49 protein-coding genes are annotated in these 45,343 nt (G+C 58.3%); 31 read left to right on the forward strand and 18 right to left on the reverse strand.

Annotated elements, in window-relative coordinates; translation table 11 throughout:
* The 3 genes from CBW22_RS26530 to fumA form a co-directional block, all read left to right on the forward strand.
* On the forward strand, positions 1-199 hold a 199-nt coding region (locus CBW22_RS26530), incomplete at its 5' end, for a hypothetical protein (protein WP_217899533.1).
* A 148-nt stretch (positions 200-347) separates the two neighbouring features.
* A complete protein-coding gene (locus tag CBW22_RS20345) occupies positions 348-1,859 on the forward strand; it encodes an anion permease (protein WP_088517692.1) in 1,512 nt (503 codons plus the stop codon).
* Positions 1,860-2,023: 164 nt separating this feature from the next.
* Positions 2,024-3,667, forward strand: a complete 1,644-nt coding sequence (fumA, locus tag CBW22_RS20350; RefSeq protein ID WP_058776502.1) for a class I fumarate hydratase FumA — start codon at positions 2,024-2,026, stop codon at positions 3,665-3,667.
* 71 nt (positions 3,668-3,738) lie between these two features.
* On the opposite strand, the gene CBW22_RS26400 is transcribed toward fumA, so the two are convergent.
* Both CBW22_RS26400 and exaC read right to left on the reverse strand, forming a co-directional pair.
* Positions 3,739-3,903, reverse strand: a complete 165-nt coding sequence (locus CBW22_RS26400) for a hypothetical protein (protein WP_021506344.1) — start codon at positions 3,901-3,903, stop codon at positions 3,739-3,741.
* Positions 3,904-4,070: 167 nt separating this feature from the next.
* Positions 4,071-5,591, reverse strand: a complete 1,521-nt coding sequence (gene exaC / locus CBW22_RS20355; RefSeq protein WP_088517693.1) for an acetaldehyde dehydrogenase ExaC — start codon at positions 5,589-5,591, stop codon at positions 4,071-4,073.
* A 272-nt stretch (positions 5,592-5,863) separates the two neighbouring features.
* On the opposite strand from exaC, the gene CBW22_RS20360 reads away from it, so the two are divergent.
* Positions 5,864-6,427 carry a class I SAM-dependent methyltransferase gene (locus tag CBW22_RS20360; RefSeq protein ID WP_021506346.1) on the forward strand — a complete coding sequence of 188 codons (564 nt, stop codon included), beginning with the start codon at positions 5,864-5,866 and terminating at the stop codon, positions 6,425-6,427.
* Here CBW22_RS20360 and CBW22_RS20365 read toward each other — a convergent pair.
* Positions 6,415-7,128 (reverse strand): glutamine amidotransferase, encoded by a 714-nt coding sequence (locus CBW22_RS20365; RefSeq protein ID WP_088517694.1) that lies wholly within the window; start codon positions 7,126-7,128, stop codon positions 6,415-6,417. The genes CBW22_RS20360 and CBW22_RS20365 overlap by 13 nt on opposite strands.
* Before the next feature lie 186 nt (positions 7,129-7,314).
* Here CBW22_RS20365 and CBW22_RS20370 point away from each other — a divergent pair, with 186 nt between their 5' ends.
* Both CBW22_RS20370 and CBW22_RS20375 read left to right on the forward strand, forming a co-directional pair.
* Positions 7,315-8,199: a DMT family transporter gene (locus tag CBW22_RS20370; protein WP_088517714.1), complete on the forward strand. Its 885-nt coding sequence runs from the start codon at positions 7,315-7,317 to the stop codon at positions 8,197-8,199.
* A gap of 46 nt (positions 8,200-8,245) precedes the next feature.
* Positions 8,246-9,607, forward strand: a complete 1,362-nt coding sequence (locus CBW22_RS20375) for a CoA transferase (protein WP_088517695.1) — start codon at positions 8,246-8,248, stop codon at positions 9,605-9,607.
* 4 nt (positions 9,608-9,611) lie between these two features.
* On the opposite strand, the gene CBW22_RS20380 is transcribed toward CBW22_RS20375, so the two are convergent.
* The 3 genes from CBW22_RS20380 to ghrA are packed head-to-tail and all read right to left on the reverse strand — an operon-like array spanning position 9,612 to position 11,892.
* Positions 9,612-10,169, reverse strand: a complete 558-nt coding sequence (locus CBW22_RS20380; RefSeq protein ID WP_021506350.1) for a TorD/DmsD family molecular chaperone — start codon at positions 10,167-10,169, stop codon at positions 9,612-9,614.
* Between the two features lie 27 nt (positions 10,170-10,196).
* Complete coding sequence (locus CBW22_RS20385) at positions 10,197-10,934, reverse strand: phosphatase (RefSeq protein WP_021506351.1); 738 nt, start codon at positions 10,932-10,934, stop codon at positions 10,197-10,199.
* A gap of 19 nt (positions 10,935-10,953) precedes the next feature.
* Complete coding sequence (gene ghrA / locus CBW22_RS20390; RefSeq protein WP_088517696.1) at positions 10,954-11,892, reverse strand: glyoxylate/hydroxypyruvate reductase GhrA; 939 nt, start codon at positions 11,890-11,892, stop codon at positions 10,954-10,956.
* A 206-nt stretch (positions 11,893-12,098) separates the two neighbouring features.
* Here ghrA and treA point away from each other — a divergent pair, with 206 nt between their 5' ends.
* Both treA and CBW22_RS20400 read left to right on the forward strand, forming a co-directional pair.
* Positions 12,099-13,775, forward strand: coding sequence for an alpha,alpha-trehalase TreA (gene treA / locus CBW22_RS20395; RefSeq protein ID WP_088517697.1), 1,677 nt, complete (start codon positions 12,099-12,101; stop codon positions 13,773-13,775).
* 245 nt (positions 13,776-14,020) lie between these two features.
* The gene (locus tag CBW22_RS20400; RefSeq protein ID WP_088517698.1) at positions 14,021-16,117 is read left to right on the forward strand and encodes a TonB-dependent siderophore receptor; all 2,097 of its coding nucleotides are present in this window, start codon (positions 14,021-14,023) and stop codon (positions 16,115-16,117) included.
* A 62-nt stretch (positions 16,118-16,179) separates the two neighbouring features.
* On the opposite strand, the gene CBW22_RS20405 is transcribed toward CBW22_RS20400, so the two are convergent.
* Positions 16,180-16,428 (reverse strand): GlsB/YeaQ/YmgE family stress response membrane protein, encoded by a 249-nt coding sequence (locus CBW22_RS20405; protein ID WP_021506355.1) that lies wholly within the window; start codon positions 16,426-16,428, stop codon positions 16,180-16,182.
* Between the two features lie 184 nt (positions 16,429-16,612).
* On the opposite strand from CBW22_RS20405, the gene CBW22_RS20410 reads away from it, so the two are divergent.
* On the forward strand, positions 16,613-17,347 hold the full coding sequence (locus tag CBW22_RS20410; RefSeq protein ID WP_058757616.1) for a flagellar brake protein: 735 nt from the start codon (positions 16,613-16,615) through the stop codon (positions 17,345-17,347).
* Positions 17,348-17,436: 89 nt separating this feature from the next.
* On the forward strand, positions 17,437-18,564 hold the full coding sequence (locus CBW22_RS20415; protein ID WP_088517699.1) for a mechanosensitive ion channel family protein: 1,128 nt from the start codon (positions 17,437-17,439) through the stop codon (positions 18,562-18,564).
* Between the two features lie 15 nt (positions 18,565-18,579).
* Here the strand turns inward: CBW22_RS20415 and emtA are convergent, their stop codons facing one another.
* Positions 18,580-19,209 (reverse strand): membrane-bound lytic murein transglycosylase EmtA, encoded by a 630-nt coding sequence (emtA, locus tag CBW22_RS20420; RefSeq protein WP_072208977.1) that lies wholly within the window; start codon positions 19,207-19,209, stop codon positions 18,580-18,582.
* A gap of 163 nt (positions 19,210-19,372) precedes the next feature.
* On the opposite strand from emtA, the gene ldcA reads away from it, so the two are divergent.
* Positions 19,373-20,296, forward strand: a complete 924-nt coding sequence (gene ldcA / locus CBW22_RS20425; protein WP_058776494.1) for a muramoyltetrapeptide carboxypeptidase — start codon at positions 19,373-19,375, stop codon at positions 20,294-20,296.
* A 23-nt stretch (positions 20,297-20,319) separates the two neighbouring features.
* Entirely contained in the window at positions 20,320-20,982 is a 663-nt protein-coding gene (locus CBW22_RS20430) for an MBL fold metallo-hydrolase (RefSeq protein ID WP_088517700.1), read from the forward strand.
* On the opposite strand, the gene CBW22_RS20435 is transcribed toward CBW22_RS20430, so the two are convergent.
* Positions 20,983-21,396 carry a GNAT family N-acetyltransferase gene (locus CBW22_RS20435; RefSeq protein ID WP_088517701.1) on the reverse strand — a complete coding sequence of 138 codons (414 nt, stop codon included), beginning with the start codon at positions 21,394-21,396 and terminating at the stop codon, positions 20,983-20,985.
* Positions 21,397-21,417: 21 nt separating this feature from the next.
* Entirely contained in the window at positions 21,418-21,801 is a 384-nt protein-coding gene (locus CBW22_RS20440; RefSeq protein WP_058780734.1) for a hypothetical protein, read from the reverse strand.
* Between the two features lie 217 nt (positions 21,802-22,018).
* On the opposite strand from CBW22_RS20440, the gene CBW22_RS20445 reads away from it, so the two are divergent.
* Positions 22,019-22,375, forward strand: a complete 357-nt coding sequence (locus tag CBW22_RS20445) for a DUF4186 domain-containing protein (protein ID WP_010617204.1) — start codon at positions 22,019-22,021, stop codon at positions 22,373-22,375.
* Between the two features lie 18 nt (positions 22,376-22,393).
* Here CBW22_RS20445 and CBW22_RS20450 read toward each other — a convergent pair whose 3' ends face one another.
* The gene (locus CBW22_RS20450) at positions 22,394-22,573 is read right to left on the reverse strand and encodes a hypothetical protein (protein WP_031279245.1); all 180 of its coding nucleotides are present in this window, start codon (positions 22,571-22,573) and stop codon (positions 22,394-22,396) included.
* 203 nt (positions 22,574-22,776) lie between these two features.
* Between CBW22_RS20450 and CBW22_RS20455 the strand changes: the two genes are divergently transcribed.
* Complete coding sequence (locus tag CBW22_RS20455; RefSeq protein ID WP_088517702.1) at positions 22,777-23,106, forward strand: hypothetical protein; 330 nt, start codon at positions 22,777-22,779, stop codon at positions 23,104-23,106.
* Positions 23,107-23,167: 61 nt separating this feature from the next.
* Complete coding sequence (locus CBW22_RS20460) at positions 23,168-23,716, forward strand: hypothetical protein (protein ID WP_058769856.1); 549 nt, start codon at positions 23,168-23,170, stop codon at positions 23,714-23,716.
* Between the two features lie 24 nt (positions 23,717-23,740).
* Here CBW22_RS20460 and CBW22_RS20465 read toward each other — a convergent pair whose 3' ends face one another.
* Positions 23,741-23,947, reverse strand: a complete 207-nt coding sequence (locus tag CBW22_RS20465; RefSeq protein ID WP_058769647.1) for a DUF2767 family protein — start codon at positions 23,945-23,947, stop codon at positions 23,741-23,743.
* Positions 23,948-24,127: 180 nt separating this feature from the next.
* Between CBW22_RS20465 and CBW22_RS20470 the strand changes: the two genes are divergently transcribed.
* A complete protein-coding gene (locus tag CBW22_RS20470) occupies positions 24,128-24,376 on the forward strand; it encodes a DUF883 family protein (protein WP_021506368.1) in 249 nt (82 codons plus the stop codon).
* Between the two features lie 332 nt (positions 24,377-24,708).
* Here CBW22_RS20470 and CBW22_RS20475 read toward each other — a convergent pair whose 3' ends face one another.
* Complete coding sequence (locus tag CBW22_RS20475) at positions 24,709-24,906, reverse strand: DUF6404 family protein (RefSeq protein ID WP_088517703.1); 198 nt, start codon at positions 24,904-24,906, stop codon at positions 24,709-24,711.
* Positions 24,907-25,173: 267 nt separating this feature from the next.
* Here CBW22_RS20475 and CBW22_RS20480 point away from each other — a divergent pair, with 267 nt between their 5' ends.
* The 3 genes from CBW22_RS20480 (at position 25,174) to CBW22_RS20490 (ending at position 27,129) form a co-directional block, all read left to right on the forward strand.
* On the forward strand, positions 25,174-25,356 hold the full coding sequence (locus CBW22_RS20480; protein WP_058757609.1) for a type II toxin-antitoxin system HicA family toxin: 183 nt from the start codon (positions 25,174-25,176) through the stop codon (positions 25,354-25,356).
* Between the two features lie 39 nt (positions 25,357-25,395).
* Complete coding sequence (locus CBW22_RS20485) at positions 25,396-25,788, forward strand: type II toxin-antitoxin system HicB family antitoxin (RefSeq protein WP_088517715.1); 393 nt, start codon at positions 25,396-25,398, stop codon at positions 25,786-25,788.
* 84 nt (positions 25,789-25,872) lie between these two features.
* A complete protein-coding gene (locus tag CBW22_RS20490; RefSeq protein WP_088517704.1) occupies positions 25,873-27,129 on the forward strand; it encodes a mechanosensitive ion channel family protein in 1,257 nt (418 codons plus the stop codon).
* 122 nt (positions 27,130-27,251) lie between these two features.
* On the opposite strand, the gene icd is transcribed toward CBW22_RS20490, so the two are convergent.
* Complete coding sequence (gene icd / locus CBW22_RS20495; protein ID WP_010617214.1) at positions 27,252-28,502, reverse strand: NADP-dependent isocitrate dehydrogenase; 1,251 nt, start codon at positions 28,500-28,502, stop codon at positions 27,252-27,254.
* Between the two features lie 101 nt (positions 28,503-28,603).
* Between icd and rluE the strand changes: the two genes are divergently transcribed.
* From rluE to CBW22_RS20535, 8 genes are all read left to right on the forward strand, one after another.
* Positions 28,604-29,272: a 23S rRNA pseudouridine(2457) synthase RluE gene (rluE, locus tag CBW22_RS20500; RefSeq protein WP_088517705.1), complete on the forward strand. Its 669-nt coding sequence runs from the start codon at positions 28,604-28,606 to the stop codon at positions 29,270-29,272.
* Positions 29,273-29,316: 44 nt separating this feature from the next.
* Positions 29,317-29,790 carry an NUDIX domain-containing protein gene (locus CBW22_RS20505; RefSeq protein WP_031279253.1) on the forward strand — a complete coding sequence of 158 codons (474 nt, stop codon included), beginning with the start codon at positions 29,317-29,319 and terminating at the stop codon, positions 29,788-29,790.
* Positions 29,791-29,831: 41 nt separating this feature from the next.
* Positions 29,832-30,944, forward strand: a complete 1,113-nt coding sequence (gene mnmA, locus CBW22_RS20510) for a tRNA 2-thiouridine(34) synthase MnmA (RefSeq protein WP_088517706.1) — start codon at positions 29,832-29,834, stop codon at positions 30,942-30,944.
* Between the two features lie 34 nt (positions 30,945-30,978).
* Positions 30,979-31,620, forward strand: a complete 642-nt coding sequence (gene hflD / locus CBW22_RS20515; protein WP_088517707.1) for a high frequency lysogenization protein HflD — start codon at positions 30,979-30,981, stop codon at positions 31,618-31,620.
* Between the two features lie 44 nt (positions 31,621-31,664).
* Positions 31,665-33,035 carry an adenylosuccinate lyase gene (purB, locus tag CBW22_RS20520; RefSeq protein ID WP_088517708.1) on the forward strand — a complete coding sequence of 457 codons (1,371 nt, stop codon included), beginning with the start codon at positions 31,665-31,667 and terminating at the stop codon, positions 33,033-33,035.
* 173 nt (positions 33,036-33,208) lie between these two features.
* Positions 33,209-33,877: a two-component system response regulator PhoP gene (gene phoP / locus CBW22_RS20525; RefSeq protein WP_010617222.1), complete on the forward strand. Its 669-nt coding sequence runs from the start codon at positions 33,209-33,211 to the stop codon at positions 33,875-33,877.
* 3 nt (positions 33,878-33,880) lie between these two features.
* On the forward strand, positions 33,881-35,341 hold the full coding sequence (gene phoQ / locus CBW22_RS20530; protein ID WP_088517709.1) for a two-component system sensor histidine kinase PhoQ: 1,461 nt from the start codon (positions 33,881-33,883) through the stop codon (positions 35,339-35,341).
* Between the two features lie 57 nt (positions 35,342-35,398).
* Positions 35,399-36,520 carry a ribosomal protein uL16 3-hydroxylase gene (locus CBW22_RS20535; protein WP_088517710.1) on the forward strand — a complete coding sequence of 374 codons (1,122 nt, stop codon included), beginning with the start codon at positions 35,399-35,401 and terminating at the stop codon, positions 36,518-36,520.
* A 300-nt stretch (positions 36,521-36,820) separates the two neighbouring features.
* On the opposite strand, the gene pepT is transcribed toward CBW22_RS20535, so the two are convergent.
* Positions 36,821-38,047, reverse strand: a complete 1,227-nt coding sequence (pepT, locus tag CBW22_RS20540) for a peptidase T (RefSeq protein ID WP_021506380.1) — start codon at positions 38,045-38,047, stop codon at positions 36,821-36,823.
* A gap of 300 nt (positions 38,048-38,347) precedes the next feature.
* Between pepT and potA the strand changes: the two genes are divergently transcribed.
* From potA to potD, 4 genes are read left to right on the forward strand one after another with little or no spacing between them, the layout of a single operon-like run.
* Positions 38,348-39,463: a spermidine/putrescine ABC transporter ATP-binding protein PotA gene (potA, locus tag CBW22_RS20545; RefSeq protein ID WP_058759491.1), complete on the forward strand. Its 1,116-nt coding sequence runs from the start codon at positions 38,348-38,350 to the stop codon at positions 39,461-39,463.
* Positions 39,456-40,307, forward strand: coding sequence for a spermidine/putrescine ABC transporter permease PotB (gene potB / locus CBW22_RS20550; RefSeq protein WP_088517711.1), 852 nt, complete (start codon positions 39,456-39,458; stop codon positions 40,305-40,307). Before potA ends, potB begins: the two co-directional genes overlap by 8 nt.
* On the forward strand, positions 40,304-41,077 hold the full coding sequence (gene potC / locus CBW22_RS20555; RefSeq protein ID WP_088517712.1) for a spermidine/putrescine ABC transporter permease PotC: 774 nt from the start codon (positions 40,304-40,306) through the stop codon (positions 41,075-41,077). The genes potB and potC overlap by 4 nt, the downstream gene beginning before the upstream one ends.
* Positions 41,078-41,087: 10 nt before the next feature.
* The gene (gene potD / locus CBW22_RS20560) at positions 41,088-42,131 is read left to right on the forward strand and encodes a spermidine/putrescine ABC transporter substrate-binding protein PotD (RefSeq protein WP_088517713.1); all 1,044 of its coding nucleotides are present in this window, start codon (positions 41,088-41,090) and stop codon (positions 42,129-42,131) included.
* 223 nt (positions 42,132-42,354) lie between these two features.
* Here the strand turns inward: potD and cobB are convergent, their stop codons facing one another.
* From cobB to lolD, 3 genes are all read right to left on the reverse strand, one after another.
* A complete protein-coding gene (gene cobB / locus CBW22_RS20565) occupies positions 42,355-43,188 on the reverse strand; it encodes a Sir2 family NAD+-dependent deacetylase (protein WP_010617227.1) in 834 nt (277 codons plus the stop codon).
* A 147-nt stretch (positions 43,189-43,335) separates the two neighbouring features.
* A complete protein-coding gene (gene lolE / locus CBW22_RS20570; RefSeq protein WP_021506385.1) occupies positions 43,336-44,580 on the reverse strand; it encodes a lipoprotein-releasing ABC transporter permease subunit LolE in 1,245 nt (414 codons plus the stop codon).
* A complete protein-coding gene (lolD, locus tag CBW22_RS20575; protein ID WP_021506386.1) occupies positions 44,580-45,281 on the reverse strand; it encodes a lipoprotein-releasing ABC transporter ATP-binding protein LolD in 702 nt (233 codons plus the stop codon). Before lolD ends, lolE begins: the two co-directional genes overlap by 1 nt.
* Between the last annotated feature and the right edge of the window lie 62 nt (positions 45,282-45,343).

A 45,343-nucleotide genomic window follows, 5' to 3' on the forward strand; every position in this document is an offset into this window, starting at 1 on the left:
ATATCAAAGAGATAAAAAGCACCTTTCGCCCGATTCTGGCGGTATTTTTGCCGTTCCGTTCACTTTTAACACATATTTTACACCTGTTGGTTCATTTATTACGGCGCAAAACGTTAAAACAAAAAACCCGCTAATAAATTTATTGATCCAGATCAAAATAGATATTTTAATTAATCGCATCATAGCGTCATTCAATTGATAATTCGCGAAGCAAAATTGCAATAACGAAGATTCATGTAAAAGACACTTTAAAACGTCCCGGTTGATCTGCTACAAGCGTTTCGTAACTAAAAAAATCAACCCGACCGGGCCGTCAATCGCATTCCCATAACTTGCAGACCAAAACTATGAATACACAAACAACCCAGAGTGAACCCCTAAAGGCGCCACCTGCCGCACCGAGGAAAAAGAACCGGCTCGTCATGTTGTGCCTGCCGATCGTGGTTGCCGTGCTGTTGCTGTTGGTACCTACCCCTGCCGGGCTGGAGCCGTACGCATGGCACTTCTTCGCCATCTTCGTCGGGGTGATTGTCGGCCTGATCTTCGAACCGCTGCCGGGCGCGGTCATCGGCCTGACCGGCGTGGTGATCATCGCGCTGTTCAGCCAGTACGTGCTGTTCAGCCCGGCAGAACTGGCCGATCCGAAGTTCAAAACGGCCGGACAGGCGTTTAAATGGGCGGTGAGCGGCTTCGGCAACTCCACCGTGTGGCTGATTTTCGGCGCCTTTATGTTTGCCGCCGGCTACGATAAAACCCAGTTTGGTCGCCGCCTGGCGCTGATTCTGGTGAAATATCTCGGCCGTCGCAGCCTGACGCTCGGCTATGCCATCACCTTTGCCGACCTGCTGCTGGCACCGTTTACGCCATCCAACACCGCGCGCAGCGGCGGGACGATCTATCCCATCATTGCCAACCTGCCGCCGCTGTACGGTTCTAAACCTAACGACCCAAGCGCACGCAAAATTGGTTCTTACCTGATGTGGGTTGCTATCACCGCCGCCTGTATCACCAGCTCAATGTTCCTCTCCGCGCTGGCCCCTAACCTGCTGGCGCTGGCGCTGGTAAAAAGCGTGGTTGGCTTTGATATCTCGTGGGGCATGTGGTTCCTCGCCTTCCTGCCGCTGGGTATCCTGCTGATTCTCACCATGCCGCTGCTGGCTTACTGGCTCTATCCACCAGAAGTGAAAGTGAATGACGAAGTGCCACGCTGGGCCAAAGCCGAGCTGGAGAAACTGGGTCCGCTGTCGCGCAATGAAATTCTGCTGCTGGTGTTCGTGGTCGCTGCGCTGATGATGTGGATCTTCGCCACTGCGTGGATTGAACCGGCGATGGCCGCCCTGCTGGTTATCGTGCTGATGCTGTGGACCGGCGTGCTGAACTGGAACGACATCACCAGCAACAAAGCCGCCTGGAACACCTTTGCCTGGTTTGCCACGCTGGTCGCGCTGGCTGATGGACTGGCGCGCGTAGGCTTCATCGCCTGGCTGGGTAAAGAAGGTGCGCTGCTGCTGCACGGCTACGACCCGCAGGTTTCCGCGGTGGTACTGCTGGTCGCCTTCTACCTGCTGCACTATCTGTTCGCCAGCACCACGGCGCACACCACCGCCCTGCTGCCTGCCATGCTGACCATTGCCGCCTCGATTCCGGGCATCAACATGCCGGTGTTCTGCCTGATGATGTGTACCTCACTGGGTGTGATGGGCATTATCACCCCGTACGGCACAGGCCCAAGCCCGATTTACTACGGTAGCGGCTACCTGCCAACCAAAGACTACTGGCGTCTCGGTACCATCTTTGGTGCCCTGTTCCTGGTGGCGCTGATGGTCATTGCCTACCCGTGGATGGTGATGATGTTCTGATGATGTTGCTTTGATGTTAAAAACGCAGCCGCGTAATAGCGGTAAAGTGGTATGATACTCGCCAGTCAGCTCTTGCCGCGGACTGGCGAGAGAAAATCGAATAACAGATCGCCTAATTTGTCGCCCGTCATGCTGGCGGGCAACACGAAGCTAAGTGAGCCAACATGTCGAACAAACCCTTCTACTACCAGAATCCCTTTCCTCTCGCCAAAGATGATACCGAGTACTATCTGCTGAGCAGCGACCATGTTTCGGTGGCCAACTTTGACGGCGAAGAAGTCCTGAAAGTCGACCCGAAAGCGCTGACGCTGCTGGCACAGCAGGCGTTTCACGATGCCTCTTTTATGCTGCGCGCCTCACATCAGCAACAGGTGGCGTCGATTCTGGCGGACGATGAAGCCAGCCAGAACGACAAATACGTGGCGCTGCAGTTCCTGCGCAACTCGGAAATCGCCGCCAAAGGCGTGCTGCCGACCTGCCAGGACACCGGTACCGCCATCATCATGGGTAAAAAAGGCCAGCGCGTCTGGACCGGCGGCGGCGATGAAGCCGCGCTGTCTCAGGGCGTTTACAACACCTTTATCGAAGATAACCTGCGCTACTCGCAGAATGCGCCGCTCGATATGTACAAAGAGGTCAACACCGGCACCAACCTGCCGGCGCAGATCGATCTCTACAGCGTTGACGGCGACGAATACAAATTCCTGTGCATCGCCAAAGGTGGCGGTTCTGCTAACAAAACCTATCTGTATCAGGAAACCAAAGCGCTGATCACACCAGCGAAGCTGAAAAACTACCTGATCGATAAAATGATGTCGCTCGGTACGGCGGCCTGTCCGCCATACCACATTGCGTTTGTCATCGGCGGCACTTCCGCTGAGAGCACGCTGAAAACCGTTAAGCTGGCGTCAACCCACTATTACGATTCGCTGCCGACCGAAGGCAACGAACACGGTCAGGCGTTCCGTGACGTGCAACTGGAACAGGAACTGCTGGAAGCCTCGCAGAAACTCGGCCTCGGCGCGCAGTTTGGCGGTAAGTATTTTGCTCACGATATCCGCGTGGTGCGTCTGCCGCGTCACGGCGCATCCTGCCCGGTGGGCATGGGCGTTTCCTGCTCGGCTGACCGTAACATCAAAGCCAAAATTAACCGCGAAGGCATCTGGATCGAGAAGCTGGAAGACAATCCAGGCCGCTATATCCCGGAAGCGCTGCGTCAGCAGGGTGAAGGCGAAGTGGTCAGCGTCGATCTCAATCGCCCAATGAGCGAGATCCTCGCCCAGCTCTCCGCTTACCCGGTAGCAACGCGTCTGTCGCTGAACGGCACCATCATCGTGGCGCGTGATATTGCGCACGCCAAACTGAAAGAGCGCATCGACAACGGCGAAGGTCTGCCGCAGTACATCAAAGATCACCCGGTGTACTATGCGGGCCCGGCGAAAACGCCGGAAGGTTACGCGTCCGGTTCACTCGGTCCGACCACCGCCGGCCGCATGGACTCCTACGTCGATCTGCTGCAGGCTAACGGCGGCAGCATGGTGATGCTGGCCAAAGGTAACCGCAGCCAGCAGGTCACGGATGCCTGCCATAAACACGGCGGCTTCTATCTGGGCAGTATTGGCGGCCCGGCGGCGGTGCTGGCGCAGCAAAGCATTAAGAGTCTGGAGTGCGTGGAGTATGCCGAACTGGGCATGGAAGCGATCTGGAAAATTGAAGTGGAGAACTTCCCGGCGTTCATCCTGGTGGATGACAAAGGCAACGACTTCTTCCAGCAGATCCACAACCAGTGTGCTGCCTGCGTGAAATAAGCCGGCCAGCAATAAAAAAATCCGCGGCGTAAAAGCTGCGGATTTTTTTTGTCTGCCAGACCCTGCGGCGTTCACACACCGCGCAACTGCACGTCCAGCAACAGATCGGCATCGTCGTCGTTCTGGCCAATCACGTAGATCGCCTGGCGGCCCGGCAGATTTACGGTAATGATATTCTCTTCGACCGCATCCAGCACTTCGTCGTGCTGCTCCTGAAAGTGGTACAGGGTGTTCATCTTCTCTCCTTAAAAATGGTGCGTTACTGTATAAACTCACGTCTCTTAATATCGACAAGACGCGTCTTAATAACAGGGGGAATAATCTGTTTTTTCTGTCAGCACTGTGACAGGGCTGTGTGACGTTGCCATGAAGGCGGCAGCGGCGCGCACCGCTGCCGGTTAAATCAGAAAAAGCCGAGAGGTTGCGTACTGTAGCTGACCAGCAAATTTTTGGTCTGCTGATAGTGATCGAGCATCATTTTGTGGGTTTCACGGCCAATACCGGATTTTTTATAGCCGCCAAATGCGGCGTGCGCCGGGTAGAGGTGATAGCAGTTGGTCCAGACGCGACCGGCTTTAATCGCGCGACCTACGCGGTAAGCACGGTTAATATCGCGCGTCCACACGCCCGCACCGAGGCCGTAAATCGAATCGTTGGCGATGGCAATCGCTTCCGCTTCGTCTTTAAAGGTCAGCACGCCGACCACCGGTCCGAAAATCTCCTCCTGGAAGACGCGCATGCTGTTATCACCTTTCAGCAGCGTCGGCTGAATGTAGTAACCGCTGGCAAACGCTTCACCGATTTTCTCCACCCCGCCGCCGTGCAGCACCTGCGCGCCCTCCTGCTGCGCAATCTCCAGGTAAGAGAGAATTTTGTCGAACTGCTGCTGCGACGCCTGCGCGCCGATCATGGTCTCGGTATCGAGCGGATCGCCACGCTTAATGGTCTGAATGCGCTTCATCACCGCCGCCATAAACGGCTCAAAAATCGACTCCTGCACCAGCGCGCGTGACGGACAGGTACAGACTTCACCCTGATTAAGGAAGCCCAGCACCACGCCTTCGGCCGCTTTTTCGATGAAGCTCTCCTCCGCCTGCATGATGTCTTCGAAGAAAATGTTGGGCGACTTGCCACCCAGCTCGACGGTGGACGGGATCAGGCTTTTTGCCGCCAGCTCAAGAATGTGGCCGCCGGTGGCGGTCGATCCGGTAAAGGCGATCTTGGCAATACCCGGATGCGAAGCCAGCGCCTCGCCGGCCTCTTTGCCGTAGCCGTGCACCACGTTAATCACGCCCGGCGGCACCAGGTCTTTAATCAGCTCCATCAACAGGGTTATGGAGAGCGGCGTCTGTTCGGCGGGCTTCAGCACCACGCAGTTACCGGCACCCAGCGCCGGCGCCAGTTTCCATGCTGCCATCAGCAGCGGGAAGTTCCACGGGATAATTTGTCCGACAACCCCAAGCGGCTCATGAAAGTGGTAGGCGGCGGTGAACTCGTCGATCTCTGCCGCGGTGCCTTCCTGGGCGCGCACGCAGCCGGCAAAGTAGCGGAAGTGGTCAACCGCCAGCGGCAAATCAGCCGCCAGGGTTTCACGCACCGGCTTACCGTTATCCCAGGTTTCATTGACCGCGATGGCTTCCAGATTGGCTTCCAGCCGGTCGGCAATTTTCAGCAGCAGCAGCGAACGCGCCTGCGGCGAGGTTTTGCCCCATGCGTCCGCAGCGGCCTGTGCGGCGGCGACGGCGTTGTCGATATCCTTTTTATCCGAGCGCGGGAATTCGCCGATGGTCGAGCCGTTGATCGGCGTGGTGTTAACAAAATAGTTACCGTTCACCGGCGGAACAAATTCGCCGTTGATGAAGTTGCCATAACGCGATTGCAGATGGATGAGAGAACCGGTTTCTCCCGGAGCAGCGTAACGCATGGTGTTTCTCCTTGCGGGACAGAGTGGCGATTAACAACATTTAAACTTGTTATTAACATTGAGCGAACAATGCCAGCCTGTCAGATCGCTCAGCGGGAAACTGTGACCGCATCGAAGGAAAAGAGGGCATTAAGAAACGGCCCTGCCGTCACGCCATAACCTGCGCCTGTCGCAGACAGATAATTCCGAGTTTGGCCATAAGCGTGATGAAAAGCGGAACATGTGCGATTTGTGCGGTCAATATGAAGCAGACCCGTGAACAGGAGAACAAGATGCTGGCTTCAGCCCTGATGGTAATGCGCGCCAAAGCGAACTTCGTTCAGCAATTTATCCGCAATCCGCGCAAAATGGGCAGCATCACGCCCTCTTCAGCTGCCCTGTGTCGCGCCATGTGTGAAACGGTAAACTGGGAGCACAGCCTGCGCATTGCCGAGCTGGGCGCCGGCGACGGCGTGCTGACCCGTCATCTGCTGGCACATATGGCACCGCAGGCGCAGCTGGATGTGTTTGAAATCAGTCCCGAGCTGGTAAAAGGGTTACGCCGCTGGAACGATGCGCGCATGCAGGTGCGCGCCTGCTCTGCAGAGTATCTGTCCGGGGAGTACGATGTGATTTTTTCCGGCCTGCCGCTGCTGTCGCTGCCGCCCGCAACGCGCGACGCCATTCTCAGCGCGGTGCATGAAGGACTGGGGCCGCGCGGCGTGTTTGTCCAGTTTCAATACACCTCGCTGACCCAGCCCAGCCTGTCACGCTACTTCACCTGGCAGCGCCAGCGGGTGCTGAAGAATATGCCACCCGCGTGGGTTTATCGCTGCACGCGGCATTACGCGCCCTGAGCCTGCGCCTGCGGGCGCGTTTGCTGCCAGAAACGCTGCAGCAGCTCGCGCGCCCAGTCTTCGCCTGACAGCTGCGCGCCATCATCGCTAACGCCGGAAGGCAGACAGGCGGTCATGATGTTATGGTCGAACTCCGGATGGAACTGCACTGACAGCGCCTGCGGCGAATAGCGCAGGATCTGACAACCATCCAGCGCTGAACGCGCCAGCACCTGTGCCTGCGGCGGCGGTATCAGCACCGACTGGCGGTGCGACAACCACGCCGGGAAGGCCTCTGGCAACTGTGCCAGCCACGGATCGCGATGCGGAGTGCGCGTCAGGGTTTTCAGCCCGCGCTCCCAGCCGTTGGGGTTATCGCCCACTTTACCGCCCAGCGCATAGGCCATCAGCTGATGACCATAGCAAACGCCGAGCAGCGGCAGTTGCGCGTCGATGGCCGCACGAATCCAGGCGGCGGTGCGCTCGCTCCAGTCGGCGTGATCGGTCACCATCGCCCACGAACCGCTGAAAATCGCACCGCTGATGCCAGAGAAAGCCGGCAGCTCTTCCCCGAGATGCGGCCGCACAATGACATAATCATCCGGCTGTAGCGCCAGGGCTTCAATAAACCATTGTGGTTGTTCACCAATTTTTGCCACCACCTGCGGCGGCGGCGTTTCGAGTTGAATCAGAGCAAGGGGTAAGGTGCGGATCTGTGTCATGCCGAATACGGTCCTCAAATGATCGTGTTTCGGACATCCACTCTGACAGTAAATTTGCCCCCTGTCCTGGATTTTTCGGCATAAGTTAATGCCATTACGAAAAAAAGCGTCGCCCACGTGCGCCAACCGATCGCCTTCGTGCCATCATTAGACGGTGACAACATCGATAAAACAAAGGACAGCAGCGTGGCGGTGCGGCATTTTTTTCTGGTTCTGATGGTGGTGTGCATCTGGGCGTTTAATAACGTGGCGATAAAGTGGGGATTGCTGGAGCTTCCGCCGCTGTTTCTGACCTGGATGCGCTTTGTGGTGGTGGCTATCGTGCTGGTGCCGTTTTGCCGCATCACGCGCGCCCAGCTGCCGTGGCTGCTGACGCTGGCGTTTAACTTTGGCTTCATGCACTTTTCGCTGCTGTTTGTCGGCATGCGCTATACCGATGCCGGCACCGGCGCCATTGTGGTCCAGCTGGGCACGCCGATTGCCATGCTGCTGGCGATGGTGGTGCTGAAAGAGAAACTGCGGCTGGTGCAGCTGTGCGGTATCGCCATCTCGCTGGCCGGGGTGGTGGTGCTCTCCGGCAGCCCGACAATTCCGGCGTGGTGGGTGCTGTGTATTCTGCTGTGCAGCGCCACCGGCTGGGCGGTGAGCAATATGATTGTGAAAAAGTCACCGCCGATTAAACCGCTGACGCTTACCGGCTGGATCTCCTTCCTTGCGGTGCCGATTGTCGGCGCGGCCTCGTGGCTGACCGAATCGCAGCAGTTTACCGCGCTGAGCCACGCCGGCTGGCGCGGCTGGTTTGGCATCCTGTACAGCGCCCTCGCCTCGTCAATTGTCGCCTACACGCTGTGGTACGCGCTGCTGAAAAAATATAACGTCAACCTGATCATGCCCTACTCGCTGCTGACGCCGGTGCTGGCGGTACTGATGGGCGTGCTGGTGCTGGGCGACAGCATGAACAGCTTCAAAATTCTGGGTGCGTCGCTGGTGGTGCTGGGGACGGCGATTGCGGTGATTAACCTGCGTAACCTGCGCATGCATGCCCGCTTTCCGCGCCTGCGCCGCCGCTGATCCACTCTGCTATGCTTGAAGCTTGCGTGTTTTCCGGAGGTTTAGCATGGATTCTCAACGCGCTGCCGCATTGTGGCAGCAACTGTGGCAGGGATTGCGGGGTGCGGAACACGCGCCAACGATCCACTTTCTTCAGACCGACAGCTTTCCCTCGGCTTTTGCCGTTAGCGAACTCGCCGCCACCAGCATCGGCCTCGCCAGCCAGGCGCTGAGCGATCTGCTGGAGCGCCCGGCCCCGGTCAGCGTTAACGTCCGGCTGGCCTCGCGCTGGTTTCAGCACAGCCTGACGCCGCTGAACCGTCCGCCAGGCGCCCAGTGGGATGCGCTGGCCGGTGACTATCCGTGCGAGGATGGCTGGATCCGCCTGCACACCAACGCACCGCATCATCGCGCCGCCATGGCACGCGTGCTGGGCGAGCACGCCGATCGGTCATCGCTGGCGGCGGGGGTGGCACGCTGGCAGGGACATGCGCTGGAGCAGGCCGTGGTCGACGCCGGCGGCTGTGCCGCCTGGATGCGCAGCGCACAGCAGTGGCAGCAGCACGCGCAGGGGCTGGCGGTAAGCGAAGAAGCGCTGATTGCCCAACGGGCAACCGCCGAAGCGCCCACGCCGGGCTGGGCGCTGCTGCCGGCGCGACCGCTGCTGGGCGTGCGGGTGCTGGATCTGACGCGCATCATTGCCGGACCGGTAGCGACCCGCTTTCTGGCCAGCCTCGGCGCGCAGGTACTGCGCATCGATCCGCCCGACTGGCGTGAACCGACGCTGGAAGAGGAGATCAACTGCGGCAAACGCTGCGCGCAGCTGGATATCAAAACCCGCGCCGGGCGCGATCGGCTGATTACGCTGCTACAGCATGCGGATGTGCTGGTGCACGGCTACCGCGCGGACGCACTGGAAAAGCTGGGGCTGGATGCGGAGAGCCGTCAGCGGCTGGCGCCGGGGCTGGTGGATGTCAGCCTCAACGCCTGGGGCTGGCACGGGCCGTGGCGCAACCGGCGCGGTTTTGACAGCCTGGTGCAGATGGCCTGTGGCATCGCCGAACAGGGTATGCGCTGGCAGGCAGGCGTTAAACCGACGCCGCTGCCGGTGCAGGCGCTGGATCACGCCACCGGCTATATGATGGCGGCCGCGGTGCTGGAAGGATTACGCCAGCGCCGCGTTAACGGCACCGGCTGGCAGGCGCGTTTGTCGCTGGCGCGTACCGCGCTGCTGCTTCAGAAGCACGGCGCAGCGCCACAAGGCGAACAGCGTGGCATTACGCCGCAGCCGCACGATGCGCTGAGCGCGCTGGAGATCAATCGCTGGGGGATTGGCGAGCGCCTGCGCGCCGCGGCTTATCTGCCCGGTACGCCGATGCTGTGCGCGGCACCGGCGCAACTGCCCGGCAGCAGCCATCCCTGCTGGTGACGACTCAGGCGTCGTCACCCTCTTCACGCAGTTCGTCATACATCGCCTGAATCGCCTCACGGCTCAGCGCCGCCAGCGTGCGATAAAACGCGGTGGTGGCGTGGGCTTCCACTTTACCGAGGAAGGCGCCGCACCACGGCAGCAGGTAGTCATCGAACAGCGCCAGCTGGGCCGCCGCCTCATCTTCCGCAGACTGATCTTCCAGCCAGGAGGCCGCCAGCAGCAGCACGCCAAAGTGATCGGCCGGCGACTCGCTCAGTGGCATACCGCGTGAGGTTAAAAACGCCCGCACCTCGGCTTCCTGCGGTCCGTTCGGCCACTGTGAGGCGTACGGCGGTACGCTGCAGTCGCTGCCGACGAACAGCGCGTTGTAATCCGCCGCCAGCGCCTGCGGATCGCTATTCTGCTGCAGCCGGGTCAGCAGTTCATCCTGCTCCAGCGGCCACTGATCTTTCAGTTTGCCTTCGCGCAGCAGGGTGAACAGCGGCACCAGCAGCGGGTCCTGCGGCTGGCGATTAAACAGCGAGCCGATGACGCGGCAGAGAATGGAAAACTCATTCATGCAACAGAATTCCTTGAGGCAAAAAAGTTAAAAGTCGGCAAATTCCGCAATGTGTTTGCCGGTGCGCTGTTCGAGAAAGTCGAGCAGGCGACGCGGCGTGACATTTAACACGCGATCCTGCGGAAAATCCACTTCGCGCGTAATACGCAGGCAGTGTTCGAAATCACCGAGGGTAAAGGCGGTGTGCGAATCGGAGCCAAACGCCAGCCGGCCACCGGCGTCACGCACCGCTTCCGCAATCGCGCGGCAGTTAGGTTCACTGCCCGGACGCGAATGGGTGAACGACGAGTTGTTGATCTCCAGCGCCACATCGTAGTGCGCGGCGGCTTCCGCGATGGCGCGAATATCCACCGGGAATTTTGGGTTGCCCGGATGGCTGATGATGTGCACCAGTCCGCTGGCCATGGTGGCGATCATCGCTTCAGTGTGGTGAGCCTTGTCGCGCGGTGCGTAGACCGGCTCATGGAAGCCGGCGACGATCAGATCCAGCGCATCCAGCATCGGCCCGCTGCAATCAATCTCACCCTGCTGATTTTTGATGTTGGCTTCAATGCCGCGCAGCACGCCGACGCCGTCAATCACGCGCGGCCAGATGCGCATATTGACAAAATGCCAGTAGTGCGGCGCATCGGCCATGTCCGGACCGTGATCGGTAATGGCGAACAGCTTCAGGCCGTTCTGTTTCGCCTGCGCGACGTAATCGTGCAGCGTGCTGTACGCATGGGTGCTGGCCACGGTGTGCATATGTAAATCGACGGGATACATCCTCTTCTCCTCTGCTGAATTAATAGCCGCGCTGGCGATCGACCAGACCGCGCGGCTGTTGGCCCTGCTCCAGTGCCGTGATGGCACCGGCGATATAGTCCATCGCCTCATGCGGCAAGGTGGTGGCGGCATTATGCGGGGTAATCATGACACGCGGATGAGACCACAGCGGACTCGCGGCCGGCAGCGGCTCCACCTGGAATACGTCCAGCGCGGCGGCGGCCAGCTGACCGCTCTCCAGCGCCGCCAGCAGATCGGCCTCTACCACGTGCGCACCGCGCGCGAGGTTGAGGAAACAGGCGCCGCGCGGTAGCGCGCTGAGAAAGGCGCCATCGATCAGGTTGCTGGTTTCCGGCGTGGCGGGCAGCAAATCAATCAGTATCTGCGTGCCGGCAAGAAATTCCGTTAGCTGCGCGCGGCCGTGAAAGGTACTGACACCGGCAATCTGCTTCGGCGAGCGGCTCCAGCAGCGCAGCGGGAAGCCCCACTGCTGCAGGCTCTCCAGTACGCTGCGGCCGAGCACGCCGGCCCCCAGCACGCCAATGGTAAAATTAGCACGTTCGCGGTCCGGCAGCGGCTGCCATAGCGCCTGTCGCTGCTGCTGGTGATAGTCGGCGAAGCGGCGGAACCAGCCCAGCACGCACCAGTTCGCATACTCCTGCATCTGGCGTGCCATGCCGGTGTCTTCCAGCCGGTAGAGCGGCACCGCATCAGCCAGCATCTCAGGGTGCGTGCGCAGCTGCCGCAAAATTTCGTCCACGCCGGCCCCCATGGCGAATACGCCACGCAGCGCCCGTCCCGCCAGCATCTCCACCGGCGGCGATCGCACAATGGCGTAGTCGGCAGGCGCACTGTCGCCCGGCTGCCACTGGCGGATGCGCACCGCCGGCAGTCGCTGGCGCATGCCGTCCAGCCACGGCTGCGGATTCAGTGACGGGTGATACCAGATGATCTCCATACTGCTCTCCTTTTTTTCTTTCAGCCTCAGTCAAATAGCGGCGCAGGGCAAGTAAAAACCCGCGCGGCACCGCAATTTTCCGGCGATTAATCGCGAAGGCTTCACATTTCCGCCGCTGCAAAAGGCTAAGCGGCGCGTTAACGTCTAAAGTTGTTCGGGTGGTCAATGCGTTAGCGCACCACCTTTTCGGACAAGGAGAAAAACCGATGATAAAAAATGTAGTGTTTACGCCTGCGCGTCTTACCCTGTTGCTCAGCGCGGCGCTGCTGAGCGCGTCTGCTGTGCACGCTGAGGATAACAGCCGCATGCTCAGCGCCCAGCCGCAGCCGCCGGATGTGCGACTCGGCCCACTATTCAGTGCCGTGCAGCAGGCCAGATTTTATCCGGACCAGAAAACCTTTGCCGATGCGGTCCCCAAATATGACCCGGCGTCGATTCTCGCCGACTGGCAGATGCAGAAAAATCAGCGTAATTTCGATCTCAGGCGCTTCGTGGACACCAACTTCATCCTGCCCAAAGCGCAGGATAAATACGTGCCGCCCGCCGGCCAGAGCCTGCGCGCGCACATTAATGGCCTGTGGCCGGTGCTGACGCGCAGCACGCCAACGGCCAGCCAGTACGATTCGCTGCTGCCACTGCCGAAACCGTACGTGGTGCCGGGCGGGCGTTTCCGCGAAGTCTATTACTGGGACAGCTACTTCACCATGCTCGGGCTGGCAGAGAGCGGCCACTGGGATCGGGTGCAGGATATGGTGGACAACTTCGCCAGCGAGCTGGACAAGTACGGCCACATCCCTAACGGTAACCGCAGCTATTATCTCAGCCGCTCGCAGCCGCCGTTCTTCAGCCTGATGGTGGATTTGCTGGCCAGCCACAAGGGAGATGATGTCTACCGCCAGTATCTGCCACAGCTGCAAAAAGAGTATGACTACTGGATGGCGGACAGCGACAAGGTGGCTGCCGGCCAGGCGAGCAAGCGCGTGGTGAAACTGAGCGACGGCACCCTGCTCAATCGCTACTGGGATGACCGTGACGTGCCGCGCACCGAATCCTGGCTGGACGATGTCAACACCGCGAAAAAAGCGCCTGAGCGCAATAAACAGCAGGTGTATCGCGATCTGCGCGCGGGCGCCGCCTCGGGCTGGGACTTCAGCTCACGCTGGTTCACCGATGCGCACAATCTGGCCTCGATTCGCACCACCCAGCTGGCCCCGGTGGACCTCAACAGCCTGCTGTTCCACCTGGAGCAGACGCTGGCGAAAGCCGCGAAGCTGGCAAAGCAGAATGACAAAGCGCAGCAGTTTGCGGTGGATGCAGAGAAGCGCCAGGCTGCGATCAATCGTTACCTGTGGGATGACAAACAGGGCTGGTATGCCGACTACGATGTCCAGAAAAAGCAGGTGCACAATCAGCTCACCGCCGCCACGCTGTTCCCGCTGTATATGCAGCTGGCGGGCGACAAACAGGCGGAACGCACCGCTGCCGCCGTGGAAAAACAGCTGCTGAAACCGGGCGGGCTGGTCACCACGACGGTAAACAACGGCCAGCAGTGGGATGCGCCTAACGGCTGGGCCCCGCTGCAGTGGGTAGCGGTCGAAGGTCTGGAGCACTACAAGCAGAACCAGCTGGCACAGCAGATCGGTCAGCGCTTCCTGCAAAATGTGCAGCAGACTTACGATCGCGAGCACAAGCTGGTTGAGAAGTATGTGGTCGACGGCGCCCAGCTGGGCGGTGGTGGCGGCGGCGAGTATCCGCTGCAGGACGGTTTTGGCTGGACCAACGGCGTAACGCTGAAGCTGCTGGATAAGTATTGTCCGAAAGATAAAACCTGTAACAGCACGCGCGACATCCCCTCAATGCCGACGCTAAACGCGGCGAAATAACCCTGAAGTCAGGTGCGCCGCCGTGCGCACCTGCTTCTCAGGCCCGATGCCACAGCCAGGCGATGACCACGCCCGGTGCTGCGGCATCCCCCCTGCGCATCACACTTTTCCATTACTTATCTTTTACATCTTGAAACACCCCTTACTAAAAGATAATAATTCTCAATATTAAAATGACTCTTTTTCTCATCATTAACCGCCGCGCTGGTGTGGTGCGGCTTTTGTTCTCAGCCAAAGGAATCATTATGACCGCGCTGTTCCCCCTCAACCGTGGCCGACTGCTGTGCGCGCTGGCGCTGGCGTTTCCGGCACTCGGCGTAGCCGAACCCTCTCTGGTGGTCACCGCACAGCCGCAGGAGAGCGCCACCTCGCCTACGGCGGGCTATCTCGCCACCCGCAGCGGCGCCACGAAAAGCGATCGTCCACTCGTCACCACGCCGCAGTCCATTTCTGTGGTGACGCGTCAGCAGATTGACGATCAGGGCGCGCAGGATCTGAACCAGGCGCTGGGCTATACCCCGGGGGTTTTCACCAACTTTGGTGGCGCGGCCACGCGTTACGACACCATTTCGCTGCGCGGTTTCCACGGCGGTGACGTCGACAACACCTTCCTTGACGGTCTGCGCGTGATGAGCGACGGCGGCAGCTTCAACATCCTGCAGGTGGATAACTGGTTCCTTGACCGCATCGACGTAATTAAAGGCCCCTCTTCTGCCCTTTATGGTCAGACGGTGCCGGGCGGGCTGGTGAACATGGTCACGAAGCGGCCGCAGTTTGCTTCACAGGGCCATTTACGCTTCGCCACCGGCAGCAATGCCAGCAACAGCGCCGCCTTTGATTACACCGACGCAATTAACGATCAATGGGCGTACCGCCTGACCGGCATCACGCGCAACAGCGATACCCAGTACGACCACACACGCGAAGAGAAATACGCGCTGTCACCCCAGCTGCTGTGGCAGCCGGATGAAGACACCAGCCTGCTGCTGCGTGCTTATCTGGAAAAAGATCCCTCAGGCGGCTATCACGGCTCGGTGCCGGCGGAAGGCACGCTGTACAGCCACAATGGCCGCTGGCTGAGCGACGGCTTTTATGAGGGCGACAGCGCGCTGGATCAGTTCAAACGTCATGAGCAGATTTACGGCTACGACTTCTCGCACCGTTTCGATGAGGTATGGTCGGTGCACAGTACCGGCAGCTACAGCCATTCCAGCGTGGCGCTCGACCAGGTGTACCAGATTGGCTGGAACAGCGACAATCCGGACCTGCTCAACCGCTACTACTCCGGTGAGCGCTCTTCGCTCAGCGCGTGGGCGACCGATAACCAGCTGCAGGCGGAGTTTGCCAGCGGTGCGCTGCAGCATCGCGTCACGCTCGGCGCGGAGTATCACCGCTACAAAAATGATCTGAGCGACGCCAGCGGCGCTGCCTCACCGCTGAATGCCTGGACCGGCGAGGCCATCGGCAGCCAGCCGGATTACCTCTGGACAGCGCAGACGCGCCGCTACTATCAGAGCGGCCTCTATCTGCAGGATGAGATGGCGTGGCAGCGCTGGCATCTGGATTTGTCTGGTCGCTATGACCGCATCGTGTCAGAGAATGGCAATAGTCGTCGTCAGGACGATCACGTCAGCGGCCGCGCCGCGCTGCTGTACGCCTTTGATAATGGCGTGTCGCCGTACGTGAGCTGGAGCCAGGCGATTACCCCGGCTTCGCTGACCGATCCCGACGGGAATCAGCTGAAACCGACCACCTCAGAACAGTATGAAGCCGGGGTGAAATACCAGCCGAACGGCACGCGCGATCTCTACAGCGTGGCCCTGTACGATCTGACGCAGAACGATGTGGCCAACCGTAACGTGCAGGACGGCACCTATACCCCGTCTGGCAAAGTGCATGCGCAGGGCATTGAACTGGAGGCGCGCAGCCAGCTGACCGAACGGTTCAGCACCATTGCCGGTTATACGCTCAACCATCTGCGCTTTAAGGATTCCGTGGACGGCAACGATGGCCATACGCCGTACGTCACGCCAAATAGCATGGCGTCGCTGTGGGGGCATTATCAGTTTGATTACGGCCTGAGCGCGGGTGCCGGGGTGCGCTATATTGGCCGCCAGTGGGCCGATAACGAAAACACCACCCGTTTGCCGTCGGTGACCCTGTTTGACGCCTCGCTGCGCGCCGATCTGGGCGCGTGGCAGTCGAGCCTGAAAGGTGCCTGGCTGCAGCTGAATGCCCGCAATCTGACGGATAAAAAGTATCTGGCAGCCTGCTACGGCACCGGTTACTGCTATCGCGGCGCGGAGCGGACGCTGACCGCCACAATCGGCTACGATTTCTGACGAAATAAAAAAATCCGCAGCCCCGGACGGGACTGCGGATCTTGTTGAATCGTGATTTGGCGTCAGCTGCGGACTTTACGGTAGATCCACAGCACCACAATGGCACCGATCACCGCGACCACAAAGCTGCCAAAGTTGAAGCCGTCGACCCGGCCAAAGCCGAACAGGGTACTGATCCAGCCGCCCACCACCGCACCGACAATCCCGAGTACCACGGTCAAAATAAATCCGCCGCCATCTTTACCTGGCATGATCCATTTAGCGATAATCCCGGCAATCAGACCAAAAATAATCCATGAAAGAATACCCATTTGCTGCTCCTTACGTTATGAATCAAGGTGTTCATCGCGCTAAGTATAGCCGGGAATTTTTTCTCTGCTACATCAACATCATGATGAATTCGTTCACGCCGGCTAAAGCTTTTACCGCCCCGGTCGATAACCGACGAAGAGCAGTGGCACTCGTAAAATAGCAATCGGACAGGTGGAGCAGGACGTGAAAGACGCCGATAAAGAACAATATCTCAAGCGCGGTACGCTAGCGGTGTTGAACGTGATGAAGGATTTGTTGCGTTATCAAACCCTGCTGATGGTCAATTTCTCCCGTGGTCAGTTCATCAGCCGGCTGCTGGCCGCGGATGAAGATCGGGTGATTTTTGATCTCGGCAGCAACGCGCTGGACAATGATTTGGCACTGCAGGGTGGCGAAGTGAATATTGCGGCCGAAACCCACGGTGCCAAAGTGGAGTTTGGGCTGCAGGGATTAACCCGCATCGATTATGACGGCCTGCCCGCCTTTGCCGCCGCGCTGCCCGACCTGGTGTGGCAGATTCAGCGCCGGGAATTCTTTCGCGTCAACGCGCCGCTCGAACCGGTATTTTACTGCCACAGCCAGTGGCCGGACGGCAGCACCGCGCGCTTTCGCCTGCAGGATTTGTCGCTCGGCGGCGTCGGCGTATTGCTGGATGAGGCGCTGCCGGAAGGTCTTAACCGTGGCGATACCTTCAAAAAGCTGCGCGTTGAGCTGGGCGAGTATGGCCAGTTCGAAGTGACCGCACAGCTGCTGCACATCGGCGAGCGCAGCACCGTGACCAGCAAGAACGAAACCCGCATCACGCCGCGGCTCAGCTTCCGTTTTACCGCCATCGAACCGGTGCAGGAGCGTCAGCTGCAGCAGGTGATTTTTGCGCTGGAGCGGCTGGCGCGCGACAAGGCCAATCGCTTCCAGTAAACCGCCGGCGTCCCGCGCGACGCCAGCGTAGTCTATGCTTTCTCCTTGCACATTCTTTTCACCGGCTCCCAGCAAGGAGATTCTCCCCAATGGAAAACTGGCTTTCTGCCCATCGTTTACAACTTATCTTTCTCAATCAAAACTTCTGGATTAATAGCGCCATCATTGTGTTCGGCACGCTGATTGTTTACTGGCTGCTGCGCACCGTCATTCGTTTTGTCTCTAACCGCATCGCCCACTACAGCGAACAGCGCCACGTGCGCTTCACTGGCATTCTGGTGGAGATTCTGCGCAGCACCAGTCAGCTGCTGCTGCTGATCTTCTCGCTGCTGATCACGCTGAAATTTGTCGATCTGCCGGACAGCTGGAGCGTCGCCATCGCCCACGGCTGGTTCCTGGCGCTGATTCTGCAGCTCACGCTGTGGATCGACGGCGGCATTCGCCTGTGGCTGCACTCGTTGCTGCGCGATCCGCTGCACGTGCGCAATCCGGTCACCACGGTGATCCTCGGTATTCTGCTGCGCGTCGTGGTGTGGGTGATGATGCTGCTGGCGATCCTCTCCAATATGGGGATCAATATCACCGCGCTGGTGGCCAGCCTCGGCGTCGGCGGTATCGCCATCGCGCTGGCGATTCAGACGGTGCTGAGCGATGTGTTCGCTTCGCTGGCGATTGGCTTCGATAAGCCCTTTGAGCACGGCGACTTTATTGTGTTCGGCGACATCGCTGGCTCCATTGAGCACATTGGCCTGAAAACCACCCGGCTGCGCAGTCTCGGCGGCGAACAGATTGTCTGCTCCAACACCATTCTGCTGCAGCAAACCATCCACAACTACAAACGCATGCAGCAGCGACGCATCGTGTTTAAGTTCGGGATTAATTACGGCACGCCGGCGGAGAAAGTGCGGCAGATTGGCGGCATGGTGCAACGCATTATTGAAGGCGTGCCGGACACGCGTTTTGATCGCGCCCATTTCCTGTCGTTTGACGAATCGCAGCTGACGTTTGAGGTGGTCTATTTTGTGCTGAGCGCCGATTACAACAAATACATGGACATTCAGCAGGAGATTAACCTGCAACTGATGGCGCAGCTGGAGCAGAAACAGATTCGTTTCGCCTTCCCGATGCGCCGCGTGGAGTTCACCGGCGGCGTGCTGCCGCGCATTAACCTCAGCGATGCCTCAAATGAGGCTGCGGCAGAGCGCGCACAGCACTGAGCCCCGCCAGCGGCATTAGCCGATGGTGCGATAGGCGGTGGTGACTTTCCACAGGTAGCGCGGCGCCTGGGCGGCCGGATGCTTGTTCTGCACGTGCTGGTAGAACTCATCCGGCGTCATGGCGTTGATCATTGCAATGGCGCGATCGCGGTCGCGCGAGAAGGTGCGCAGCAGCGCGCCGGCACCGTTGGCATAGGAAACAATGGTGGCATAGCGCAGCGTCAGCGGATCGCGAATGCCCGCCAATGCGGAATCCTGCAGAATCCGGATATAGGCCGCGCCGATATCAATATTTTTCGCCGGGTCGCGCAGCTCGGAGTTACTCGGCTGGCCGTGGCGTCCCTGTGCGCGATACACCTCGCGTCCGGCGGTGGCGGCTTTGATCTGCATCAGCCCGACCGCGTTAGAACGGCTTACCACGGTTGGGTTGCCCCCGGATTCGACACTAATAATGGCGCTGATCAGCTTCTCATCAACGCCATAATGACTGGCGGCATCTTCGGTAAACAGTGACCATGCATCATTCACTTTCGACGGCGGCGCCTGGGTTAATGGCGTATTCTTCTCCGGCGTCACCGGTTTTTCCGGCTCGCTGGCACAGCCAGCCAGCAGCAAAGCAGACAGCATAAGTAGTCGAATTTTCACTGATTTTCGGTTCCGCTATAGGATTGGCGCAAGCTATCATAACCATGACGGTAAAAGGTAAAATTACCGTTTATCCTAAATACGTAAAAAACCTTGTGCTACCGTGACTTCGGTAACGCATTTCGTCATCATCGGCAGGCCAACAGACAGCAGGATGGAAGTTATGCTCGCCCCTCGTTCAATACGCCTCATCGCCCCTTCCGGTTATTGTCACAATCAGGACGCCGCCCGGCGCGCGGTGGAGCGCCTGCAGGCGGAAGGCCATCAGTTGCAAAACCCGGAAGCCATTACGCGCCGCTGGCAGCGTTTTGCCGGCGATGACGCGCAGCGCCTGCAGGATGTGAATGCACTGGCGTCGCTGGCGTCGCTGCCGGATATCGTACTGGCGGTGCGCGGCGGCTATGGTGCCTCACGCCTGCTCGATCACCTCGACTATGTGGCGCTGCAGCGTCGCCTGCTTAATCAGCCTGTCGCGCTATGCGGCCACAGTGATTTCACCGCTATTCAGCTGGCGCTGCTGGCGCAAACCGGGCTAATCACCTTCAGCGGACCGATGCTGGCCGGCAATTTTGGCGCGGAGGCTTTATCTGAATTTACCGTCAGCCACTTTTGGCAGGCGCTAACATCTCCTACAGTCAATCTGGCGTGGCACAGCGCCAGTCCGGATCGCGGCCGCTGGCAGGGCACGCTGTGGGGCGGCAATCTGGCGATGATCTGCTCCCTGATTGGCACGCCGTGGCTGCCGCAGATTGAAGACGGCATTCTGGTGATCGAGGATGTGAATGAGCATCCGTTTCGCATTGAGCGTATGCTAATTCAGCTGCAGCAGAGCGGTATTCTGGCGCGCCAGCGCGCCATTGTCACCGGCAGCTTCACCAGCACCGCCCTGTCCGATTACGACAACGGCTTTGATTTCGCCACGGTGTGGCAGCGGTTGCGTGACGAGTACCAGATTGCAGTGATCAGCGATCTGCCGTTTGGCCATGATGCCGATACCGTGACGCTGCCGCTCGGCGCCAGCGCCACGCTTGAGATTGACCAGGGCGCCGCGCGGTTAGCCTTTACCGGCCATCCGACGTTGCGCTGACGTGTTGCCGCAGGAGACCGCTATTGAAGCCGCTGTACGAAGACTTGTGGATCTCCACGCCGGAATTTCCCGCCGAAGAGACGGCCAATGATTTAATGATGCACGGGTTTATGCTGCGCCATCCGCGCGGCAACCTGTTGATTGGCCGCGTTGAGCAGCTGCTGGATCATGAAGTGCTCGCGGACGCGGGCGGCGTGATTCGCCACTATTTTACCCACTGTCACGAAGCCGCGCCGGGCGCGCGGGCCATTCAGCAGCGCTTCAATAGTGCGCTGTATTGCCACAGCCGCTCGCTCGGCCCGGTGAGCCTGGTGATTGAGCCGGACGAAACCTTCACGCATCAGGACGTGCACTTTGGCGACTTTCACCTGCTGCCCACGCCGGGCCACACGCCGGGCAGCTGCAGCTACCTGTATCACTCACCGCTCGGCCAGACCTACCTGTTTGTCGGCGACACCCTGACGCGCGATTACCATCGCTGGATCAGCGTGCTGGTGCCGGACAGTAATCCTGCGGAGCTGCAGCAGTCGCTGGAGCTGTACCGCTCGCTGCGTCCGGATGTGGTGCTGATGAGCACCACGCGCGGGCATCTCTCCTGGGCGAAGGTCGATTTACAGAGCTGGCTGGCCGCGATTGATGAAGCGGAACAGTCGCCGCTGGATCTGCGCCAGCAGCCACTGCTGTGATTACAGCGTCTTGCTCAGATAGTGACGCTGATGTTCGCGAGGATAGTGATCAAGGCTAAAACGTAGCGTATAGCCAAGCTTTTCATAAAACGGCCGCGCCTGAAAGCTGGCGGTATCCACCTGCGCGTAACGGCAGCCGCGTGCGCGAGCTTCCTGTTCGGCAGCCTGAATCAGCTGGCTGCCGGCGCCCTGCCCGCGTAACCCATTGCTGACCCACAGCATATCAATACGTAACCAGTTGCCATAGGTTGAGCCCGTCAGACCCGCCAGCTTTTTCCCGGCGCCGTCTTTAATGAACACACCGATGGCTTTCATCTCATTGATGTCAATAAAGCGGCTATTGAAGGCGTTCAGGCCGAGGCGCATTTCATCCAGATCCTGATGCGTGACGCTATCCGTAACGCTTAATTGCATGGTCGGCTCCTTGTGGCGGCATTATGAAGAGGGGTGCTGGCGGTCGTCGTAGCGCTCCAGCGACAGAATATCAGCATCGCGTTTTTCCGTGCGGTTGCAGGGCAACAGCTTATCGCTGTCGGCGTAGACGAAAAAGGTTTCGCCGCTGTTTTTATTCACGATCAGCTGATCGCCATTGCGGAAACGGGTGATGGCGACCTTATCGCCGTCCTGCAGATGTGTGCGCTGCTGCCCGGCGGCAATCTGGAAATGCCGGGTTGGCCACATCAGCGTGCTGAGCCCGTAAGCGGCACGCGATACCGTCATGGTGGGGCGGCCCGGGCAGGTAATCTGGAATTCGCTTTCGCTCCACGCGGGGGCAATCTGGCAGGCCATCAGGAGCGCGGCAAGGGTTATCGCCTTCATGGGGTTCTCCACTGAGGTTAGATCATGATTTTACAGGAATTTAATTGGCCAGAGGGTAACATACAACCGCCGCCGGTGCGGTAATCTGCGACCGCGGGTCAGCCAGTGCGGGCAGGAAGAACGCCTCCACATCGCTGATTTTGTGAGGTTTTATGCGATCGGGATATCTTTGTAACGAGTTAAGTAAAATGCGCTAAGATCGCGTCAGGAGGATGTTATGCGAGATGAACAGGCATTATTCGCGCGGCTGGCGCAATCGCCGTTTCGCCGCCGCTTCCATTTAGGCGCGAAAGAGCGACAGTACTGTATTGAGAAAGGCCCGGCGGTGATCGACCAACACGCGGCCGATTTTATCCAGCAAAGACTGGCCGCAGCCGAACCAAAGAATGATGGTAAACAGACGCCAATGCGCGGCCATCCGGTATTTATCGCCCAGCACGCCACGGCAACCTGCTGCCGCGGCTGTCTGGCAAAATGGCATGGCATTGCTGCGCATCAGCCGTTAACGGCAGAGCAGCAGCAATATATGGTGCGGGTGATTCACCGCTGGCTGGTGGGTGAAATAAATGGTTAAGACCGGGATGGGATGGAGCTACTCTGCCGCGACCTGCGCGGCCACCAGCATCAGCGCCAGTCCGGCATCGTCTGGATCGAAACGCTGCATAACTTCATGGATCGCCGTCACGCAGTTCATCACCTGCTGTTTTTTGTCGGCGTCTAACTTATCAATCGCGTGCTGAAGAATCATTAAACTGGCTTCTTCTTCTCTCATGGATTTACCCTTGTTTTGCTTACCTGGTGCGCAACGCTGGCAAGAATAACGTTTATCTGCTAGCAAAGTCACCCCTTTACATGCTTACCGCTTAACGATTAAACAAATGGCAAATGGGCAGTGGCGTCAGACATGCTATGATCGGATCAGTGGCGCGCATCGTCAGGCCAGCATAAATCAGGGAATGCACCAGGAACAGGACCATGTTAAGACTCAGTTTTCTACTCACAGTTATCCTGCTGGCTGGCTGCAGCTCCACGCCGAAAGGCGTCGATTGCCCCGGCGAGGTCGCAACGCTCTATGGTCAGTCGCTGGGCCACACCGAAGGGCGCATTTTCGATTTGGTGAATTCGTTTTCGGTGGCGCGCGATGGCGTAACGCTGAGCAGCGGCGCACTGCACTCCACCGACCGTTTCCGCTATGTCCCTTCTGGCGTGACGCCGGAAGGCTTTTATGCACAGCGGCTAAGCGACAAGCAGTTCCGCCTGATCAACCCGGCGCGTAACACCATGATTACCTGGACGTGTCCATAAGCCGTGCGTGGCGCGCGCAGATGGTTTATTGTCAGCGTTTGTCATGCTGCGGACCTGCATTATGGAAAAGAGTCTGGACAATAACGGTTATATCGATTTCCCCTTTCCGGCCACCCGAGACGCGGATGGCTCGGTCAACCCTTGCGGTTTTGACCTGACGCTGGAAACCGATCGCATTGATGAGATCGCCGCCGGTAAACATTCTGAAAATTTGCGTCGTCTGCTGGAAGAGGTCAATCTGCAGGATGGCCTGTTTATGACGCTGGCCTGTGACTGGCAGCAGCGCGCAGATGGCGTGTGCGGCTTTCTCGATGTGGCGTTCCGCCCCACGCTGGACTGTAGCAGCGAAGAGACACAGAGCCTCGATCAGTTCTTTGAGATGTATCTGCGCCGCCAGGAGCAGCAGCACAGCATGCCGCGCGACGCGCTGGTCAACTATGCGCGCGCGGTGCTGGACTGGAGCTGGTCGCCGCTGCAGCAGCGCCATCGCCGCTATGAGAAGGTCACCATTCGCTATTACTGCCAGCAGGCGGACGATGCCGAATGGTGTTTTGATCATCTGCGCCACTTTCTGGTGAGCTGGTACCCGGCGTATCGCGGCCAGCAGTGAGGGCGTCCGCGTGACGCCCTGCGCTTAAGGCCGTACCAGACGAATCGCGTGCTCGAGCATACGCTGTTCATCGCGTTCGTCGTGGGCGCGATGGTGGCGCGTACGCTGCAGCAAACGGGCAATCTCCTCCCGTCTGGTTTCATGACCGCACTCGGAAAGGACAATCACCGCATCGCCAATCACCCGGCAAACTTCATCGTAATCGTCTTCATTCAGGATATCGCGTTTCATTTCTCCTCCGTTCAGTGAGCGCTGCGTGCGGTTGGCGCAGCTTGGCGTGGTCCTTACCAGGTATGGACAGCAATGCCGATTCCTGCAAACCACTGTTACATCCTGAAAAGCCACCAGGTTGCCGGTCTGCACTTCTCTGTCTACGCTGAAAGAGACATTCACCACTCTCAGGGAGTTAATATGACCGATAAAGCGGAAGCAAAATTGAATGAAGCGGCGGGTGCCGTACAGGAAAAATTTGGCGAGTTCACCGGTTCACGCCGCCATCAGGCACGCGGTGCCGCGCGACGCTATCCGGCGCAGGCCAGTTATGCAGTGCAGGATGCAGCAGACTGCGTGGTGAGATCGGTACGCGACAACCCGGCGACCGGGCTGGCTGTTGCCGCCAGCATCGGCGTGATTGTCGGTTTCCTGCTGGGCCGTAAATAATCCCCGGCAATCGGGGCCCGTGCGGCCCCGATACTCAATGCCGCTGCGGCACGCCGTCCCGTCGTTCCTGAATATGTTCATCCGGCGTCTCGGCGACATCTGCCGTACTGCTGTGCCCGGCCAGGTGGCGCCCATGCTGCCCCGCTATCACCACAGGCCCTACCGGTAATTGTGCACTGGCCGCCAGTGATAGCAGCAATAAAAACCACCCCGTCAGTAACGTTCTTCCCATCCTGCCCGCCTTACACGCTGATTAGTGAGCGCTCAGCTTGCCGGATGTCATGCAAATTAGCGTCAGCACGACGCAAAGCTATGTCGGCAGTTGTGAATAATCAGACCTGTGCGCGCCGCGCTTTGTAACGCGCCACCATGGTCATTAATGCCTGATAAATCAAACCGGCATACAGGCTCATGACAATCATCATGCCCGGCGTTTTGCCCTGTGCCTGCCAGGAAACAAACCACATGAAAATGCCCCACAGCAGGGAAAAAATCAGCCAGCCTTTTACAAACTTGATCACACCTTGCATAGCACCTCCGGATTGATGAAGGCTGAAGATAGCGGTTCAGCCAGCAAATGGCACGCGCGCCGGTGCCGGGATGTTAACTGTTTCAAAGTTTTACGCAAACCCCTATCGCAGCGGAAAAAACCGTGGAAAACAGCGCGCAGAACGCAGCATCAACGGGTGCCTGTCACGGCCGTCCCGGTTAGTTTGGCCATGACCCGCCGATGAGATGGCAGAGACCACCTTGCATCAGTGTGTATTGTGTGTATAATTTCACCTACAGGAAGTCCGATGAAGAGCGCGACGCTGATTAAACTGCTGCAAAAGAATGGCTGGAAGCTGGAGCGCATACGCGGCAGTCATCATCAGTTTTCGCATCCGGATTTTGCTCATCTGATCACCGTGCCGCATCCGCAAAAGGATATGAAGACAGGCACGCTGATGCAGATTCTGAAAGACGCCAGGCTGGATTGATCCATGCTGGTTTTATTCCGCTTGCTCAGAGGTGACATGATGCTGTTTCCCGCTTTGGTAGAGATTGACGCTGACGGCTCGGCCAGTGGTTATTTTCCGGATGTCACCGGCTGTTATTTTGCCGGTGATACGCCCGAGCAAACGCTGCAGGATGCGCAATCTGCGCTGCATGCCCACTTTGAACTGATGGCGGAGAAAGGCTTATTGATTCCGGAGCCGGCGCAGCACTGGCAGCAGGAATTTAGCCAGCCCGGCCTGTGGATCTACGTTGATATTGATGTCACCCGCTATCTGGGCAAATCCGAGCGCATCAATATCACTATGCCGCATCTGCTGATTGAGAAGATCGATAAGATGGTCAGTAATAACGCGCGCTACAGCAGCCGCAGCCATTTTCTTGCCGAGGCGGCACGCAAAGCGCTGGTCTCGTAGCAACACTATTGCGCACGCGTCGCTTATCGTCCGTGGCCGCTTTATGTTTGAATTCCCGCCTCAACCGGCCGGCATGTGGTTAAAATGAATTACTTACGCGACATACAAACGTTTATTGAAGGCAACACGGTGCTCTCCACCACCTTCAGCCTGCTGCTGTTACTGGTTGCCGGTATGGTCACCCATCTGATCTGCAAGTTCTTCGTGGTAAAAGTGGTGCGCCGCGTGTTCTTTAGCACGCATAAAAACCAGGTGCCGCTGGATAAAGACGTCCGGCTCTCAGAAAAGCTGTCGAATTTTATTCCGGTGATCACTGTCTATTACCTGCTGCAGTTTATGCCGGACCTGCCCGAGCATCTGCTGATCGCGGTGAAAACCATCTGCGGCATTCTGTTTTTTGTTTATCTGTCGCTGTTCTTTAACGAAGTGCTGGAGATCGTTAATAACTCCTATTCGCGTAAGTCGAAGCGTAAGAACCACTCGATAAAAGGCTATATCCAGATCGGTAAGATCCTGGTGCACATCATTTCCGCCATCATGATTCTGGCTATCATGTCGAACAAATCGCCGGTGATCATCATCTCCAGTCTGGGTGCGGTCGCGGCGGTATTGATGTTAGTGTTTCAGCACACCCTGCTGTCGCTGGTGGCCAATATTCAGGTGTCATCGAACGATGTGCTGCAGCTTGGCGACTGGATTGAAATGCCGGATAACGGCATCAGTGGTGAAGTGATTGATATCGCCCTGCACACTATCACCATCCGCAACTGGGACAATACGCTGTCGCGGATCCCGACCAAAAATTTCCTGACTGAAACCTACACCAACTGGCAGGCGATGTTCTCCTCCGGCGCGCGGCGTATCATGCGCAGCTTTCATCTCGACCAGACCTCCATTCGCTTCCTCGATCAGCAAATGGTGCAGCAGATGAGCCAGATTCGCGGTGTCAGTGAGCAGCTTTCAATCCTGATGGATGGCCGCGATAGCAGCGTGGTCGGTGACCGCTGGTTTGCGGAAAACGGCATTACCAACCTCACGGTGTTCCGTCACTATCTCACCGCCTGGCTGGCACAGCGCGACGATATTAAAAAAGATATGTATATCGTGGTGCGCGCGATGAAACCCTCACCGGAGGGATTGCCGGTAGAGGTTTATTGCTTTACCTCCTCGGTGCTGTGGGTTGATTACGAGAATTCCCAGTCGGCGATATTTGAATTCATCTACGCCATCGTCGGTCAGTTTTCGCTGCGGATTTACCAGCATCCTGCCGGCAATGATTTCTGGCGTTTGTCGCAGGCGCGCGATAGCCAGATCGCTCAGTTACAGCCTCCGGCGGATTAAAGCCACTCAGCGCACGGTCGTCATGCATGGCAAACCGGTGATGACATGACGTCCTTCCCGCTGCCAGCATAAAAAAAGGGAGCCCTGCGGCTCCCTTTCATGTTGCATTTGCTCAGGGCAAATTACATGTTCGCGATGATCGCGTCACCAAACTCAGAACATTTCAGCAGCTTAGCGCCGTCCATCAGACGCTCAAAGTCGTAGGTCACGGTTTTGGCAGCGATTGCGCCTTCCATGCCTTTAACAATCAGGTCAGCCGCTTCGAACCACTCCAGGTGACGCAGCATCATTTCTGCAGACAGGATCACGGAACCTGGGTTCACTTTATCCTGGCCCGCATACTTCGGTGCCGTACCATGGGTAGCTTCGAACAGTGCGCACTCGTCACCGATGTTGGCGCCCGGTGCGATACCAATACCACCTACCTGTGCCGCCAGGGCATCAGAAATGTAGTCACCGTTCAGGTTCATACAGGCGATAACGTCATACTCGGCTGGACGCAGCAGGATCTGCTGCAGGAAGGCGTCGGCGATCACATCTTTAACGATGATCTCTTTACCGGTGTTCGGGTTTTTGAACTTCATCCACGGACCGCCATCGATCAGCTCGCCGCCGAACTCTTCTTTCACCAGCTGGTAGCCCCAGTCTTTGAAAGAGCCTTCGGTGAACTTCATGATGTTGCCTTTGTGCACCAGCGTCAGGGAATCACGGTCATTGGTGATGGTGTATTCAACCGCGGCACGCACCAGACGTTTCGTGCCCTCTTCTGAACACGGCTTCACGCCAATACCACACTGCTGCGGGAAACGAATTTTCTTCACGCCCATCTCTTCACGCAGGAATTTGATCACTTTGTCCGCTTCCGGCGTACCGGCTTTCCACTCGATACCGGCATAGATATCTTCGGAGTTTTCGCGGAAGATCACCATGTCGGTATCTTCAGGACGTTTAACCGGGCTTGGCGTGCCTTTGTAGTAACGTACCGGACGCAGACACACGTACAGGTCCAGTTCCTGGCGCAGTGCCACGTTCAGGGAACGAATACCGCCACCTACCGGGGTAGTCAGTGGGCCTTTAATGGCTACGCGGTACTCTTTGATTAAATCGAGGGTTTCCTGCGGCAGCCAGACATCCTGGCCATAGAGTTCGACGGATTTTTCGCCGGTGTAAATTTCCATCCAGGAAATTTTTCGCTCGCCGTTGTAGGCTTTCTTCACAGCGGCATCAACCACTTTCAGCATCACCGGGGAAACGTCAACCCCAATACCGTCACCTTCAATGTAGGGGATGATCGGGTTATTCGGGACATTCAGTTTGCCCTGATCCAGGGTGATTTTTTGACCTTCCGCCGGAACAACTACTTTGCTTTCCATTAACCTCTCCTTCGAGCGATTTTTTGTTAATGATTTGTAAGATGCGCGTCAATACTACTTGAATATTTCCGCCACGCCAATCACCGCAGTTTCGCGCTATAATGCGCCGATTGTTACCAACTGCAAAGCCCATGCGAAAAACTTCTCAACGAATTCACCAGCATAAGCGCCCTGCTGCCCCGGCGCGCCAGCCCGCGCGGCGTGACACGCGGCCAAAAGGTCCGCGTCGCGTCATACTCTTTAACAAACCTTTCGATGTTCTGCCGCAGTTCAGCGATGAGGCTGGCCGCCGCACGCTGAAAGATTTTGTGCCGGTGAGCGAGGTGTATGCCGCAGGCCGTCTCGACCGCGACAGCGAAGGGTTGATGATTCTGACCAACGATGGCGCACTACAGGCGCAGCTGACGCAGCCGGGCAAGCGCACCGGCAAAATCTATTACGTTCAGGTGGAAGGCGTACCGCAGGAATCAGATTTATCCCGCCTGCGCAGTGGCATCACCCTCAACGATGGCCCAACGTTGCCGGCGGGCGCAGAAGTGGTGCCTGAACCCGCGTGGCTGTGGCCGCGCACCCCGCCGATTCGCGAGCGCAAAGCTATCCCCACCTGCTGGCTGAAAATCACGCTGTATGAAGGGCGCAATCGCCAGATCCGAAGGATGACTGCGCACATTGGCTTTCCGACATTACGCCTGATCCGTTTTGCCATGGGTGATTACCAGCTGCAGGATTTGGCACCGGGCGAATGGCGCGACATCAGCGACCGGACGTAGTTTATACATTTCGATAACGTCAGGTTAACTATTTGGGAGGAACGATGTTTAAACCTCATGTAACCGTCGCCTGTATGGTGCACGCGCAGGGCAAATTACTGGTGGTGGAAGAGCGCGTTGACGGCCGCGTTACCTGGAATCAGCCAGCCGGCCATCTTGAGGCCGATGAAACGCTGCTGGAAGCCGCGCAACGTGAGCTGTACGAAGAGACCGGCATCAGCGCGCAGCCCGACTATTTTCTCGGCGTGCAGCAGTGGATCGCCCCGGACCATACACCTTTTGTGCGTTTTCTGTTTGGCCTCGATCTGCCTGCCACCGTCACCACCACGCCACACGACAGCGATATTGACTGCTGCTGGTGGCTGTCGCCCGCGCAAATTCTCAGCGCAGAGACGCTGCGTTCGCCGCTGGTGGCCGAAAGCGTGCGGCTATGGCAGCAGGGGGCCCGCTATCCGCTGCAGCTGATAGCCCCGTATCAGTGGCCGTTTCATGAGGGTGCGCACAACGCTTCCGCGTGATAGAATGCGCCGCCTGTTTTTATCGTAATCAAGAGTGCGTCATGTCTGACAACAGCCAGAAAAAAGTGATCGTCGGGATGTCCGGCGGCGTCGATTCTTCCGTTTCCGCCTGGTTACTGCAGCAGCAGGGCTATCAGGTTGAAGGCCTGTTCATGAAGAACTGGGAGGAAGACGATGGCGAGGAGTATTGCACCGCCGCTGACGATCTGGCTGACGCACAGGCCGTGTGTGACAAGCTCGGCATCAAACTGCACAAAATCAATTTCGCCGCTGAGTACTGGGACAACGTGTTCGAGCACTTTCTGGAAGAGTACAAGGCCGGACGCACGCCAAACCCGGATATTCTGTGTAACAAAGAGATCAAGTTCAAAGCGTTTCTCGAATTCGCTGCAGACGATCTCGGCGCAGACTACATTGCCACCGGCCACTATGTGCGCCGTGCCGATGTCGACGGCACCAGCCAGCTGCTGCGCGGTCTCGACGGCAACAAAGATCAGAGCTATTTCCTCTACACGCTCAGCCACCAGCAGATTGCACAGAGCCTGTTCCCGGTCGGCGAACTGGAGAAGCCTGAGGTGCGCCGCATTGCCGAACAGCTCGATCTGATTACGGCGAAGAAAAAAGACTCCACCGGTATTTGCTTTATCGGCGAGCGTAAATTCCGCGACTTCCTCGGTCGTTACCTGCCGGCACAGCCGGGCATTATCGAAACCGTTGACGGTGAAGTGGTCGGTGAACACCAGGGGCTGATGTATCACACCCTGGGTCAGCGTAAAGGGCTGGGCATCGGCGGACGCAAAGAGAGCAATGACGATCCATGGTATGTGGTCGACAAAGATGTCGCGCGCAATACGCTGATTGTGGCACAGGGCGGCGATCATCCGCGCCTGATGTCGGTGGGCCTGATAGCACAGCAGCTGCACTGGGTCGATCGCCAGCCAGTGACCGCAGCGCTGCGCTGCACGGTGAAAACCCGCTATCGTCAGAGCGACATTCCCTGCGAGATCATTCCGCACGGCGACGATCGCATTGAAGTGCGTTTCGATGAGCCGGTCGCGGCCGTCACTCCGGGCCAGTCCGCGGTATTTTACCTCGGTGACGTGTGTCTTGGTGGCGGTATTATTGAACAGCGCCTGCCGCTGACAGAAGCCTGAGTCGGCACTGCCGACGCGTCTACAGGAGTGAAGCGTGGCTAAAAACTATTATGAGATAACGCTGGCGCTGGCCGGCGTTTGCCAGGCAGCCCATCTGGTGCAGCAGCTGGCACACCAGGGGCACTGCAACAACGCGGCGCTGCAGGTGTCGCTGCGCAGCCTGCTGGATTTAAATCCAGGCTCAACGCTGGCGGTGTTTGGCAACGATGAAGCCAACCTGCGACCCGGGCTGGAAGCACTGATGGCGGTGCTGAACAGCGGCAGCCGGCAGGGTGCCAGCGCCGACCTGACGCGTTACACCCTGAGCCTGATGGTGCTGGAGCGTAAACTGCACGGTAACAAAACCGCGCTAAACACCCTGGCACAGCGCATCAGCCAGCTTGATCGTCAGCTGGCGCATTACGAACTGGAATCAGACACCATCACCAGCGCCATGGCCGGCATTTACGTCGATGTGATCAGCCCGCTCGGCCCGCGCATTCAGGTGACCGGCTCACCGCAGGTGCTGCAGAATTCGCAGGTGCAGAGCAAAGTTCGCGCTGCGCTGCTGGCCGGTATCCGCGCGGCGGTGCTGTGGCAGCAGGTCGGCGGCGGTCGTCTGCAGCTGATGTTTGCGCGCCAGCGTCTGCTGCGCGAAGCGAAAACCCTTTTATCCCGGCTGGGTCCGGCGTATTAAGCGCCGCCCTGCCCTAAATTGTTAACGATTCAGGAGTTGCACTGATGGAATTATCCTCTCTGACCGCCGTCTCACCTGTCGATGGTCGTTACGGCGATAAAGTCAGCCCGCTGCGTGCGATTTTCAGCGAGTTTGGTTTGCTGAAATTCCGCGTTGAGGTTGAAGTTCGCTGGTTACAGAAACTGGCCGCGACCGCAGAGATCAAGGAAGTTCCTGCATTTGATGCCGACGCAAACGCTTTCCTTGATGCAATTGTCGCCGGTTTCAGCGAAGAAGATGCGGCGCGTATCAAAACCATTGAGCGCACCACCAACCATGACGTGAAAGCCGTCGAATACTTTCTGAAAGAGAAAGTAGCCAACGTGCCGGCGCTGCACGCGGTGTCTGAGTTTATCCATTTCGCCTGCACCTCCGAAGATATCAATAACCTGTCACACGCGCTGATGCTGGAAACCGCACGCCGCGACGTGATCGTGCCGTTCTGGAACCAGATCATTACCGCCGTGAAGGGCCTGGCGCAGGAGTATCGCGACATTCCGCTGCTGTCGCGCACCCACGGTCAGCCGGCAACGCCGTCCACCATGGGCAAAGAGATGGCCAACGTGGCCTACCGCATGGAACGCCAGCTCCGTCAGCTGAGCAAGGTGGAAGTACTGGGCAAAATCAACGGCGCGGTGGGCAACTACAATGCGCACATCGCCGCGTATCCGGAAGTGGACTGGCATCAGCTGAGCGAGCAGTTTGTAACCTCGCTGGGCATCAGCTGGAACCCGTACACCACGCAGATCGAGCCGCATGACTACATCGCCGAGCTGTTTGACTGCATCGCGCGCTTCAATACCATCCTGATTGATTTTGACCGCGACATCTGGGGTTACATCGCCCTGAACCATTTCAAACAGAAAACCATTGCTGGCGAAATTGGCTCTTCAACCATGCCGCACAAGGTTAACCCTATCGACTTCGAAAACTCCGAAGGGAATCTGGGGCTGGCCAATGCGGTGATGCAGCACCTGGCCAGCAAACTGCCGGTATCACGCTGGCAGCGCGATCTGACCGATTCTACCGTGCTGCGTAACCTCGGCGTCGGCGTCGGCTATGCCTTGATCGCCTATCAGGCCACGCTGAAAGGTATTTCCAAGCTGGAAGTGAACCGCGATCGCCTGCTGGACGAGCTGGATCACAACTGGGAAGTCCTGGCTGAGCCGATCCAGACCGTGATGCGCCGCTACGGCATTGAAAAGCCGTACGAGAAGCTGAAAGAGCTGACGCGCGGCAAGCGCGTGGACGCAGCCGGTATGCAGGCATTTATCGACAGCCTGGAGCTGCCGGAAGCAGAGAAAGTGCGCCTGAAGCAGATGACGCCAGCCAACTACCTCGGCCGCGCGATTCAGATGGTTGACGACCTGAAGTAATTCCTTGCTCTGAAAACTCAGGCTATGGCAAGTTGGTGTTACCTCAGTCACGCACGTCACGTGGTGGCTGAGGTTCCCCTGCCAGTGCATCCCAACGGAGTGTTAATCTGCGGTTTAGCTGGCGTAGCGTATACTTTTCGCCATCATCACTGAGTTGAAGGTAAGGAAATTCTATGCGTGTTCTGGTTGTGGAAGATAATGCCCTGCTGCGCCATCACCTCGCAGTCCAGTTACGTGACATGGGTCATCAGGTGGATGCCGCCGAAGACGCCAAAGAAGCCGACTATTTCCTGCAGGAACACATTCCCGATATCGCGCTGGTCGATCTCGGCCTGCCCGACGAAGACGGCATGTCGCTGATTCGCCGCTGGCGTGGCGACGCCATTCGTCAGCCGATTCTGGTGCTGACCGCGCGCGAAGGCTGGCAGGCGAAAGTTGAAGCGTTGGAAGCCGGTGCCGATGACTACGTGACCAAGCCGTTCCACATTGAAGAGGTCGCCGCCCGCTTACAGGCGCTGATGCGTCGCAACAGCGGACACGCCTCGCAGATTATCTCCATGCCGCCGTTCCAGGTTGACCTGTCGCGCCGCGAGCTTACGGTGAACGACGCGCCGGTCAAGCTGACCGCGTTTGAGTACACCATTGTTGAAACGCTGATCCGCAATGCCGGTAAAGTGGTCAGCAAAGACTCGCTGATGCTGCAACTGTATCCCGATGCGGAACTGCGCGAAAGCCACACCATTGATGTACTGATGGGCCGGCTGCGCAAAAAAATTCTCGCGCTGCACCCGACCGAAGTGATCAACACCGTGCGTGGCCAGGGATACCGCTTTGATCTCTGATTTATGAAGCTGCTCCGCCGTCAGCGCCCTTTCTCCTTACGCGCGCGTTTCCTGCTGGCGACGGCGGCGATCGTGCTGTTTTTGTCGCTGTCGTATGGCATGGTGGCGGTCATTGGCTATGTCGTCAGCTTTGATAAAAATACCTATCGCGTGATGCGCGGCGAGAGCAATCTGTTCTTCACCCTCGCACAGTGGAAAGACAACAAGCTCACCATCGCCCAGCCGGAACGCATGACGCTCAATTTCCCGACGCTGGTATTCATCTATGACGAGCGCGGTAAGCTGCTGTGGCAGCAGCGCGACGTGCCGGAAATCCGCAAAAACATTCGCCGCGACTGGCTGATGAAACCAGACTTTTACGAGATCGATACCAGCAATCGCACCAGTATGGCGGCGATGGGTAACAATCCGCAGGCACAGCAGCGACTGCACGCGCTGGACAGTGACAGCAACGACACCTTCACCCACTCGGTGGCGGTTAACCGCTACGACGCGACCACCAATTTGCCGGCGCTGACCATTGTGGTGGTGGACTCGATCCCGCAGGAGCTGCAGCACTCAGACGTGGTGTGGTCGTGGTTCAGCTATGTGCTGGCAGCCAATCTGCTGCTGGTGATTCCGCTGCTGTGGCTGGCGGCACACTGGAGCCTGCGTCCGATTGGCCACCTGACTTCGCAGGTGCGCGAACTGGAAACCGGTCACCGGGAAAATCTCGACGACAACCCACCGCAGGAGCTGCGCAGCCTGGTGCGCAACCTCAATCTGTTGCTCACCAACGAACGGCAGCGCTACACGCGCTATCGCACCACGCTGTCGGATTTGACGCACAGCCTGAAAACGCCGCTGGCGGTGCTGCAAAGCACGCTGCGCTCGCTGCGCGGTGGCAAAGAGCTGACTATCGAACAGGCTGAGCCGGTCATGCTCGAGCAGATCAGCCGCATCTCGCAGCAGATTGGCTACTACCTGCATCGCGCCAGCATGCAGGCGGATCACAACCCGCTGCAGCGCGATCTGCATTCGGTCTCGGCCCTGCTGGATAGCCTGTGTTCCGCGCTCAATAAGGTGTATCAGCGCAAGGGCGTTGAGATCACGCTGGATATTTCGCCGGAGCTGACCTTTATCGGCGATCAAAATGACTTTATGGAAGTGCTGGGCAACGTACTGGATAACGCCTGCAAATACTGCCTCGAATTTATTGAGGTCAGCGCGCGCCAGACGGAAAACGCGCTGCATCTGTTGATTGACGACGACGGTCCCGGCATTCCCGAAAGCAAGCGCGATCTGATCTTTGTGCGCGGCCAGCGTGCCGACACGCTGCGTCCCGGTCAGGGACTGGGACTGGCGGTAGTGCGTGATATTCTCGAGCAGTATGCCGGTCAGGTAATCGCCACGACCAGCCCGCTCGGCGGCGCACGCATGGAGGTGATTTTTCAGCGGCAGGAAGTTGAACATCACCGCGAGTAGAACCGGACGCGGGCTGTTATACTTGGCAGCAATTATGGCCCTAACCGGAATCCTCGCATGGACTATCAGCTCGACATCAACTGGCCCGACTTTATTCAGCGCTACTGGCAAAAATGCCCGGTGGTGCTGAAACGGGGTTTCAAAAACTTCATTGATCCGATTTCTCCGGATGAGCTGGCCGGTCTGGCAATGGAAAACGAGGTGGACAGCCGCCTCGTCAGCCACAATAACGGCAAGTGGCAGGTCAGCCATGGTCCGTTTGAAAGCTACGATCACCTGGGTGAAAGCAACTGGTCGCTGCTGGTACAGGCGGTGAACCACTGGCATGAACCTTCTGCTGCGCTGATGCGCCCGTTCCGCTTTCTGCCCGACTGGCGTATCGACGACCTGATGATCTCTTTCGCAGTGCCGGGCGGCGGCGTAGGCCCGCACTTTGATCAATACGATGTGTTTATTATTCAGGGCACTGGCCGCCGTCGCTGGCGCGTGGGCGAAAAAGTGCCGATGAAACAGCACTGCCCGCATCCGGATCTGCTGCAGGTTGAACCGTTCGACGCCATCATCGATGAAGAGCTGGAACCGGGCGACATTCTCTATATTCCACCGGGTTTCCCGCATGAAGGCTACTCGCTGGAGAACGCGCTCAACTATTCAGTCGGCTTCCGCGCGCCTAACGGACGCGAGTTGATCAGCGGCTTTGCGGACTACATGCTGGCGCATGAGCTGGGCAGCTACCGCTTCAGCGATCCGGATGTGCCAGCGCGCGATTGTCCTTCGCAGATTCTGCCGTCGGAAGTGGAAGGGATTCGCAAAGTGATGCTGGATGTGATTAATCAGCCGGAGCAGTTTAACCAGTGGTTTGGCGAATTTATTTCCCAGTCGCGTCACGAGCTGGATGTGGCTCCGCCGGAACCGCCGTATCAGCCAGATGAGATTTATGACGCGCTGCAGCAGGGTGATGCACTGACGCGCCTCGGCGGTCTGCGCGTGCTGACGCTGGGCGACGCGGTGTATGTCAACGGTGAACGCGTCGAGTGCGCGCATCCGTCGGTACTGGCTGCGCTGGCACACAAACACGTGTTGACGCTGGAAGATTTCGGCGATGCGCTGGACGATCCTTCGCTGCTGGCTCAGCTGGCGGCACTGGTGAACAGCGGATACTGGTTTTTTGCTGATTGAGTTGATCAGGTCCTCTGCGCCCGTTTCCCTCACCCCGGCCCTCTCCCGCCCGCGGGAGAGGGAGAAAACCGCGCGACGATTGCAGTAAAGCGCCGGCGGCGGCATGGGCAAATGAAGAGCCTGATTCTCGCTCGATCGGTCCTCTCTCCCGCGCGCGGGAGAGGGAGAAAACCGTGCTCGCCTTGCGACAAGATGGGTAAAGCAGTGGTTAAGGCAATAAACAAAACCTGATACCCGCTCGATCGGTCCCCTCTCCCGCGCGTGGGAGAGGGTTAGGGTGAGGGCAAGCCCCTCTCCGCCCTACTTCTTCTCCGCCGCGAGCGCGGCCAGGCGCACGATCACCTCAACCGACTTCGCCATCACATTCAGCGACGCAAACTCATGTTTACCGTGGTAATTGTAGCCGCCGGTAAACAGATTCGGACACGGCAGTCCTTTCCATGACAGCGCCGATCCGTCAGTGCCGCCGCGAATTGGCTTCACGTTCGGCTCGATACCGCAGTCGCGCATCGCCTGCAGCGCCAGCTCAATGATGTGCGGATGCGGTTCCACCTTCTCCCGCATATTGCGATAGCTGTCGCTGATCTCTACCTTAATGGAGCACTCAGCCTGCAGGCCTTTACTGACGCGGCGACCAATCTCCTGCAGCAACTGCTTACGCTGTTCGTAGCTGTCGGCATCAAAATCGCGAATCAGGTACATCAGCTCGGCGTGCTCTACCGATCCCTTAATAGTGTGCAGGTGGAAAAAGCCTTCATAGCCGTCGGTAAACTGCGGCTTCTCTTTGGCCGGCAGCTCGGCGTGGAAGCGCATCGCCAGGTCCAGCGCGTTCACCATCACGTTTTTCGCACTGCCGGGATGCACATTGTTACCGGTGATTTTGACCAGCGCCGTCGCGGCATTAAAGTTCTCGAACTCAAACTCGCCGAGATCGCTGCCGTCAACGGTATAAGCCCAGTCAGCCGCAAACCCCTCAACGTCGAAGTGCGACGTGCCGCGACCGATCTCTTCATCCGGGGTAAAGGCCACGCGAATGGCGCCGTGCGGCACATCCCCTTTGGCCAGCTCGGCCATTGCCGTCATGATCTCAGCGATACCGGCTTTATCATCAGCGCCCAGCAGCGTTTTACCGTCGGTGGTGATCAGCGTATGCCCGGTCAGCTTGTGCAGCACCGGGAACATCACCGGCGAGAGCACTTCATCCCCGTTGCCCAGCGCGATATCGCCGCCACGATAGTTTTCAATGATCTGCGGATTGACATTTTTCGCGGTGAAATCCGGCGAGGTATCCATGTGGGAAATAAAACCGATCACCGGCGTCGGCCAGTCGACGTTTGCCGGCAGGGTGCCCATCACACAGCAATGATCGCTTAAGGTGACGTCCACAAAACCCAGCGCAATAAGCTCTTCCTGTAACTGACGCGCCAGCGTCCACTGCCCTTCGCTGCTCGGCACCTGCCGCGCCTGAGGTTTTGCCTGGGTTTCTACTGCCACATAACTGAGAAAACGCTCAAGTAATTGATCCATCTGTCATCCCTCTAAAGAACCTGCATTATTATCATGGGGCCTGATTATCGCCATGTTGCGTCAAATCATTATCCTTCAGGTTAGCCCTCTCAGCCCAATCGTGCGCTGAAATTCGCCCTGCCAGCCACCCGTCCGGCTGGCCCGATGAGCATACTCCAGCAATTTGCAGACTTTTCAAGGTTATTCCGTGTCTGAACATGGCAATGGCGCATTTTTCAGGTATTATCGCGCCCTTCATCACGGCAAGCTGTCGCCGGCGGCTATGCTGTAACCTGATTCTCATCAGACTGAGTGACTAAAATGACGCAAACACGCGCGCAGCAGGCGCTGGTTACGCTTTCTGGCATCAGTAAAGCTTTCGATGGCAAAACCATCATCCCGGATTTTGACCTGACCATCGGTCATGGCGAATTTATCACCCTGCTTGGCCCCTCCGGCTGCGGTAAGACCACGATTCTGCGCCTGATCGCCGGGCTGGAAAACGCCGACAGCGGACGTATCCATCTGGATGAGAGCGACATCACTGAAACGCCCGCCGAGCATCGCCATATCAATACCGTGTTTCAGAGCTACGCGCTGTTTCCGCACATGTCGGTGTTTGAAAACGTCGCGTTTGGCCTGCGCATGCAGAAAACCCCGGCGGCAGAGCTGACGCAGCGCGTCAACGAGGCGCTGGCGATGGTGCAGCTGGAAAGCTTTGCCGCGCGCCGGCCGCACCAGCTCTCCGGCGGCCAGCAGCAGCGCGTGGCGATTGCGCGGGCGGTGGTCAACCGGCCCAAAGTGCTGCTGCTTGATGAGTCGCTCTCCGCGCTGGATTACAAACTGCGCCGCCAGATGCAAAACGAGCTGAAAGCGCTGCAGCGCAAGCTGGGCATCACGTTTGTGTTTGTCACGCACGATCAGGAAGAAGCGCTGACCATGTCCGATCGCATCGTGGTGATGCGCGACGGGCGCATCGAGCAGGACGGCACGCCGCGCGAGATCTACGAAGAGCCCGCGAACCTGTTTGTGGCGCGCTTCATTGGCGAAATCAATGTGTTTGATGCGGAAGTGATCGGCAGCGCGCACGCGCCGCAGGTACGCGCTCGCGTCGAAGGCCGCGAGTGTGATATTCACTGCCCGTTCCCGGTCAAACCCGGCGATCGGCTGCATGTACTGCTGCGACCGGAAGATTTGCGCGTCGAGGAGATCGATCACGACAGCCGCAGCGAAAACCTGATCGGCTATGTGCGCGAACGCAACTATAAAGGCATGACGCTGGAATCCACCGTCGAACTGGAGAACGGCAAGCTGCTCACCGTCAGCGAGTTCTTTAATGAGGACGATCCGGATTTTGACCACTCGCTGAACCAGAAAATGGCGGTCAGCTGGGTGCCAAACTGGGAGGTGGTGCTGCCGTATGAAACGGATGCGTAATCGTCTGCAGAAAGCCATTGTGGCACTGATCGTCGGCTGGCTGACGCTGTTCGTGTTGCTGCCGAATCTGATGATCTTCGTCACCAGCTTTCTGACGCGCGACGACGCGCACTTTGTCAGCATGGTGTTCACCCTGAACAACTATGGCCGGCTCCTCGATCCGCTGTATGCCGACGTGCTGCTGCACTCGCTCAACATGTCCTGCATCGCCACGCTGTGCTGCCTGCTGCTCGGCTACCCTTTTGCCTGGTGCCTGACCAGACTGCCGGCGCGTCTGCGTCCGCTGATGCTGTTTCTGCTGATTGTGCCGTTCTGGACCAACTCGCTGATTCGCATATATGGTCTGAAAATTTTTCTCAGCACGCGCGGCTGGCTCAATGAATTTCTGCTGTGGCTCGGCGTCATCGACAAGCCGTTTCGCATCATGTTCACCCCGGAAGCGGTGATCCTTGGGCTGATCTATATTCTGCTGCCATTTATGGTACTGCCGCTCTACTCCAGCCTTGAGAAGCTGGACAAATCCTGCCTTGAAGCGGCGCGCGATCTTGGCGCCAGCAGGCTACAGACCTTCATCCGTATCATTTTGCCGCTGACCCTGCCCGGTATCGTTGCCGGCGCGCTACTGGTATTTATCCCGGCGATGGGGTTGTTCTACGTAGCGGATTTAATGGGCGGAGCAAAGAACCTGTTGATCGGTAACATAATCAAAAGCCAGTTCCTCAATATTCGTGACTGGCCGTTCGGCGCCGCCACCAGCATTGTCATGACGCTGCTGATGGGGCTGATGCTGCTGGTTTACTGGCGCGCAGCGCGTCTGCTGAATCACAAGGCGGCATTGCAATGATGGCGCGCGGATTACGCTACGGCTTCATGGCCGTGATTTATGCCTGGTTCTACATTCCGATCATCATCCTGATCGTCAACTCCTTCAATGCCTCGCGCTTCGGCATCAACTGGCAGGGCTTCAGCACCCAGTGGTATCGCCTGCTGGTCAATAACGACAGCCTGATTCAGGCGGCGCAGCATTCGCTGATCATGGGCGTGCTGTCGGCCAGTTGCGCGACGCTGATCGGCTCGCTCACCGCCGTGGCGCTGTACCGCTACCGTTTTCGCGGCAAGCCGTTTGTCAGCGGTATGCTATTTGTGGTGATGATGTCGCCGGATATCGTGATGGCGATTTCGCTGCTGGTGCTGTTTATGCTGCTGGGGATTTCGCTCGGCTTCTGGTCGCTGCTGTTTTCCCACATCACTTTCTGCCTGCCGTTTGTGGTGATTACCGTCTATTCGCGCCTGAAAGGCTTTGACGTGCGCATGCTGGAGGCGGCAAAAGATCTCGGCGCCAGCGAAGTGACTATTCTGCGCAAGATTTTGCTGCCGCTGGCGCTGCCGGCAGTGGCCGCGGGCTGGCTGCTGAGTTTCACCCTGTCGATGGATGATGTGGTGGTGTCGTCATTTGTCACCGGGCCCGGCTTCGAAATTTTGCCGCTGAAAATTTATTCCATGGTGAAGGTGGGCGTGTCGCCGGAGGTGAACGCGCTGGCTACCATTTTGATGCTGCTGTCGCTGCTACTGGTGGCAGCCAGTCAGCTGTTGCTGCGTGATAAAACCAAATAGAGGATAACCGATGAAAAAGTGGTCTCACTGGCTGGCGGCTGGGGCGCTGGCACTGGGTATGCAAAGCGCTCAGGCGGATGACAACAACACGCTTTACTTCTATAACTGGACCGAATACGTGCCGCCCGGGCTGCTGGAGCAGTTCACCAAAGAGACCGGCATCAAAGTGATTTATTCCACCTATGAATCCAATGAAAGCATGTACGCCAAGCTGAAAACCTGGAAAGCAGGCGCTTACGATCTGGTGGTGCCGTCGACCTACTTCATCGCCAAAATGCGCAACGAGGGCATGCTGCAGAAGATCGACAAGTCACAGCTGAGCAACTTCCGCAACCTCGATCCCGACCTGCTGAACAAGCCGTTTGATCCGAACAACGACTATTCCATTCCCTATATCTGGGGCGCAACCGCCATTGGCGTGAACACCGACGAGGTGGATGCGAAAACCCTGACCCAATGGGCCGATCTGTGGAAACCTCAGTATAAGCAGAGCCTGCTGCTGACCGATGACGCGCGTGAAGTGTTCCAGATGGCGCTGCGCAAGCTCGGCTACTCCGGTAATACGCAGGATCCAAAACAGATTGAAGCCGCCTATGAAGAGCTGAAAAAGCTGATGCCGAACGTACTGGCGTTCAACTCGGATAATCCCGGTAATCCGTTTATGGAAGGCGAAGTCAACGTCGGCATGATCTGGAATGGCTCCGCCTGGGTGGCGCGCCAGGCTGGCACGCCGCTGCAGATTATCTGGCCGAAAGAGGGCGGGATTTTCTGGATGGATAACCTGGCGATCCCGGCGAATGCGAAAAATAAAGCAGGCGCGCTGAAGCTGATTAACTTCCTGCTGCGCCCGGATGTGGCGGCTAAAGTGGCGGAAACCATCGGTTATCCGACGCCCAACCTGGCGGCAAGAAAGCTGCTGCCGCCCGAGGTGGCCAGCGATCCGTCACTCTATCCGCCGGCTGAAGTGATCAAAAACGGCGAGTGGCAGAACGATGTCGGTGCCGCCAGCGTGCAGTACGAAACGCTGTTCCAGAAGCTGAAAGCGGGACGGTGAGGTTCTGAGGTGGGAGGTTGTGCGGCCTGGCCCTCACCCTGCACTCTCCCAGAGGGAGAGGGTTCATTCGTGCTGGATTCGGCCTGCGGGAGAGGGTTCATTCGTGCTGGATTCGGCCTGTGGGAAGACCGTACTGGATTCAGCCTGAGTTTCAGTCCGGCGCGTTTTTCCCCTTCTCCCGCTGGGAGAAGGCCGGGATGAGGGGAAACGCGCAGTACGCTGACTATTTATACAAGCCGCGCAAAAAAGTATGCACGAATTCGGGCACCACTTCGCTGGCTAAGCCGTAATGCGCTTCAGCGAATTCGTTACCGACCTGACTGGGGGCCAGATTCAGCTCCACGGTGTGCGCACCCTGCAGTTTCGCTTCATGTACAAAGCCTGCCGCCGGGTAGACGTGGCCTGAAGTGCCGATGGCGATAAACAGATCGGCCTGTTCCAGCGCCTGATAAATCTCCTCCATGCCGAGCGGCATTTCACCAAACCACACCACGTGCGGACGCAGCCGCGACGGGAACTGGCAGCAGGTACAGCGATCGTCCGGACCGACGTCCTCCGTCCACGCCAGCACCTGACCGCTGTGCTCACAGCGCACCTTCAGTAACTCACCGTGCATATGCAGCACGCGCTGGCTGCCGGCGCGCTCGTGCAGGTTATCGATATTCTGCGTAACCAGCAGGAAATTATCGCCCAGCACCTGCTCCAGTTCGGCCAGCGCTTTGTGCGCCGCGTTAGGCTGAATTTCTGGCTGCTGCAGCTGACGCCGGCGCGCGTTGTAGAAGCCCTGCACCAGCGCCGGATCGCGGCGAAAGCCTTCGGGCGTCGCCACATCTTCCACGCGATGCTCTTCCCACAGGCCATCTTCCGCGCGGAAGGTGCGGATGCCGGATTCTGCCGAAATTCCGGCACCGGTCAGCACCACCACGTGCGGCTGCGGATGGGCGGCAAGTTCAACCTGACGATCGCGCTCAAAGATGCGCTGGCGAAAGCGCTGATGCACTTTGCGGCGGTTCTTTTTGTAGCGGGCGAGTCGAAGGCGGCGGCGCGGTTGGCGCATAAAGGCTCCTTAATCTGCGGCGCTGAACGCCGCGCTGCGGGTGTTTTCCGGGTTACTCAGACCCGATAATAGCGGCTGGGTATGACGGCTGCATGCCGCAGACGCTGAAAATGTGCGCAGCCGCGAAGGCGGCTGCGTGTTTTGTCTTTACTGACCGCTCAGCACGCGGGCAGGATCGATGCGGCTGGCGCGCCGCGCCGGATACCAGCTGGCAATCAGGCTCAGGCCAATCGCCGTTGCCAGCACGATGGCCACATCCAGCCAGTGCAGCTCGGACGGCAGAAAGTCGATAAAATAGATATCGCCCGCCAGCAGCTGATGCCCGGTAAGGTGCTCCACTACGCGCATTACCGGCGTCAGATTGAGCGCCACCAGCACGCCGACCACCACACCGCTGACGCTGCCCAGCAGCCCGGCCAGCAGGCCATACCAGATAAAGATGGCACGAATCAGGCCGTCTTTGGCGCCCAGCGTGCGCAGCACAGCGATATCGCTGCTCTTGTCTTTCACCGCCATCACCAGCGTCGACACGATATTAAAGCAGGCCACGCCAATCACCAGCACCATCGCCAGATACATGATGGCGCGAATCATCTGGATATCGCGATACATATAGCCGTAAGTGCCAATCCAGCTGCGGATGGTGACATAGGAGTGGGTGGCTTCGCCGGCATCGCGCACCAGCTTCTGTGCCTGGAACGGATCGCTCATCTTCAGCGCAATGCCGCTGACGCTGTCGCCCAGATCCAGATACTTTTGCGCATCGGCCAGCGGCACCAGCGCCAGACTGTGATCCAGCATGCCGCTTAGCTGCAGAATACCGCTCACCTGCAGACGAATGCGTTTTGGCTGCAGCAGTTTGTTCTCGCCATCATTATTCGGGATCATGATGGTGATCCAGTCGCCCTGCTTCACGTTGAGCGATTTGGCGATACCGCCGCCCAGAATGATCTGCTGCCTGCCGGCGCTGAACTGCGACCAGGCATCACCGCTGACAAAACGCGGCAGCGCGCTGAGCCGCGGCTCCTGCTGCGGATCAACGCCCTTCACCTGCAGCGCCTGCAGCTTCGCACCGCTCTCAATCAATCCGGTAAAGTTAACGTAAGGCGCCGCCGCGGCGATGCCCGGCACCTGTTCGATAGGCGCAATCATCGGCTGCCAGTTGCGAAATGGCTGGTTAACCGCCTCAATTTCGCCGTGCGGTACCACGGCCAGAATGCGGTTGTTGAGCTCCCGCTCGAAACCGTTCATCGCGCTCAGCCCGATGATCAGCACCGCCACGCCAAGCGCAATGCCGATGGTCGAGATGATGGAGATCAGCGACACCATGCCGCCGCGCCGCCGGCCGCGGCTGAAGCGCAGCCCGAGCAGCAGGGATAAAGAGGACGCCATCAGATCGCTCCCAGCGTCAGGTGATCGCTCAGCTGGCCGTCGCGCATTTCCATCTGACGGCTCAGGCGCTTCGCCAGGTTGAGGTCATGCGTCACCACCAGAAACGCGGTGCCCTGCTGCACGTTGAGCTCGCCGAGCAGTTCAAAAATGGCGTCCGCGTTGCGCGCATCGAGGTTACCGGTGGGCTCATCGGCCATCACCAGCCGCGGCCGGTTCACCAGCGCCCTGGCGATCGCCACGCGCTGACGTTCACCGCCCGACAGCTCAGAAGGCCGGTGCGCCGCGCGCTTTTCCAGACCAACCGCCGCCAGCATCTCGCGTGCGCGCGCTTCCGCTTCGGCTTTGCCGGTTTTGCCAATCAGCAGCGGCATTGCCACGTTCTCCAGCGCGCTGAAGTCCGGCAGCAAATGGTGAAACTGATAAATGAAGCCGAGTTCCCGGTTGCGCAGCTCTGCTTTGGCCGCCGACGACATGGCGTTGAGCGATTTCCCGTCAAACACCACGTCACCGGAGGTCGGCGCATCCAGCCCGCCCAGCAGGTGCAGTAAGGTACTTTTGCCGGAGCCGGAGCTGCCGACGATGGCCGTCAGTTCGCCCGGCTGCAGGCTAAAAGCCACATTGCGCAGCACATCGGTCTGCACGCTGCCTTCCTGATAGCGTTTGCACAGGTCACGACACTGCAACAAAGGGGTATTACTCATAACGTAAAGCCTCAGCGGGTTGAACGGCGGCAGCGCGCCATGACGGATAGAGGGTAGACAGC

Origin of the sequence: Pantoea sp. VS1 (assembly GCF_002207995.1) — a bacterium.
GTDB classification, from domain to species: Bacteria; Pseudomonadota; Gammaproteobacteria; order Enterobacterales; family Enterobacteriaceae; genus Pantoea; species Pantoea dispersa.

What these genes read in the sequence shown, in the direction of transcription:
- CBW22_RS26400 (WP_021506344.1), bottom strand. Translation starts at nt 3,903, where the DNA reads ATGAACACCCTGTACCACTTTCAGGAGCAGCACGACGAAGTGCTGGAT.
- CBW22_RS20400 (WP_088517698.1), top strand. Translation starts at nt 14,021, where the DNA reads ATGACCGCGCTGTTCCCCCTCAACCGTGGCCGACTGCTGTGCGCGCTG.
- phoQ (WP_088517709.1), top strand. Translation starts at nt 33,881, where the DNA reads ATGAAGCTGCTCCGCCGTCAGCGCCCTTTCTCCTTACGCGCGCGTTTC.
- lolD (WP_021506386.1), bottom strand. Translation starts at nt 45,281, where the DNA reads ATGAGTAATACCCCTTTGTTGCAGTGTCGTGACCTGTGCAAACGCTAT.
- CBW22_RS20475 (WP_088517703.1), bottom strand. Translation starts at nt 24,906, where the DNA reads ATGCAAGGTGTGATCAAGTTTGTAAAAGGCTGGCTGATTTTTTCCCTG.
- potC (WP_088517712.1), top strand. Translation starts at nt 40,304, where the DNA reads ATGATGGCGCGCGGATTACGCTACGGCTTCATGGCCGTGATTTATGCC.
- mnmA (WP_088517706.1), top strand. Translation starts at nt 29,832, where the DNA reads ATGTCTGACAACAGCCAGAAAAAAGTGATCGTCGGGATGTCCGGCGGC.
- CBW22_RS20385 (WP_021506351.1), bottom strand. Translation starts at nt 10,934, where the DNA reads ATGTATCCCGTCGATTTACATATGCACACCGTGGCCAGCACCCATGCG.
- CBW22_RS20455 (WP_088517702.1), top strand. Translation starts at nt 22,777, where the DNA reads ATGTTAAGACTCAGTTTTCTACTCACAGTTATCCTGCTGGCTGGCTGC.
- icd (WP_010617214.1), bottom strand. Translation starts at nt 28,502, where the DNA reads ATGGAAAGCAAAGTAGTTGTTCCGGCGGAAGGTCAAAAAATCACCCTG.
- cobB (WP_010617227.1), bottom strand. Translation starts at nt 43,188, where the DNA reads ATGCGCCAACCGCGCCGCCGCCTTCGACTCGCCCGCTACAAAAAGAAC.
- CBW22_RS20445 (WP_010617204.1), top strand. Translation starts at nt 22,019, where the DNA reads ATGCGAGATGAACAGGCATTATTCGCGCGGCTGGCGCAATCGCCGTTT.
- pepT (WP_021506380.1), bottom strand. Translation starts at nt 38,047, where the DNA reads ATGGATCAATTACTTGAGCGTTTTCTCAGTTATGTGGCAGTAGAAACC.
- CBW22_RS20460 (WP_058769856.1), top strand. Translation starts at nt 23,168, where the DNA reads ATGGAAAAGAGTCTGGACAATAACGGTTATATCGATTTCCCCTTTCCG.
- exaC (WP_088517693.1), bottom strand. Translation starts at nt 5,591, where the DNA reads ATGCGTTACGCTGCTCCGGGAGAAACCGGTTCTCTCATCCATCTGCAA.
- purB (WP_088517708.1), top strand. Translation starts at nt 31,665, where the DNA reads ATGGAATTATCCTCTCTGACCGCCGTCTCACCTGTCGATGGTCGTTAC.
- ghrA (WP_088517696.1), bottom strand. Translation starts at nt 11,892, where the DNA reads ATGGAGATCATCTGGTATCACCCGTCACTGAATCCGCAGCCGTGGCTG.
- phoP (WP_010617222.1), top strand. Translation starts at nt 33,209, where the DNA reads ATGCGTGTTCTGGTTGTGGAAGATAATGCCCTGCTGCGCCATCACCTC.
- CBW22_RS20345 (WP_088517692.1), top strand. Translation starts at nt 348, where the DNA reads ATGAATACACAAACAACCCAGAGTGAACCCCTAAAGGCGCCACCTGCC.
- CBW22_RS20405 (WP_021506355.1), bottom strand. Translation starts at nt 16,428, where the DNA reads ATGGGTATTCTTTCATGGATTATTTTTGGTCTGATTGCCGGGATTATC.
- CBW22_RS20450 (WP_031279245.1), bottom strand. Translation starts at nt 22,573, where the DNA reads ATGAGAGAAGAAGAAGCCAGTTTAATGATTCTTCAGCACGCGATTGAT.
- CBW22_RS20490 (WP_088517704.1), top strand. Translation starts at nt 25,873, where the DNA reads ATGAATTACTTACGCGACATACAAACGTTTATTGAAGGCAACACGGTG.
- CBW22_RS20505 (WP_031279253.1), top strand. Translation starts at nt 29,317, where the DNA reads ATGTTTAAACCTCATGTAACCGTCGCCTGTATGGTGCACGCGCAGGGC.
- CBW22_RS20480 (WP_058757609.1), top strand. Translation starts at nt 25,174, where the DNA reads ATGAAGAGCGCGACGCTGATTAAACTGCTGCAAAAGAATGGCTGGAAG.
- fumA (WP_058776502.1), top strand. Translation starts at nt 2,024, where the DNA reads ATGTCGAACAAACCCTTCTACTACCAGAATCCCTTTCCTCTCGCCAAA.
- lolE (WP_021506385.1), bottom strand. Translation starts at nt 44,580, where the DNA reads ATGGCGTCCTCTTTATCCCTGCTGCTCGGGCTGCGCTTCAGCCGCGGC.
- CBW22_RS20375 (WP_088517695.1), top strand. Translation starts at nt 8,246, where the DNA reads ATGGATTCTCAACGCGCTGCCGCATTGTGGCAGCAACTGTGGCAGGGA.
- CBW22_RS20470 (WP_021506368.1), top strand. Translation starts at nt 24,128, where the DNA reads ATGACCGATAAAGCGGAAGCAAAATTGAATGAAGCGGCGGGTGCCGTA.
- potD (WP_088517713.1), top strand. Translation starts at nt 41,088, where the DNA reads ATGAAAAAGTGGTCTCACTGGCTGGCGGCTGGGGCGCTGGCACTGGGT.
- potA (WP_058759491.1), top strand. Translation starts at nt 38,348, where the DNA reads ATGACGCAAACACGCGCGCAGCAGGCGCTGGTTACGCTTTCTGGCATC.
- potB (WP_088517711.1), top strand. Translation starts at nt 39,456, where the DNA reads ATGCGTAATCGTCTGCAGAAAGCCATTGTGGCACTGATCGTCGGCTGG.
- CBW22_RS20435 (WP_088517701.1), bottom strand. Translation starts at nt 21,396, where the DNA reads ATGCAATTAAGCGTTACGGATAGCGTCACGCATCAGGATCTGGATGAA.
- CBW22_RS20415 (WP_088517699.1), top strand. Translation starts at nt 17,437, where the DNA reads ATGGAAAACTGGCTTTCTGCCCATCGTTTACAACTTATCTTTCTCAAT.
- CBW22_RS20380 (WP_021506350.1), bottom strand. Translation starts at nt 10,169, where the DNA reads ATGAATGAGTTTTCCATTCTCTGCCGCGTCATCGGCTCGCTGTTTAAT.
- rluE (WP_088517705.1), top strand. Translation starts at nt 28,604, where the DNA reads ATGCGCCGATTGTTACCAACTGCAAAGCCCATGCGAAAAACTTCTCAA.
- CBW22_RS20485 (WP_088517715.1), top strand. Translation starts at nt 25,396, where the DNA reads ATGCTGTTTCCCGCTTTGGTAGAGATTGACGCTGACGGCTCGGCCAGT.
- CBW22_RS20360 (WP_021506346.1), top strand. Translation starts at nt 5,864, where the DNA reads ATGCTGGCTTCAGCCCTGATGGTAATGCGCGCCAAAGCGAACTTCGTT.
- treA (WP_088517697.1), top strand. Translation starts at nt 12,099, where the DNA reads ATGATAAAAAATGTAGTGTTTACGCCTGCGCGTCTTACCCTGTTGCTC.
- ldcA (WP_058776494.1), top strand. Translation starts at nt 19,373, where the DNA reads ATGCTCGCCCCTCGTTCAATACGCCTCATCGCCCCTTCCGGTTATTGT.
- CBW22_RS20440 (WP_058780734.1), bottom strand. Translation starts at nt 21,801, where the DNA reads ATGAAGGCGATAACCCTTGCCGCGCTCCTGATGGCCTGCCAGATTGCC.
- CBW22_RS20465 (WP_058769647.1), bottom strand. Translation starts at nt 23,947, where the DNA reads ATGAAACGCGATATCCTGAATGAAGACGATTACGATGAAGTTTGCCGG.
- CBW22_RS20535 (WP_088517710.1), top strand. Translation starts at nt 35,399, where the DNA reads ATGGACTATCAGCTCGACATCAACTGGCCCGACTTTATTCAGCGCTAC.
- CBW22_RS20365 (WP_088517694.1), bottom strand. Translation starts at nt 7,128, where the DNA reads ATGACACAGATCCGCACCTTACCCCTTGCTCTGATTCAACTCGAAACG.